Here is a 57,671-nt window from a genome sequence, read left to right as displayed (position 1 = left end):
CAGCATTTTGGCTTATTGTCCGGAAACATTAGATAAAAGCACTGGGAAATGGCAAACTACAATTGGTAATTTGATGGCTGATGTTACTTTGATGAGAGGAAATATTGTGTTTCAAGCCAGAGAAAAAAAGAACATCGATATTTGTTTGCTCAATAGCGGAGGAATTCGTTCTATACTTCCAAAAGGAAATGTAACAGCAAGAACGGCTTTTGAAATTATGCCTTTTGAAAATAGTTTGGTTGTGATTGCTTTAAAAGGAGAACAAATTCTTGAAATAGTCGATTATTTTATCGCCGAAAAAAAACCACATCCGATAGCTGGAGTAACATTTACCATTGATAAAAACAATCTTCCAAAAAACATATTAGTACAAGGAAAACCTGTTCAAAAAGAGACTATTTATTACGTAGGAACCAATGATTATTTGTCTAATGGCGGAGACAACATGAATTTCTTTAAAAAAGGGGTTCAGAAATTTGATTTAGACTATAAACTACGAAATATTCTTATTGATTATTTTAAAGAAGTAGATACAATTCCTGTGATAAATGATGTTAGAATTACTGTTGAATAAGTAATTCGGATTTAGATAACAAAATAGTTTTAGAAAACGTAAAGCCCTAGCCCCGATTGAAGCGGCATCCTTTATGTTTTTCCTTTAAAAACATAAAGATATAGCGTCCCGATAGCTATCGGGAAGCGGGAAATAGCTCCTGATTGCTTCGTTCCTCGCAATGACAATTGGATTAAAATAAATAAAAATGAAAAGAAGAGAATTTATAGAAAAAACAGCTGCGAGTTCAGCTTTACTAAGTTTAGGTTTATCATTAAGCAGCTTTGAATCTTCACAAAAAAGACATCTTACTATTTTACATACAAATGATGTACACAGTTATATTGATCCGTTTCCTGCGGATCATCCCAGAAATGCAAATATGGGTGGCGTAGCGCGAAGAGCCGCTTTGATTGAAACGATTCGAAAAGAAAATCCAAATGTATTATTGCTGGATGCGGGCGATATTTTTCAAGGAACGCCTTATTTTAATTATTATGGCGGAGAATTAGAATTCAAATTGATGAGCATGATGCAATATGATGCTTCTACGATAGGAAATCATGATTTTGATAACGGTGTTGAAGGTTTACATGCGCAAATGCCACATGCTAAATTTGAGTTCCTATCCGCCAACTACGATTTTAAAAACACCGTGATGGATGGTTTTGTAAAACCGTATAAAATATTCAACAAGAATGGCATTAAAGTAGGTGTTTTTGGGCTTGGAATCGAGCTAGATGGTTTAGTAGATAAAGGAATGTACAAAGAAACCGTTTATAATAATCCTCTTGAAACGGCTCAAGATATGGTTCGGATTTTAAAGAAAGAACAAAAGTGCGATTTAGTGATTTGTTTGTCTCATTTAGGGTATAAATACAGAGACGAACCTACTAAAATCTGTGATTTGAAATTAGCCGAACTAACGCAAGACATTGACTTGATTATTGGCGGACATACGCATACTTTTCTAGACAAACCAACCGTTGTAAAAAATCTTGCCGGCAAAGAAGTTCTAGTAAACCAAGTCGGCTGTTACGGTATAAATCTGGGCAGAATAGATTTTTATTTGGATAACGACAAAGCAAAAGCTTTTGAAGGAAAATCGATTTTTGTATAATTTTTTTGTGATTATCCGTTGCTTGTACCAAGCTACATCTTATGAATAAAATTTAGCTGTTTTGTCATTTCGATCCCGAAGCGTCGGGATCGAAATGACAAAATTAAACACATTGGTATTAGTTACGGACAAGCATCTATTTTTTTAAGGACTTTATCATTCTCAATAAAATAATTGACCATGAAAAAATACGAAAACACCTGTGTTATTATTTCAATTAAACTAAAGGTAAAAAGTGACAGATAAAAACCATTTAGAACATAAAAAACATCCGAAAGCAAAAAGCAAGTTGACATTAATACCAAATTCAAAAAAGCATAATTGCTTTTTGTAATATAATTTACAACAGAAATACAAATTAATGTACCCAAGATTATACTGTACATTATAATTATTGAAAAATCTGTTTTCATTTTCTCAAATTGCAAACTCAAAATAGTAAATGATAAAACGAGCATTACAAAAATTACACATAGTATAGATAAAACATCCGTTCTATTAAATTTTAATTTTTTGAACCCATTAACAAGATGAATTATAAGCAGCAGATAAACGGTCAAAAAACTCAGTACTGAACCTACTTCCGAATTACTGTCGCTCATCAAGATAAAAACATCCCCTATAAAAGAAAACAAAAAAATCCCTCCTTTTATTAAATCAATTTTATAATTATTTGTAGTTAAATAATAAATAAAAATGGATGGTACTACTAGGGATTTTGCATAAAATACATACTCTTCCTGACCTATTAAATTAAATAAAATAGTAAAAAAACAAGCTGAAAAATAAAGGATCAGTGAAGGTGTATTAGCTTTCATTTATTAGTTTCATAAAATCATCCTCGGAGATTATCGGGATATTCAGTTTAGTTGCTTTATCCAGTTTAGCGGGCCCCATATTATCTCCTGCAACAACATAATCCGTCTTTGCCGAAATAGAACTTCCCACTTTTCCGCCGTTATCTTCAATAGCTTTTTTTAAATCATCTCTGGAAAATTTCTCAAAAACTCCTGAAACAACAAAGATTTTTTCGGAAAGTTTGTCTGTTGCATTTGGATTTATCTTTTCAACAATTTCAAATTGAACACCAAAATTTTTTAGTCGGTCAATAATAATTCTATTTTCCTCGTTTTCAAAAAAGTCAAGTACACTTTGTGCTATTCGATCTCCAATTTCATCCACTAAAATTAAATCCATCAATGTAGCCTGACGCAATGCATCGATACTTTTATAATGTTTGGCTAGTTTTTTAGCTACCGTTTCTCCAACAAATCGGATTCCAAGAGCAAACAAAACGCGCTCGAAAGGAATACTTTTTGAATTGGCCACTCCATTTACTAAATTCTCTGCTGATTTTTGAGCCATTCGCTCCAAAGGGCGAATTTGTTCTACGGTCAACTCATACAAATCAGCATAATTATGAACCAATCCGTTATTAAACAGTAATGCTACCGTTTCTCCTCCAAGACCTTCAATATCCATGGCTTTTCGGGAAATATAATGCTGAATCCTCCCAACAATTTGCGGTGGACAACCATAAAAATTAGGGCAATAATGATTGGCTTCGCCTTCACTTCTCACCAATTCTGTATTGCATTCCGGGCAATGCGTAATGTATTTTGTAGCTTCTGAGTTTTCTGGTCGTTTAGTAAAATCGACTGCAATTATTTTAGGAATAATCTCTCCTCCTTTTTCTACAAAAACAGTATCTCCAACACGAATATCTAGTTTTTCTATTTGATCCGCATTGTGCAAAGAGGCGCGTTTCACAATAGTTCCGGCTAATTGTACCGGCTCTAAGTTGGCCACTGGAGTAATGGAACCCGTTCGTCCAACTTGATACGAAATTGAATTTAATCGTGTAAAAACTTGTTCTGATTTGAATTTATAGGCAATTGCCCAACGAGGAGATTTCGCAGTAAAACCCAATTCATCCTGATAGTGAAAAGAATTTACTTTTACGACTACACCATCAGTTTCATAAGGAAGATTGTGCCTGTGAACATCCCAATAATCTATAAATTCGAAAACCTCGGTTAAACTATTGGCTAATTTTGCTTCTTTTGGTACTTTGAAACCCCAATTTCTTGCCGTTTCTAATCCTTCAAATTGCGATTTGAAAGGAAGATTATTTCCAATTAAAAAATACAACAGGCAATCCAAAGGGCGTTTTGCCACTTCAGCACTATCCTGTAATTTTAAACTTCCGGAAGCTGTATTCCTTGGATTTGAATAAGGCGTTTCTCCAATTTCAATTAATTCCTGATTCATTTTTTCGAATCCGGCAAAAGGTAAAATGATTTCACCGCGAACATCAAATGTAGCAGGAAAATTTCCTTTTATTTTTAATGGAATCGATTTTATGGTTTTGATATTATTAGTGACATCATCTCCCTGAAAACCGTCTCCACGCGTAACAGCACGTTTTAGTTTTCCATTTTCATAGGTAATGCTGATGGATGCCCCATCATATTTTAATTCACAAGTATATTCTAACGGAACATCACCTAATACTTTTTGAACACGCTTTTCCCAGTCCATTAATTCTTCTTTGGAATAGGAATTATCCAACGAATACATTCGATGCTCATGAGCAACTGTTTGGAAGTTTTTTGTAATCGTACCTCCTACTCGTTGCGAAGGGGAATTTTCGTCAAAATATTCTGGATATTTATCTTCTAAATCCTGAAGTTGTTTTAATTTTAAATCAAATTCAAAATCGGAAATTGTGGGTGTATCTAACACATAATAATTATGGTTGTGTTGGTTTAATTCCTCCCTTAATTTTTGAATCGTATTTTGAATATCCATAGAAAATAAAAATTGGCTATTTTAGTTTTGAAAAAGTGTACTAAAATAACCAATTAAAAATAAATAGCAATACAATTACGAGGCTATAATCGTATTTATTTGTTGGTATAAAAGGCCATCACTCAAAAACGAACCTTGTTGTATCAATTCAAAAATGGAAGTATTGCGCTCATCTGTAAACTCTTTTTTCCCAACTTTCATTTCAATAGTATCCGTAAACATATTATCGCTAAGCCATTGCAATCCATCTTTGGTCAAAAAATCAACTTCAGGAACCAATGATTTTAAAACAATCGATTGAACATGGGTATCAAAGCAATGAAAAAGGAAAATATGATTTTTGGAAAAATGCTCCAAATACGTTGCTTTTGAAAGAACACCTTCCCAAATCAAATCAGAAAAAACGTCTAATTCCTGTTCCGCAACTTCTGGTTTCTCGGCTTTTATTTTATCCCACTCGGCTTTATCAATCGCTTGAGTTGCTAAAAAAGTACTGAATTCGGGATTCAGTTCCTCAAATTGTTCTTTTGTTAATCTTGAGTATTTCATTATTGTATTTTAGTATTTAACTTTTGTTTTCAACTCTCTTTTGAGATTTTAAATCAAAAAAAAAGCCCTCTCAAACGAGAGGGCAAATTTAATATATTTTTTATCTTTTTTTTTAGAAAATATATCTAATTCCAAATTGTGCCTGCCATCTTGAAGCTAAACTAGCATCATAGTTGAAGGTTTTAGTTTGAGCACCATTAAAAGTATAGGTTGGTATTTTTGTAACTTGGTCTACAGAAACTCCAATTGGTTGTACACTTGTAGGCACCTGAACCAATCCCCAATCAGAATTAAGTAGATTCCCTAAGTTCAACACATCAATACTGAATTGGATTGTATTCTTTTTATCAGAAGCTGAAGATATTTTAAAGTTATAATCTTGCATAAATTTAAAATCCCATTTTCCTCTCCATGGAGATAAAGCACCGTAACGTTCTGCATACTGTCCTCTTCTTCCACTCAAATAATCGTCTTGACTGATAAATGCATCATATGCAGCTCCTTGACCTGCTCCAGAAAAGCTCATTGTACTAATTTGCGCAGAAGTAGGAATATAAATTAAATCATTCGTACCAGAACCATCGTTGTTGATGTCTCCACCATAAATATAATTAAAACGACCTCCTTGAGCATATTCGAAGAAAGTAGAAACTGTAGTCGCCCATTTATCATTAGAACCGTATTTCCATTTTTTAGAAGCCACACCAATAAAACGGTTTGTATCACCATATTTAGAATTAGATAAAACCGCATTGTTTACATTTCCTAAAGCAGGATTAAAAGCAAAAGCATCACCAGTAATTTCAGCTTCAATAGAATTCACATCTTTTGCAACTAAATAATTATAAGCTAAACTAGCATATAAACCATTATCAAAGTTCTTTTGCACTTTAACAGAACCATTAAAAACGCTACCTTTATTTGAATTTGTCATTACATAGGCACTATTTGTTCCTTTATCAGAAGAACCGTAAATTGCTCTAGCATCAGCACCAACTAAATTACCAGTAGGTGTTTTTAATCCCCAATTTTGTACATGAACTCCATTAATATCTTTATTATAAGATAAATCAACAGTAACAATATAATTATTGATAAACTTATGATCTAATCCTAAACTTGTTCTAAAAACTTGAGGCCATTTAAAATCTTTATCCATAATTTGGAAAAAACCATCATCTGAACCACTAACTTGATTTCCTAACCAAACAAAAGGAAGTTTTCCAGTAAAAATTCCAGTTCCTCCTCGAAGTTGTGTCGTTTTATCTCCTTGAATATCCCAATTGAAACCTAATCTTGGCGACCAAAGTATCTTATTGCTTGGTAAAGTCGTAGAAATTAATTTAACGGCAGCAGCTGTTTCCGGGTCAAAATAATCTTTAGAATTATCTCTCGTAGCGCCATTATCCGTGTCAATATATTTTTGAATTAAATCAGAAGTATCAAAATACAAAGGTTTATCGGCTCTTACACCTAAAGATAATTTAAAATTATCATTAATACTCCAATCATCTTGCACATAAAAAGCCAGTTGCCCAACGTTTAATTCCGCTAACTTCCAACCTTTATCATTACCAACACCAAAAGTATTCTTAGTGTTAAACTGATCTTGTGCGTATTGCAAATTTTGTTTTATTGTACTCGTTATAAAAGGATTTGCTGCATCAGCTAAAAACGTTGCGACATCTGAATAAGGACGAAACAAACCATAATAATTTGAGTTAGCAAAATTTTCATAAGCCGTTAAGTTAAAAGAGTTTTTGAATTCGTATTTTTCAAATGAACCTCCAAACGTTAAAGTATGATCTCCAGTAGTATAATTCAAATTGTCTGTTATTTGAATCACCTTTTGATCTAAAGTGTTATTCATTGAAAAAGGCTCATGTCCAGCAATAATATAATTAGAACCTGCTCCATCTTGAATAGTAATTACTGGTGCAGGAGTTGAAAATGGATTTCTATAATCATTAAAATGAGTATAACCTGCTTGTAATTTATTCGAAACCGTTTCACTAAATTTTGAATTTAATTCAACTAAAAATGAATCTAATTCGTTGTTTATCTGATATCCTGATTTTTCAAACTGAAGAATTGATGCGTTTGGTCCTCTAAAACCTAAGGCTGTAGGGTGAGCCGGCTTGTCTTTGGACGCATTCAAAAAATTATAAATAACTGCCAATTTATGGTTGTCATTAATGTTCCAATCTAATTTTACAATTCCCTTGTTAGAATCCGAATTATGCGTAAAACCTTGAAACGCTCCTGTATTATAACCTAATGTTGACAATGCATTTGAAACATTCATTAAATCTGTTTCCAAAACTCTGGATTCGTTTATGCCTGTTGTCCCGTTTCCATCATTAGCTACAAAGTTGGATCCTAAATCGCTTCTTTTGTCAATTTCATAATTAGCAAAAAAGAACAATTTATCTTTGATTATTGGTCCACCAATACTAACACCAGCTTGAGTTTGCTCTAAAGAAGGAACAAATATTTTCTCCCCTTTAATCTTACTTCCTGTTAAGTCTTGATTTCTAAAGAAACTATAAGCAGTTCCATGAAATTCATTGGTACCTGATTTTGTTACAGCATTTACCGAAGCACCCGTAAACCCAGACAAAGTCACATCATAAGGAGCTGTAGCAACCTGAATTTGGTCAATAGCATCCAATGAAATTGGTTGAGATCCCGTTTGTCCACCAGGAGTTGCCGCATCTAATCCGAAAGGATTATTAAAAACGGCACCATTTAAGGAGTAACTGTTGTATTGATCATTTCTACCACCAAAAGAACCACCACTTGCACTTGGCTCCATACGTGTAAAATCTTCAGCAGATCTAGAGATAGATGGCAATGCAGCTAATTCTCTTCGGCCAATTGTAGTCTCAGCACCTGTTCTGCCACTTTCAAAAACTTTATTTTTAGAACTAACCACTTTCACTTCCTCTAATTTCTGACTTTCATCATTCAAAAGCACGTCTAAACTAAAAGCTTTCCCTAATTCAAGATAAACATCATTGAATTCTTGATTTTGATACCCTATAAATGACACCACCACTTTGTATGGTCCCCCTATTTTCATATTTAATATATTGAATCTTCCATCCGCATTTGACAATGCAGAATATTTAGATCCTGTTGGTGTATGAATCGCCAAGACGTTTGCCCCAGGCAATAATTCAGCACTTGAACTTTTCACGATTCCTTTTATGCTAGATGTTGTCGTCTGACCTATCATCGAGTGAAGACCGAAAACAAAAAATAGTAAAGCAATAATTTTTTTCATCTGATTGAATGTTAGTTATTTTGCGCAAAATTAGGCAAAAAAAAATCACTCCGAAGAGTGATTTTTATATCTTATTAACAAAATGTTAACTAAATGTTATTTTTCAGCAACGATTTCGTAGTCTAATTCAACGATAACATCTCTGTGTAAACGAACGCTGGCAGTATACTTACCAGTACGTTTAACGATTCCGCTTGTGATGAATTTTCTTTCGATTTGTTGTCCACCTTTAGCTAAAGATTCAGCGATATCAATATTCGTGATTGAACCGAATAATTTTTCACCACCTGCTTTTGCAAAGATTTTAATTTCGATAGCTTTCAAAGCTTCAGCTAATGCTTTTGCATCTGCTACCACTTTAGCTTCTTTGTGCGCTCTTTGTTTTAGGTTTTCAGCTAATACTTTCTTTGCAGAAGAAGTCGCTAAATGCGCGTGACCTTGTGGGATCAAAAAGTTACGACCGTAACCATTTTTTACCGTTACAATATCATCTTTAAATCCTAAATTTTGAACGTCTTGTCTTAAAATAAGTTCCATGTTGTTGTCCTTTGTTATAGAAGTTAGGTTTCATGTTTCAGAAAACCAACAACTGAGTTAAATTATTATTTTAGTAAATCAGCCACATATGGCATTAAAGCTAAGTGACGTGCTCTTTTTACAGCTACAGACACTTTTCTTTGGTATTTCAATGAAGTTCCAGTTAAACGACGAGGAAGTATTTTTCCTTGCTCATTAACGAATTTCAATAAGAAATCAGCATCTTTATAGTCAATATATTTGATACCTGATTTTTTGAAACGACAATACTTTTTAGTTTTGTTTGTTTCTATGTTCAAAGGCGTAAGATATCTGATATCTCCGTCTTTTTTTCCTGAAGCCGATTGTTGTAATGTTGCCATGATAATTAAGCTTTTGTAGATTTTAATTTAGTTCTTCTTCTTTCAGCCCAAGAAATAGCGTGTTTGTCAAGACTTACAGTCAAGAAACGCATTACTCTTTCGTCACGTCTAAATTCAGTTTCAAAAGCAACAAGCACTTCTCCAGCTACTTTGAATTCGAATAAATGGTAAAAACCACTTTTTTTGTTTTGAATTTCGTAAGCCATTTTTTTAAGGCCCCAGTCTTCTTTCGACACCATTTCTGCTCCTCTACTAGTAAGAAAATCTTCAAATTTGCTTACTGTTTCCTTTACCTGAACTTCAGATAAAACGGGATTTAAAATGAAAACAGTTTCATAATGATTCATAAATATATATTTATTTGTTATTTTGGGTGCAAAAGTAATCAATTAATCTTATTAAGCAAGTCTTATTTCATTTTATTCGACGTATGGTAAAAAAAATCGGCTCAATTAATTTTTTTAAATAAAAAAGTAATATATTTACTCTGCCAAATCTAAATATACTATATTATGAAACTAAACTGTGTTGTAGTAGATGATAGTTCTATTCAAAGAATGATTATCGCTAAGTTAGTTAATAATCATCAAAATTTACACTTGATCGGTGATTTTTCTAATGCAATCGAAGCGAGGAGTTGTATGTCCATACACAATGTTGACCTTATCTTTCTAGACATTGAAATGCCTGTAATTAGCGGTTTTGATTTTTTGGATGGTTTAAAAGTAAAACCTCAAATTATTTTCATCACCTCAAAAGCTGAGTATGCTATGAAAGCGTTTGATTATGATGCTACGGACTATCTTCAAAAACCAATTGCAATCGACAGATTCAATGCTTCGGTTAAAAGGGCTATTGACTTACACCTACTTAAAAAAGAAAACAAAGAAGAAGAAGGGGAACATATTTTCATTAAAAGCAATTTGAAAAAATTGAAAATTTTCACTTCTAAAATAAAATGGATTGAAGCTTTTGGTGATTACGTTAGAGTAGTTACTGAAGAAGATAGCAATCTGGTGCTTTCTACCATGAAATCTTTTGAAAATGACCTGTCAAAAGAAAAATTTGTACGTGTACACAAATCCTATATTATCAACATTGATAAAGTAGAACGTTTTAATAGTAAATTTGCTGAAATTGGAGTGACAAAAATCCCTTTGAGCAGACACAAAAAAGAAGATTTAGTAAGAGCACTTGCCTTTTCATAACCAACTGAATTTTAATAAAAATCGACGTTTGACGTAACTTTTATAGCTCTGTATTGAGCAACAGCTTCAAAACTATTCAACATTTTCTGGATAGTTTTTTTTGTGTTTACAATTGATGTATTCTGAGGGATTTTGATTATAATCGTACGAATGTATTCATTTCTAATTCTGCTTATTGCGGGCTCTTCAGGTCCCAGCACCGGTATATTCAGGTTCTGGCTCATCACTTGATACAACCACATCGAACCTTCTTTTAATTTATCAAAATCGCGCTGTTTCAAGGTTAGTTTTATAATCCTGAAATACGGCGGGTATTTATATATTTGGCGGTCATACAACTGTTCCTTGTACATGCCCAAATAATCATTATTAGTGACTTGCTGTATTGTATTATGATTGGGATTATACGTCTGTATTACCACTTTTCCTTGTTTTTCTGAACGTCCTGCCCTTCCCGCAACTTGAGTCATCATTTGAAAACTTCTCTCGAAAGCCCTAAAATCAGGGTGATACAACATATTATCCGCATTCATGATTCCCACCAAACTCACGTTATCAAAATCCAGTCCCTTGGCCAGCATTTGCGTTCCAACTAAAATATCCATCTCTCTATTCTTGAAGCTATCGATAATTTTTTCGAATCCAAATTTCCCTCTGGTGGTATCCTGATCCATTCTTCCAATTTTAGAATTTGGAAAAATAGACACTAACTCTTGTTCGATTTGTTCGGTTCCAAAGCCTTTAGTAGTCAAATCAACGCTGGAACAGGAATGACAATGTGTAGGTTTTGCCATTGTATATCCACAATAATGGCAACGCAACTGATTTTTATGCTTATGATAGGTTAAGCTCACATCACACTGCTGACATTGTGGTACATGACCGCAAGTCATACATTCTATTACAGGAGAATATCCGCGTCTGTTTTGAAACAAAATGACTTGTTCGCCCAATGACAAAGCGATATTAATTTCCTCAATTAAAACATCACTAAAATGTCCTGTCATTTTTTTACGAAAGTATTTATCTTTCAAATCCACCAATTCAATATTCGGCATCATGACATTCCCAAATCGTTCCGAAATTTCGACCAGACCAAATTTATCCGATTTGGCATTGAAATACGTTTCAATACTTGGCGTAGCCGAACCCAAAAGCACTTTTGCTTTATGCGAATGAGCCAAAACTATAGCCGCATCGCGAGCATGATAACGCGGCGCTGGATCTACTTGCTTAAAAGTCTGTTCGTGCTCTTCATCGACAATTATGAATCCCAGATTATAGAATGGTAAAAACAAGGATGACCTCGCTCCTATCACCACTTGCGCTTTCTCAGAATTTACCAAAACTTGATTCCAAACTTCGATGCGCTCATTATTATTATATTTCGAATGAAAAACAGCTACTTTATTACCAAAATAAGTTCGCAACCTGCCAACCAATTGAGTGGTCAAAGCAATCTCCGGTAATAAATACAAGATTTGTTTTCCGGTTTCCAGATATTCTTCAATGAGCTTAATATAGATTTCTGTTTTTCCGCTCGAAGTGACACCATGCAACAAACACACTTCTTTTTGAATAAAACTCTCTTTGATTTCCTCAAAAGCTTTTTGCTGAGCCAAACTCAACTGCAATTGATCTTCGCGTATTTTTCCTGTGAAATTTACTCGGTCTTCTTGAAGAAAATAATCTTCAAATATTTCTTTTTCAATTAATGCCTTAACAATTGCCGAAGAAGAATTGGCTGCTTCAACAAGTTTTTTTACGGCAATAGGCTTCTTCTCTGTAGCACTCAATTGAAAATAATTCAATACAATTTCTTTCTGCTTGTTAGCGCTTTTGAGTGTTTCGAGTAATTCGCTCAACCCATCGTTTGATTCATATTTAGGATGCAAACGAACATAACGAATTAACTTAGGTTTGTAGGTTTCCTGTATTTCTTCCTGAAGTACTAATATGTTTTTGTCTATCAATTTTTGAATAACGGGGAAGATATTCTTCTTGTTTAAAATAGATATAATGTCCTGCACTTTCAGAGAACTCTGCTGCTGCAGAGCTTCGTAAACCAAAAATTCATCATCCGAAAGTAGGCTTGTATCTACAAACAAATCCGTCCCGATAGCTATCGGGATTCGGGAAATTACGGTTTCGCTTTCCAGCAAAAGAGCACTTGGCATGGCACCACGATACACATCACCAATGGCACACATATAATAGGAAGCAATCCATTGCCAATGTGCAATTTGGATTTCAGTTACAATGGGTTTTTCATCCAGAATTTGATGAATTTCTTTGGCTTCGTATAAACTGGGTTTGTTTTGATGAATTTCAATTACTAATGCCGTGTAAATTTTACTTTTACCAAAAGGAACCGCCAACCGCATCCCAATTTTTACATAATGGAACTCCGCTTCAGAGACGCTATAAGTAAAGGTTTTGGCTAAAGAAAGAGGTAAAATTACTTCGACGAAATGCATTTGTATTTAATTATGAGTTATGAATTTTGAGTTATGCTGATTCTTTATTTTGAACTCATAACTCACAATTTATAATTATTTCACTCTGTTCCAGGTTTGTGTTCTTCCAAATAATGCTACGCCGACATATCCGCGTACTTTTAATTTGTCATTCCCTTCGAGAGCCAAAAAGCATTTGTATAATTTTCCTGATGTTGGGTCAAGAATCTTTCCTGCATTGTATTCATTACCATCTTTTGTAAGTCCTTTAATAATGACAAGACCTAAAACCGGTTTGTTTTTTTCGTCACCAGGACAATTTACGCACAAGTTTTTTTTCTTTTCAGCATCAAATATGTCGATGATTTTTCCATAAATTTTTCCGGAACGCTCGTAGATTTCCACAATTGATTTGGCTTTTCCTGTTTGATCATCAATAGTCTTCCATTTCCCGATAACGCTTTGACCTTGCATACATACAGTGGTCATAAAAAATAATACCAGGCCTAACACATTACTTTTATTCATCATTTTTTAAATTAAATTATATTTCTAAATAACACCTCTTCCTAAACTTTTGCGCAGACAACAGAATATTGAAAATTAAAATATTAATCTTTTACTCTATACCAATATTGGGTTCGTCCAAACAATGAAATTCCGATAAAACCGCGAACTTTCAGTTTGTCATTACCGTCGAGTGTGATGAAACATTGGTAGAGTTTTCCGTTTTTGGGATCCAGAATTTTGCCTTTTTTATATTCTTTTCCCACTTTTGAAAGCCCTTTTATGACAATCATGCCTAGAATGGGTTTGTTTTTATCCTCTCCCGAACAATTTTCGCAAACTCTATTTTTATTTTCTTCCTCCAGAATCTCAACTACTTTCCCATAGATTTTCCCTGATTTTTCATAGACTTTCACAATTGATTTGGCTTTTCCTGTTTCATCATCAATAGTCTTCCATTTCCCGACAACAGTATGATTTTGACCATAGAATGCCATCGAAATAAATAATGCGAGTATTGTTATGCTTTTTTTCATTGTTACACTTTTTTAGCCCTGTCCCGATAGCCATCGGGATAGCTCCTAATTTTGAAACTATTTTGATTTAATACTTTACTCTTTCTTTACTTTTAGTTTGTTTATTGTGGCATTCAATTCGAAGCCCAACAGCAATATCATGCAGTTAATCCAAATGTAAAACATCAAGATCAATAATGTTCCTATCGATCCATATAATTCATTGTATTTAGAAAACTTTATAACCCATATACCAAAAGCATACGAATCCAAAAGAATCAATATGGTAGTAAACACGGAACCTATCGATATAAATGCTCTGTTTTTGTCGTGTTTTGTACCAAACTTGAAAAGTATAGACGTTGTCCCTAAAATCATTAAAATCACAAACGCATATCTTCCCAAAACAATTAACGCAACTTGATCACTCAGTATTGTTTTTTGAATAAAAACTTCAAAAACCACAATTGTTGCCACAGTCACAATCAATAAAAATGACAACAATAAGGACATTCCCAAAGCAACAATATATTGCCTTATAAACCCTCTTTTTATGAGAACATGACGGGAAGATTCAAATCCGCCAAGGATTCCATTTAAACCGTTTGCCATCAACAAAATAGATAACAAAAATCCATAAGACACTAATCCTGAGTGACTGTTATTAAGAATATCATTGATAATTTTATAAATAGCATCGTACGTATTGGGCGGCACTCCTTCCCTAACAAATTGAAGAAAATCATCCTGAAAACCTTCAATAGGAATGTATGGAATAAGGTTTAAGATGAACAGCGCAAAAGGAAATAATGCCATGAAAAAACTAAATGCAATCGCACTGGCATGATACGTTAGCGCGCTTTCGACAATTCCTAACCCGTAAAGTTCCAATAAATCATACAACGACAATCCTTGCAGCCAAGGAAGCTCTATCTTTTTTAGCACATTAACCAGATTCCGTACTATTGGGATTCTTTGTAATTTAATTTCTATTTCTTTACTCATATCGCTTTCAAGCTCAAATCCATGTTATAAATAGAATGTGTCAAGGCTCCGGACGAAATATAATCTACGCCACATTCTGCATAATGCCGAATGGTGTTTTCATTGATATTTCCCGAGGATTCTGTTTGGCATTTATCGCCAATCAAAGCTACCGCTTTTTTAGTATCATCATAATTGAAATTGTCAATTAAAATTCTAAAAACGCCTTCACTCTCCAGTATTTCTTTGATTTCATCCAGATTTCTGGCTTCCACAATGATTTTTAAATCCAGATTATTCTCTTTTAAAAAAGCTTTGGTTTTGGCTATAGCTAAAGTAATTCCGCCGGCAAAATCGTTGTGATTGTCCTTGAGCATTACCATATCATACAAAGCAAAACGATGGTTTTCGCCTCCGCCAATTTTCACCGCCCATTTCTCGCAAGCTCTGAATCCCGGTGTCGTTTTACGCGTATCGAGAATTTTAGTTTTGGTTCCTTCTAATAAACGAACGTATTCTTTGGTTTTAGTAGCAATGGCTGACATTCTTTGCATAGAATTCAAAACTACACGTTCCGATTTCAAAATAGATTGTGAACTTCCCGAAACATGAAAAACAACATCTCCTTTTTTTACCGGAGTACCATCCTCGATAAAAATTTCTATTTGTAAATTAGGATCAACATACTCAAAAATCATTTTGGCGAAAGCCACACCCGCAATAATTCCGTCTTCTTTTACTAATAACTTCGCTTTTCCAGTTGCTGTAGCTGGAATACAAGCCAAAGAACTATAGTCGCCCGGACCTACATCTTCCCGTATGGCATTTTGTATCAGTATGTCTAACTCATTTTTAAACTGTATATCGCTAATCATTTTATAGGAAATTTATGGAATGCTAAAGTAAGTTTTATTTTGTGGATTTGAAAACATGTACACTCCGTTCTTTGAAAAAAAGAGGTAAATCAATATGTTTTAACAAAGTATTACATCTTAATTAAGATAAGAATATCATTGTCATTAATTTAGCAGCCATTATGTAATCTGTCATTTTCATCTAATAAAATCAATTATTTTATACCGTGCTGTATTATTTAAAATCTTATATTTGAACTAGTAACTAAAAAACTGATTATGAAATCTTTTTTAAGCCTTCTTTTTGTATCCTCGCTACTATTGACTTCTTGCAAAAAAGAAGTTGAACCGCAAAATAACGCAACTCCAACAAATGTAGTTCCCTTTACTGAAGTTGGTAAACAAATGAAGAACGAAGCGGCAACAACAACTCAGGTTCAACAAACTACAACCACAAATACAGCGAATCCAAATAATGCTGTGGCAACTTCCAGTCCTGTAGCAACCGGAATGAATCCAGCACACGGTCAGCCATCACATCGTTGTGATATTCCCGTAGGTGCTCCATTAAACTCTCCACCCGCTGCAAGTACAAGCAAACCAGCAGTTCAGCAACAGAATCAACCGGTTCCTGCTACCACTGCTACCACTGCTACCACTGCTACCACTGTTACCACTACTCCAACACCAGCTGCAACAACACCCACACCTGAAGGAATGAACCCGCCACACGGTCAAACCAATCACCGATGTGATATTGCCGTTGGTGCACCATTGCCTAAGTCATAATTGAAAATTGCGCACGTATCCATTGAAAACTGTCTCGAACTCGTTTGAAAATCAAAACTATGGCTGAAGAATCAAAATACTATGCAAAAGCGGAAATGCTGATTCGAAAACCCATTGAACCCGTTTTTCAGGCATTTATAAATCCAGAAATCACCACTAAGTTTTGGTTTACTAAGAGCTCCGGAAAACTTGAAGAAGGAAAAGAAACCGAATGGACTTGGGAAATGTACCATCACTCTATTTTGGTTAGAACTAAAACCATAGAATTGAATAAAAAAATCACAATCGAATGGGGTAATTCTGATGAAATTTCAACCGTGGAATGGACGTTTAAAAATCTAGGGGAAATCGGAACTTTTGTAAGCATCGTTAATAGTGGATTTCATGGCGAAACAGAAAAACTTATCGCACAAATACGGGATTCAACAGAAGGATTTACTTTAGTTTTAGCGGGTTTAAAAGCCTATTTGGAACATAATATTGAGCTAAATTTAGTTTTTGACAGATTCCCGAAGGAGCTTAATGAGTAAATAATAAACAACACAGAGAAATACTACTGCTAACTTTTAGCAAAATACCTAAAAAAGTCTTTAAAAAAGTGCCCCAAACATTCTGATAAAAACGGCTGTTTAGTCTACCGTGTGGACACATAAATTAGACAGAATATTTAAACACGAATTCCACTAATTTACACGGATTAATCTGAACTATTTACCAGAATATTTTTCCGTTTACAAATACTGAATTCTATTTTTTAATGAGGTAAAAAAACTACCTGAATTCGGTGTCGCATCCATTTAAAAAGAAATAAAGTCTGCCCTGTTTTTTGGTTTTACTCTCGTAGTTCTAGATTACAAAGCAACTCCTTTTTCTATTCCTACGATTCACACAAACTGGTAGGTACTGTCCTGTTATTCGAAAAATATATTCTAATTTCGATTTTCATATTTATCTTAAATTATAACAAACCTGAATTCAGTAGTATCTGACTGGAAATGAAAACACTATACCCTAACAAAAGCACAAATAACTATAAATTAACCATTTTACAAATGAAATTACTTTTTCACAATGCTCTTTTAATTTTAACCTTTCAACTGCTTTCGGTACAAACCCACGCAAATGAAAACAAAAACTTTTCTGACGACAAGAATCCCATTCAAACCATAGCGTCCAAAAGCCTGAAAGTATCCCTGGATTCATCGTTTCCAAGAATAATCCAATACAACTGGATTGCAAACGGAGCTATTCTCAACGGACAGGAAGATGAATTGTCGCAAGTGCTCATTAACGGGAAATTGTATAGCCCGAAAACCACTTTTTCGATAGCAAAAAATGCAGCAAACTACGTATTGGACATTCCTGAAATCAAAGTTTCGGTAAAAATTCAAATCAAAGTGGTTGCTAATATCGTTGAATTCAATGTAACTCAAATCGCCGAAAACGGAACTTTCAAGGTAAGTACCTTCGAGATACCCAACCATAATTTAGTTTCTGTAAGAAGCTCACAAGCGGAAGCCTCTTTTTCGGGTGCAAAAATGTTCACCGCCGTAAAAGGAGTTGGAGATGAATTTATACCGCTTAAAACAGCAATGGCTAAAGACAGCATCCCAAAAAATTACTTGTATGGCATTGTGAATACAGCTCAGCTGTCTGCTAGTGTTTGGAGTAATTCGGTTACCGAAAAAAATGATGACAGTAGAGTCCAAAAGCAAACTGTTACTAAAAATGACTACGCTCGAACAGGAATATGGAGTGGTTCATGGATCTATCGTGCAAAAGGCATGAAAGCTACTGACCCACTTCCTGTTGCCAAAATTGTAATTACCAATGATGCAAACGGCGATAATAAAGTAGACTGGCAGGATGGTGCAATCGCCTTTAGAAGCATCATGAACAATCCGATGGGCAGTGATAAAATCAAAGATTTGGTAGTGCAACGTATCCCAATGAATTTTGCAAGTCAGGCAACCAATCCGTTTACAAAAACGCTGGACGAAACCAAAAGAATTTTCCTTAATACAGATGGTTTGGGTCAATTTGTAATCCTTAAAGGGTACGGATCCGAAGGTCATGATTCTAAACATCCGGATTATGGAGATATAGGAAAAAGACAAGGCGGAGCCAAAGACATGGAAATGCTTTGCAAGCAAGCAATCAAATACAATGCCTTCATGGGCGTACATATAAATGGCACAGAATCGTATCCTGAAGCAACCGCTTTTGACGATTCCTTGGTTGACAAAACCAAAAAAGGTTGGGATTGGCTTGACCCTTCCTATTACATCAATAAGCGTTACGATGCCAGCTCTAATAACCGAATGCTTCGACTTAAATCCCTAAAGGATCAGGTGCCTTCATTGGCTTTTATCTATTGTGATGTTTGGTATGCCAAAGGAAGCTGGGACAGCAGAAAATTAGGGCGAGAAATCCATTCTTTGGGCTTGACATTGGCAACCGAATTTCCTAACGACCATGAATATGATGCTGTTTGGAATCATTGGGCTGTTGATTACAATTATGGAGGAAAAGACATTAAAGGATTTAACAGCCAAATAGTTCGGTTCATTCGTAATCATCAAAAAGACACTTGGATTGCCAGACATCCGCTTTTAGGCGGAACTGAAATGGATGATTTTGAAGGTTGGCAAGGGAGAAACAATATCGATAATACCATCGAAATGACTTTCGGGACTGGATTATCAACCAAATATTTGCAACATTTCCCAATCCTTAAATGGGAAGAAAACACCATTTCTCATGAAAAGAATGTAACCGTAAGTTTAGTTTCCGGTAAACGCACCATCACCAAAGACGGCAAAACAGTATTAAATGGCGATAGTTACCTTTTACCTTGGAATCCTTATACGGAAGAAAAATTATATCATTGGAACCAAACCGGAGGATCAACTACTTGGGAATTGCCAAAAATTTGGGGAAATTTAAAAACGGTTCAACTTTATAAATTGACCGATCAAGGAAGAGAATTTGTGCAACAAATTGAAGTGAAAAACGGTCAGCTTACAATACAAGCCGATTCAAAAACGCCTTATGTTTTAGACAAAAAGAAAAATACTTCCAATACTTTGGCCAGTTTTGGAGAAGGGACTTTTATAAAAGATCCCGGTTTCAATAGCGGAAACTTAAAGAACTGGAAAGTGGATGGCAACGGAGTTACTGTAGTTCGTAGCAAAATTGGACAATATGAACTTGAGGTTAGCGGAACAACTCCGGTAACGGCAAGTCAAACCATTACGGGATTGACGGCTGGCACCTATTATGCCTCTGTATATGTTGCTACGAGTTCCGATAGAAGAGCCTATCTAGGCGTTAACAACTACGGAGGACAAGAAGTAAGCACCTATGCTAACAACTCTTTGTGGAAAAACTATATTGCCGCCGATTCTAAACACGATAGCAACATGCAACGTATGTATGTGTTTTTTAAAGTGCCTGAAGGTCAAACCACAGCAAATCTATATTTAAGGGCTGAAGCGGGAACTTCTCAAGTGCTATTTGATGACCTTCGTGTGGTGGCGATAAAACAAACATCAAAGCCTGCAAATGTCTTTTTTGCGGAAAATTTTGAAAATATTCCTGATGGCTTATATCCTTTCATCAAAGGACCTTCCGGAGGAGTAAATGACCCAAGAACCCATTTGGCTGAACTGCACGCTCCTTATACACAAAAAGGTTGGAATGAAAAACCAATAGATGACGTAATCAATGGAAACTGGTCACTAAAAGCTCATGGTGAAGAACCGGGACTATTGCTTCAAACAATCCCGCAAACCGTTCGATTCAAAGCGGGTAAAACCTATACCGTAACTTTCAGCTATGAGACTTCGGGAGGTGATTATGCTTTAGTAATGGGCGATGGAACCGCAATAAAAATGTCAATTGCTTTAAATGTCGCAAATACACCGACAACGGCTTCTTTCTCTTTCTTGGCTTCCGAAAACGGAAACTCATGGTTTGGGATCGAAAAACGCAATGATAAGGACTCTGATTTAGTGATTGATGATTTGGTAATCACGGAGAAATAAACAACTGTATAAAAAATAACGGCCTGTTTCAAATAGAACTTAAACTCATTAGAAAATAGCTATAAGTTGTTCGAAATGAAACAGGCTGTTTTGTTGAATAAAAAACAAGGTTAAAAACACTAATTTTCTATATTTGCATCTTTGAAACACTGGAAAAATGAACATCAAATTGATTGCCATTGGTAAAACCGATAACAAAGCCTTACAATCTTTAATAGACGATTATACCAAGCGTTTGTCTTTTTATATCAAGTTTGATTTGGATATTATTCCTGATATCAAAAACGTAAAAAACTTATCCGAAAGTCAGCAAAAAGAAAAAGAAGGCGAATTGATTTTAGCAAAAATTACGCCGACAGACCAGCTTATTTTGTTGGACGAAAACGGAAAAAACTTTTCGAGCGTCGGTTTTTCAGAAGAATTACAAAAGAAAATGAACTCCGGAGTGAAAACTTTGGTCTTCGTAATTGGTGGTCCTTATGGTTTTTCGGATACGGTTTATGCCAAAGCACAAGGAAAAATATCGTTGTCTTTAATGACTTTTTCGCATCAAATGGTGCGTTTGTTTTTTATCGAACAATTGTATCGTGGCTTTACGATTTTAAGAAACGAACCGTATCATCATCAGTGATTAGTTTGCAGTGTTAAGTCACAGTATTCAATTTAAAAACTTCACATTCTAATCAACATTCAAAAAATCAGTTTTAATTTGTGAAATTTGTATCTGATCATCTCTATCAAAAGCACTAAAATTCAAGAAAAGAATTAAACGTAAAAACTCCTTTTGCTGCCATCAAGAGTAATATCATCCAAAATTATAAATTTCTATCATTTTTTTTACGATTTTCACAAAAAAAAACTAACTTTACCACACACGATATCAATATCTTAACTAAAAAATATCATGAAGTTCAACACGGTATAATAAACAAATTACAAAACTTTCTAACAGTAATAATAGTCAATTCATTTTTAACATTTAAAAATTTTTATTATGAAACACTTATTTAGATTTTTAGCAATTCCATTTTTTTTATTGGGTATCGCATCTTGTAATAATAGCGACGACGATCCGAAACCAAGCACAACAACTTTTAATGCTACATTAAATGGTACAAGTGAAGTACCTTCCAATACTTCATCGGCAACAGGAACTGCAACACTTACATTCAATAATACTACAAAAACATTTACAATTACAGTAACTCATTCCGTTGCATCTGCCACTGGTGGTCATATTCATGTCGGGGCTGCAGGAACAGCTCCCCCAAATAATGTTGTTTTTCCGTTTACTAATTTAACCTCTCCAATAACTTACACAAGCGTTGCATTAACTACAGCTCAAGAAGCTGACCTTAAAGCCAATCTTTATTATGTAAACATACACAGTGCCGCATATCCAGGAGGAGAAATAAGGGGACAACTTATTAAAGGGAATACGTCCGGTGGTGGTGGTGGTTATTAAACTGCAATTTTTCACCTATAAGACTAAAGGCTTTCTTTTTACAAAAGAAAGCCTTTGTCATTTTTAAATATTGCAACAACAATAAAGCCCTTAAAAATGAGTATTTCTTAATTATTTTAATTTTTTTTTAAGGTCTAAATAATATTGTTTTCTTGTTAGTAAACAAACTCCTGATTAAAAACTATTAATCCCAGTCTTGGTTTTGAAAACTTTAGTTTTTGTAATTGGTGATCCTTATGGATTTTCGGACCCAGTTTATGCTAAAGCACAAAGGAAAACATCGTTGTCTTTAATGACTTTCTCCCATCAAATGGTACGCTTGTTTTTTATTGAACAATTGTATCGTGGATTCACGATTTTAAGAAACGAACCGTATCATCACCAGTAATTATTTGTTTAAAGTTTTCTTTACTTGAAGTTTAAAGTTTAGTAAATAAATTCTTGATTACTTTTCATTTCTACTTTTAAACTTTCAATAAAAATTTTATTTTGTATATAACTTCCAAAGCTTAAATCTTTATCAAACCTAAATAAAAAGGTAGTTGCAACATCTTTGGGTAAAACATTATTAATTAAATCTTGAAGTTTTTCCTTTTTGAAAACTTGATTTTCAATTAAAATCTCATTATTCTTATTGAAAAATATGATGGTTCCAATTGGTTTTTCCAGTTTGTAATACACATTTGTAAAAGGAATAAAAGCCAAATTTTTTCCAATCGTATCAGCGTAAGAATAATAATTTTGGGCTTTTTCATTCTTATGTGCTTTTTCCTCCCGCTTTTTTTGTTGCAGCTTCATGATTTCCGGAATTACTATTCGCAAAGGCAAACGCTTGTCTATACTGAGAATCCAATTGGTAGAAATAATGCTGTTTTTCCTGTTTACTTCTGCCAGCGTATCTTTGCCTTTTGTTCTGAAAAAAATATAGATTGGCGAAAGATCGTCTACATTTTTGACAATTGTTGTATTGGCTTTTGGCAACAAAATATCTTCTTTGTTTCCACAAGAAAATAAAGTAAAAAGGACAATTAAACTAAAATATTTCATCTTTATAAATTGATTTTATTGAATAATGTAACGCATTCCACAGCTTCTTTTACATCGTGAACACGAAGGATTTTTGCTCCTTTGGTCAATGCCAAAGTGTTCAAAACGGTGGTTCCGTTTAACGCATTTTCTATAGTGGTATTCAGCGTTTTATAAATCATTGATTTTCTGGAAATCCCAACAAGAAGTGGCAGTTCCAGCATATTAAACAATTCCATTTTTTGAAAAACCTCGTAATTTTGATCTATTGTTTTGGCAAAACCAAAGCCTGGATCAATAATTAAATCATTGATTCCAAAACTTCTTGCCTTGGCAACTTTTTCAGAAAAATAGAACAACATTTCTTTTACAATATCATCGTAATTCGTGAGTGTTTGCATCGTTTGCGGATTGCCCCGCATGTGCATCATAATATAAGGAACATTGTATTTTGCAATTATCTCCAGCATTTTGTCGTCCAGATTTCCTGCTGCAATATCGTTGATGATAGCCGCGCCGCTTTCAATCGAAGCTTTTGCCACTTCACTTCTAAAGGTGTCAATCGATAGTATCGTTTCTGAAAAATGTTTTAGAATCAAATCTACAACAGGAACAATTCTAGAAATTTCTTCTTGTTCCGAGACAAATTCTGCATTTGGTTTACTGGAATAAGCGCCAATATCTATAAAAGTAGCACCATCAATTAGCATTTTTTCAACTTGAGAAAGGATTTCGGTTTCATTTTTATACTTTCCACCATCAAAAAATGAATTGGGAGTCACGTTCAAAATCCCCATTACTTTGGGAGCTGATAAGTCAACAAGTATTCCTTTGCAGTTAATAGTCATTCGTTTACAGTTTTAAAGACTTCAAAATTCTACATTCAAAAAAATTATCTTATTTTTGAAAAAATTTGAATACAAATATACACCAATAATGAAGAATACTTCAAAGGAATATGATACTGTAATTGCGACTTGTCGCACGCTGTTTATCAACAAAATGAAAGATTACGGATGTGCTTGGCGAATTTTAAGATTGCCTTCATTGACGGATCAAATCTACATTAAAGCACAAAGAATTAGAAGCTTACAAGAAAACGAAGTCCGCAAAATTGATGAAGATGAAACAGGCGAATTCATCGGGATCATCAATTATTCTATTATGGCGTTAATTCAATTGGAATTAGGCGTTGTGGATCAACCTGATTTAAGTGTCGAAAAAGCAACTGAATTATACGATGCCAAAGTCAAACTGACCAAGGATTTAATGGAAGACAAAAATCATGATTATGGTGAAGCTTGGCGTGACATGCGCGTGAGTTCACTGACAGATTTGATTTTGCAAAAACTACTTCGTGTCAAACAAATTGAAGACAATAAAGGAAAAACATTAGTTTCTGAAGGAATCGATGCTAATTATCAGGATATGATTAATTATTCGATTTTTGCCTTGATTTTAATGGGTTTTGGAAATAAATAATAAAAAGCAATAACAAAACATGAAAAATATAATTACTCAATTTTCTAGAATTTTCGTTGGAATCCTATTCATTATCTCCGGATTAATCAAACTGAATGACCCAATTGGGTTCTCCTATAAACTCGCTGAATATTTCAGTGAACCCGTTTTCAACATGCCTTTTTTTGTTCCATTTGCATTAGGAATCGCTTTATTTTTAGTAATTCTTGAAGTAGTTCTGGGTATTATGTTGCTCATTGGCTACAAAACCAAATTCACTATTTGGAGCTTATTAATCTTGATTGTATTATTTACTTTCTTGACTTTTTATTCAGCTTATTTTAATGTGGTAAAAGATTGTGGTTGTTTTGGAGACGCTTTGAAATTAACGCCGTGGCAATCTTTCACTAAGGACATTGTTTTACTTTTCTTTATTCTACTATTATTTTTTAATCAAAAATTGGTAAAACCGTTGTTTAGCAATAACGTACAAAATATGGCTATTTACGCCAGTATCGTTTTATCTTCGTTTATGGGAGTTTTGGTTTTAAACCATTTACCATTGATCGATTTCAGACCTTATAAAGTAGGGAACAATATTCAAAAAGGAATGCGAATTCCTGATGGAGCAGAAAAATCAGTGGTGGAAATGGTCTTTATTTACAAAGTTGGCGGTGTAGATAAAGAATTTACCGAAAAAGATTTGATGTCGATTCCGGAAGGCGCCGTATTTGTAGACAGAAAAGACAAAGTCATCACTGAAGGTTACGTTCCTCCTATTCATGATTTTACAATGGAAAAAGACGGTTCAGATTACAAAGATGAATTTTTAGAAGAACCAAAATTGATGCTGATTACAGCATACGATTTGGTTAAAGCAGATCACAGTGGAATGGCAAAAATGGAAAAACTGAATCAGGAAGCTAAAGCAAAAGGGTATAAAGTAGTTGGCATGACCGCTTCTTCACCGGAAAAAATAGCTGCTGCAAAAAAACAATTCGGATTGACATTTGACTTCTATTTTTGTGATGCTATAACTGTAAAGACTATCGAAAGAGCCAATCCAAGTATTGTATTGCTTGAAAAAGGAACGATAATGCAAAAAGTGCATCATAATGATATTGCAGATTTAAAATTCTAAATAACTTATACCGTTAAAAGTCGTAAAGACATAATACTATACTTTACGACTTTAGACTTAAAAAAAAGACAAAATGCTTTCTAAATAAACCGGTGAATCAAAATCATTCGATTATTTATAAACTATAACGATATTGTTTTGTCGTTTTTGAATTCTGCTTTCAAAATTTCTTATTCTGTATAACGCATTCAAATTGTTTGTTTAACTTTGTTAAAAAACAATACTATAATGAAAAGAATAATAGCATTACTCATTGCGTTTGCAACATTCTCTTGCACATCAAATGCGCAAAAAACTAAATTCTCCAAAGAAGCTTTATCCGAAACCCTTTTAGCCACTGATGGAAGTCAAGTTGCTTTTAAGGATATTTTAAAAAAATACAAAGGAAAAACCTTGGTAATAGAAGTGTGGGCTTCTTGGTGTGGCGATTGTGTTAAAGCAATGCCTAAATTTAAAGAACTACAAGCTAACAATCCTGATGTTGCCTACTTATTTATTTCGATGGATAAAACTGCCGATAAATGGAAACTAGGAATTGAAAAACACGAATTGAAAGGCGACCATTTCATGGCAAATGACCAAATGAAAGGGGTATTTGCAAAAGCTGTTGATGTCGATTGGATTCCAAGATACATTGTTGTAGACAAAAATGGAAAGATTGTTTTATACCGCGCTATAGAAACTGATTTTGATAAAATCAATGAGACTCTCAAAAATTTAAAATAACATATTGTAACAATCAATTGCAATGTTGAAAAACTAAAACCAAAAACTAAATATAATACAACTAAAATGAGAAAGAAGATTGTTGCCGGAAACTGGAAAATGCATAAAAATGCAGAGCAAACTGAAGATTTATTGAATGAATTAATAGCAAAAATACCAACTGATACAAAAGCACAAGTAATTGTAGCTCCAACATTTGTAAACTTGGCTTCAGCTGTTGACCATTTAGAGTTCACGAATATCGATGTTGCGGCACAAAACGTACATCAAGCTGAAAGTGGTGCTTTTACAGGTGAAATTTCGGCTGATATGTTAAAAAGTGTTGGTGTAGATATTGTAATTCTGGGACACTCAGAACGCAGAGCTATTTTTCATGAAACGGATGCTTTGATTGCCAATAAGGTAAATACGGCTTTAGAACATGATATGATGGTTATTTTTTGCTTCGGCGAAGAATTAAAAGACCGTCAATCAAAAAATCATTTTAATGTGGTAGAAAACCAATTGCGAGATGGTTTATTCCATATTGAATCAAAAGATTGGGAAAGCATTGTTTTGGCCTATGAGCCAGTTTGGGCAATAGGAACTGGAGAAACAGCTTCTCCGGAACAAGCGCAAGAAATGCATGAATTCATCAGAGAAACAGTTCGTAAAGCTTTTGGAAGTGAAATCGCTGAAAACGTATCCATCCTTTATGGCGGAAGCGTAAAACCTGAAAATGCCAAAGAAATATTCTCAAAACCAGATGTAGACGGTGGTCTTATTGGTGGTGCTGCCCTAAAAGCAGATGATTTTGTAGCAATTGTAAATGCTATATAATTTTTTTCAATAACGTTTAGAAAAGAGGTTTGAAATTATTCAAACCTCTTTTTTTTTAGTTTTCATTATTCAATAGAAAGAGATAATACTACCTTTGCAAAAAAAAGAAGCATGTCAAACATTTATATCGGGTATCATTTTACTATTGAACCCAAAGACTCGAGCGATAGCGAACAGGCGAAGCAATTGGGGTCTGAAATATTAATTGCAGAATTAGGAGAAAAAGCATTTGAGAGTTTTACAGAAACCGAAACTGGGATTTCAGCTTTTGTTCAAAAAGATTTGTGGGACGAAACCATTTTAGAGGATATTCATATTTTACAATCGGAGGAATTTACAATCGATTATACATTTGAAGAAATCGAACAAGTCAACTGGAATGAGGAATGGGAAAAGAATTTTGAAGCGATAGATGTTGATGGAAATTGTCATGTACGTGCTCCTTTTCATCCAAAAACGGATGCCGAATTTGATATTGTAATCGAACCAAAAATGAGTTTTGGAACGGGTCACCACGAAACGACTCACATGATGATTCAGCATTTATTAGAAATAGATGTTACCGGAATGAAAACCCTTGATATGGGTTGCGGAACAGCTATTTTAGCAATACTTGCCGAGATGAAAGGTGCACAACCAATTGACGCCATTGATATTGATAATTGGTGTTACTTGAATTCTATAGAAAATGCACAACGCAATAATTGTAAGCACATTACAGTTTATGAAGGTGAGGCCGCTTTATTAGAAGGTAAAAAATACGATTTGATTATTGCCAACATCAACAGGAATATTTTGTTGAACGATATGCAAAGTTATGTTGATAGTTTAAATCCTAATGGAACACTCCTTTTAAGCGGTTTCTACCAGGAAGACATTCCATTTATTGATGCTTCATGTACTGAAAAAGGATTAACTTATGTTAAAAAATTTGAAAGAAACAATTGGGTATCTTTAAAATATGTAAATTAGTGGTACTATTTTTTTATTAATTACGAAAGTACAAAAACCTACAAAATGAGTACTAAAGAAAAAGTAAGAGAAAGAGTTAGTGTCAAGGAAGCTATAAGTCTGGACAATGAAATAGTAGTTTACAACGATGATGTAAATACTTTTGATCATGTCATTGACACTTTAATTCGAGTTTGTGATCACACTCCGGAACAAGCAGAACAATGTTCATTAATTGTACATTATAATGGGAAGTGTACCGTAAAAACGGGTCCTTATGATAAATTAAAACCACAATGCACTCAATTATTAGAAGCAGGATTAAATGCGGAGATAATTTAAGAATAATAAAACTTCCCTTTGAGAAATAAATTACTATTAATAATTCAAAAACATTCTCTTTTATTCTATATTTGAATAAAAAAAAAGTGTTTTTATGGAGGAATATGGTAAAATTTTAGTTTTTGTAATGCCCGTTTTTTTGATATTAATTATCATTGAGAAAATTTACGGGCATTATAAAGGGGAAGATACGGCACCAAATATGGATTCTGTTTCGAGCGTAAGTTCCGGAATGGTTAATTCAGTTAAAGATGTTTTGGGTCTTACCATAACACTGGTTTCTTACGATTGGATTGTGTCAAAAATAGCTTTATTCGATCTTGAAGCTACATTTTTAACCTATTTTATTGGATTTATCGCTATTGATTTTTATGGCTATTGGAGTCATCGTTTGTCTCATCAAATTAATTTTTTATGGAACAAACATGCAATTCATCACAGTAGTGAAGAATTCAATCTGGCATGTGCCTTGCGTCAACCCGTTTCCAGTTTTGTGAATCTTTTCACTTTTTTATTGATTCCAGCTGCTCTTTTAGGTGTTCCTTCCAAAGTGATTGCGATAACCTTACCGATTCATTTATTCCTTCAATTCTGGTATCACACCAAGCACATTAAGAAAATTGGTTTTTTGGAAAACATATTGGTTTCGCCATCACATCATAGGGTTCATCATGCCATCAACCCTGAATATATGGATAAAAACCATTCACAGATATTTATCATTTGGGATAAGTTATTTGGTACTTTTCAAGCAGAATTAGAAACCGTCCCTCCCGTTTTTGGAATTACAAGACCGGCGAGAACCTGGAATCCTATTCGGATTAATTTTCAGCATTTATGGTTATTAATTACGGATGCTTGGCGTGCCGAAAACTGGAAAGACAAGTTCACCATTTGGTTTAAACCAACAGGCTGGCGTCCAGAAAATTTTGAAGAAAAATATCCCGTAACCAAAATCACCAATGTCTATGATTTTGAAAAATATGGAGTCCAACATTCTAAAAAACTGATGTACTGGTCCTTATTTCAAGCTATTATTACATTGTTACTTATTAGTTATATGTATAATTCCATAGCAATAATAGGTTTGCCAAATGTATTTATTTACGGTGCCTTTATTTTTCTGACCGTTTACAGTTATACCGAATTAATGGATACCCGGAAAATTTCTGTATTCTGGGAAAGTATTCGCTTTGTATTCGGAATTGGGCTAATTTTCTATTTTGGAGATTGGTTTGGAATGGATCAACTCTTTCCTTTTGCGAGTTATGTTGTTGCAGGTTATCTTATTTTGTCATTGATAGTAACCATTTATTTTGTCAGCAGTAATTTTGAAAAAGAAACAATGATTGTAGCTCAATCTTAAAAATAACGTATGAAAAGCAACTTAATATTAAATAGTTTTATTGGGTTTAGTCTTGTTTATCTTTCATTTCTATTTTTTGGAAATGAAAATACTGTTTGGTTTTTGAAACCCTTTTTATTGCCATTTTTACTTTTAGCAGTTTATTTTCACGAAAGGTTCACTACCAAAAAAATTCTTTTAACTGCTTTGACTTTATCATGGATAGGTGATATTATTTTGATGTTTGCTGACAAAGGAGAATTATATTTTATAGCAGGATTGATTGCCTTTCTTCTTTCGCATATCTCCTATATCATACTGTTCAGCAAACAATTGAAGATTTATTTAAAGAAAAGTAAAATCATTTTTTGGGTTGGAGTTACAGCAATTGTCTTTTATTTAATAGTAATGATGCTGATTTTACTGCCAAGTCTGGGTGACTTAAAAATTCCTGTTTTTGTTTATGCCCTGACAATTTCCATTATGTTGTTATTTGCGCTCAAAGGCTTTTTAAACTGGCAAAAACCAGCCAACATCTATATCTTAATTGGTGCTACCATTTTTGTAGCTTCAGATAGTATTTTGGCATTTGATAAATTTTATGCACCGCTGCAATACAGCTCATTCCTGATTATGGCAACCTACTTACTTGCACAATACTTGATTGTTACCGGCATTTTAAAATTAAACAAAAAAAAGTAGCATTTTCATACGAGAATGCTACTTTGATAACAGATGTGTTTCGATTAATGAGGTAATTTATTTTTCAATAATCCGTATAAATAAGTTCCCAAAAGAGCTCCAAAAAGCACTATCAGAACAGTCCAAAAACCGGCACCCAATAAGATAAATATAGGACCCGGGCATGAACCTACCAATGCCCAACCCAATCCAAAAAACAATCCTCCTATCCAATACCGCGCAGAACCTTTTTCTTTATCCGGAATTTCTATGGATTCTCCTTTGATGTCTTTTATATTGTTTCTTTTTATGATTTGAATACCAATAATTCCTGTCAAAATAGCCACAGCAATAATTCCGTACATGTGAAACGACTGAAATTGGAACATTTCATAAATGCGATACCAAGAAACAGCTTCTGATTTAGTCAGCACAATTCCAAAAACAAATCCAACTAATACATATTTTACTATATTTTTCATGCTTTTTATTTTAATATTAAGGTCATTATGATTGCTTAGTAATTCTTATTTTAAAATTAATGGCAATAAAAAATGCGCCATTATCAATCCACCGATGAAAAACCCAATAACAGCTTTCAAAGAAGGAAGTTGTAAATTACTCAAGCCTGAAATAGCATGTCCTGAAGTACAACCACCAGCATAACGAGAACCAAAACCAATCAAAATGCCACCAATAAGCAGTATGAAAATACTTTTTGGAGATTCTAAAATAGCAGTTCCAAAAAGAGCATCGGGCATTAATTTTCCGTTTGGAGCTTCAATACCAAGTTGTGCTAATTGTGCAATTGTTTTAGGATTAATATCCACATTTGAAGCATCATCCATAAAATGCACGGCAACAAAACCACCCAGCATAGCTCCAAGAACGACTACTAAATTCCAGCGTTGTGCTTTCCAATCAAAATCAAAAAAGGCTACTCGTTTTCCTAAACCAGCCATAGAACACAACGAACGCAAATTAGAAGACATTCCGAAAGACTTTCCGAAATAAATCAAAGAAAGCATAATCATACCAATCAAAAACCCAGAAATATACCAGGACCATGTTTGAAAAATAATATCCATATTGTTTTTTTGTGCAAAGATAAGAAGCATTTTACGAGATTTTGGAAGAAATGCTACATTCGATTAAAAAATGATGCATCCAAATTATTACGGGAACTCGTACGAAGGTCTAAAGTTCTGTTTATATTTGTATTATTTAAATTACGTGGTATTGTAATTGCTATTTAAATTTTACCTAATAAATTTTACCTAAACATGAAAAAATCAATCTTTTTTATTGCTTTGCTAATCGGAATGACTTCTTGCACCAGTACACAATCTACTTTGAAAAACACAGATGATAACGCCCCAAATCTTACCCTTTCAAAAGACAATACTTTTGTGATTACTGAATATAGTAAAGACAAAAAATATGGCTATGATAAAGATTATCCAATCAATATTTTCTTTAATAACACTAAAAATGAATCCATCAACCAAGGTCGGTTTTTAAACGCATTAGCTGGACCTAATGGCGAAAAAATTACGTTTACTAAATTAGAAAACTGTTGCCCGTTCCCAACAAAAAGAAGCGAATTAGGTGCCGGATTTTTGGATGTTTATGAATTAAAATGGGAAGGCCAGAAAAAACCGGTTACGCTTTATCTGAATATCTATGAAAAAGGAATATTGATGGTTCCAGTGGGATTTTCATTGAAAAAACAATAGATTTCGAATCCCAAAATATCTTTATAAACCAAATCCCTAGCCCTGATGGTCCCGAAGCGTCGGGAGAAATCCTCCCGTTTTTTCGGGAGATTGCAACGTACAGCAGGAAAAAGCTCCTAATAAAAAGTTAATCCAAGAAATTATTTGCAAATCATAAATAGTAAATCGTAAATCATAACTACCTTTGCACTTTCTAAAAAATTCATATTATGAACCTACAACATATTCCACAAATCAAATATACTGACAGTGGCAATTTCTTCCTACTAGCTGGTCCTTGTGCCATTGAAGGTGAAGAAATGGCAATGCGAATTGCCGAAAAATTAGTTGGTATTACTGATAATTTACAAATCCCTTTTGTTTTTAAGGGTTCTTTCAAGAAAGCGAATCGTTCCAGAATTGACAGTTTCTCAGGAATTGGTGATGAAAAAGCATTAAAAATCCTTAGAAAAGTTTCGGAAACATTTGGAGTTCCTACTGTTACTGACATTCACACGAATGAAGATGCAAATATGGCAGCTCAATATGTTGATGTATTGCAAATTCCCGCTTTTTTAGTGCGTCAAACGGATTTAGTAGTGGCTGCTGCCAACACCGGAAAAGTGGTCAACTTGAAAAAAGGGCAATTTATGAGTCCGGAAAGTATGAAACATGCGGTTCAAAAAGTATTGGATTGTAACAATGAAAACGTGATGGTTACGGATAGAGGAACGATGTTTGGTTACCAAGACATGATTGTTGATTTCAGAGGGATTCCTACTATGCAACAATACGCCACTACTGTTCTTGATGTTACACACTCACTGCAACAACCCAACCAAACGGCTGGTGTAACTGGCGGAAGACCAGATATGATTGAAACCATTGCTAAAGCAGGTATTGCTGTAGGCGTGGATGGAATTTTTATTGAAACCCATTTTGATCCTGCCAATGCAAAAAGCGATGGTGCCAATATGTTGCATTTGGATTATTTTGAGTCCTTAATGACCAAGTTAGTTGCCATCAGAAAAACAATAAATACATTTTAAATTTAGGCCCCAAATTCATTGAAACATTTTTTTTTATATTCCGCATTCCTAATTATACTATTCACTAATACTACAATTGCACAGGAAAAAATAACAATTCAAGATCGATATACCACTCATAACAAAGGGAAATTTTTTGTTTCATGGGGAGGAAATAGAGACAGCTATTCTAAATCTGATATAACTTTTCGCGGTAAAGATTACAACTTTACTCTCGAGAATGTACAAGCGCATGACAAACCAAAAGGATGGCATGTAGACTATATCAATCCAGCCAGAATGACCATTCCTCAAACTAATTTTAGATTGGGGTATTTCATAAATGACCATTATAGTGTTGCTATAGGTGTCGATCATATGAAATATGTAATGACTCAAAACAAGGCAGTTAACATCAATGGTTATTATCCTAATCCAGGGTCGTATGACGAATCATTGCCCAACAATCAGGTGCTTTTAACCCCAGAATTTTTAACTTTTGAACATACTGACGGTTTAAATTATGTAAATACTGAATTTTCCAGACACGATGATATTTCCTCTATTTTTAAAATTGGAAATACGGACAAAATTCAAGTTAATTTAACCGAAGGAGTTGGTTTTGGTCTATTGTATCCAAAAACGAATACAAAGCTATTAGGAAAAGAACGTCATGACGATTTTCATGTTTCGGGTTATGGAACTTCATTAAAAGCGGGTTTGAACATTACTTTTTTCAAGCACTTTTACATACAAGGAGAACTTAAAGGCGGTTATATTAATATGCAAGACATACGAACTACAAAAAGCTCAGAAGATACTGCTTCACAAGATTTTTTCTTTTTTCAAAGAATAATTGCTATTGGAGGAATCTTCAGAATATAAACAGAGTGTCAATACTAAAAAACGAGGCTGTCAGTAAAATGACAGCCTCGTTTTGTTTAACCTTTTTTTTCATTTAAATGATAGCAATACGTTTTATTTTAATTATAAATTTGTTTATACCATTGCTCTTATTATAAATAATTATTAGCTAAATTTGATAGTATGTTTTCTTCTAAAATTAAACAATTCATAAAATTTGTATTTGTCCAAAATCCGAATAACAAATAACTTTAAAACTCAATGACTATAAAAAAAAGTAATCCTGATTCAGAAGGGATCTATCATTTCGATAATTTTTTTAATATCTCAGCTGATTTTATTTGTATTGCAGGATTTGATGGCTATTTCAAGAGAATAAATCCAGCTGTTTCAAAATTATTAGGTTTTTCAGAAGAGGAATTATATGCTAGACCTATCAGTAGTTTTGTTTACGCACCAGACCTTAAGATGACTATCGAAACCAGAGAGCAAGTATATAAAAACAAGCCCCTTTTAAATTTCGAAAATCGGTATTTAACTAAAAGCGGAGCCATTGTTTGGTTATCTTGGACATCCGTGCCTATCGAGTCTGAAAAACTAGTGTATGCGATTGCCAAGAACATCACTCACAAAAAAGAAGAAGAAGAAGAACGCAATTTACTTCTTGCAAATCTTACACAAATCAATAAGGAACTTACCGTTTTATCACACAAAACATCCCATGATTTAAAGTCACCTATTAATAACATGCTTTCGGTTTTTAGTCTTATCGATGTTTCTAAAATCAATGATCCGGAAACATTGGAATTGATTAACATTCTTAAATTAACTAGTGAAAATTTAAAACAAACTTTAAACGATTCGATTGATGAATTGGTTGAAAATGAAAATATAAATACTCAAATCGAAGAAATAAATTTAAATGAATCACTTGCTGAAGTCCTTGTATCCATCAATTCCTTGGTACGAGATTCAAAAGCAATTATTCATGTTGATTTTTCGGATTTTGAAAATGTTGCTTTTAACAAGGCATACATTAAAAGCATTTTTTTGAATTTATTAACCAATTCGATTAAATATGCAAAACCAGATCATGCGCCCGTTATTACTATCCACTCCAGAAAAGTCAACGGAGTGAAGCAATTAATTTTTTCTGACAATGGACTTGGTTTTGATATGGATAAAGTAAAAGATAAGATTTTTGGGTTGTATGAAAAATTCCACAGTAACATTGACAGTAACGGTATAGGATTGTATCTAGTCTACAATCACATCACTAGTTTAGGCGGTCGAATTGCAGTTGAAAGTAAAATAAATGAAGGGGCAACATTCACTATTTCCTTCAAATATTAAATGTAGTATCTTTACTTATCCAAAGGCAATCATAAAACATCATTAACTAAATTTGTAAAGGATATGAAAAACTTTGATTGGACAACATTTACCAGACGAATTGCGGTAAGATCAACTCTTGCCGAAATGTATGCTGCATGGACAAAAACTACGGAAATAGAAAAGTGGTTTTTAAGCAATGCTAATTATTTCGATGCAAACAAAAACCTTGTTGACAAAAACACTCCTATTGAAAAAGGTTTTACCTATGAATGGCATTGGTATTTATATGATGGAGTTGAAAAAGGAAAAATAACGAACGCAAATGGCGAAGATTTTATTCAATTTTCATTTGCTGGAGACTGTTTAGTCGACATTAAACTTTCAACTCAAGACGATTACATTATAGTTGAATTAACTCATAAAAATATTCCGACAGATGACAGCTCAAAGGAGAACATTCGGCTTGGATGTGATTCAGGTTGGTCCTTTTTTCTGTTAAACCTAAAATCTGTTTATGAAGGAGGATTGGATCTCAGAAATAAAAATCCTAACCTGAAAGGAATGATTAATAGTTAGGATAAAATAAAGAATGCATGTCATTCCATAATCCCAGCCCAATAAACAAAAAAAAACTACAAGCGTATAACTTGTAGTTTTTTTATGCCTTGATTGAATATTGAAAAATTTATTGAACCTTCACCGTACTTACAATTCCATTCTGATCTATTAAATATAGTAACGAAGCCATCGTTGCTGCTCCTAATTCTAATTCTCTTTTATTGATGGCATCAAAAGTGTCATTTGCAGCATGGTGGTAATCAAAATAGCGTTGTGAATCCGGTTGCAATCCAGCCTTTACGATATGATTTGATTTTAACGGACCAATGTCAACTCCGGAATGCCCTTTTACAAATTTGTGAACTAAATAAGGTTCGAATAAAGTTGCCCAACTACTGATTTTATTGAAATTTGCTTCATCAGCATCAATTGAAAAACCTCTTGGCGAAAAACCTCCTGAATCACTTTCTAAAGCAAAAATATGGTTTTCGTTGTTTTTATTGGATTGCACTTCATATTCGTTTCCGCCGCGAACACCGTTTTCTTCGTTCATGAACAATACCACGCGAAGCGTATTTTTAGGTTTATACCTTATATTTTTGAAGATATTCAATACTTCCATACTTTGCACACATCCAGCGCCATCGTCATGAGATCCGTCCCCTAAATCCCACGAATCAAGATGCCCGCCAACGACCATTATTCTTTCAGGATGTTCAGAACCCGTCATTTCACCGACAACATTATAAGACAAAACATCATCAAACGTCTGACAGGATTGTTTTAAATAGAATGGCGCATTGGGTTTATCTTTTAAACTTTTACTTAAAAGTTCAGCCCCATTTGTACTAATTGCAGCAGCCGGAATTCGTTGTTCTTTTGAAATTTCTCCATAATTGGTTGCACCAGTATGTGGTAAATCATCCAATCGCAAATTCATCGATCTGACAATTACGGCTAATGCACCCAGTTTTCCGGCTTCTCTTGCTCCTGAGGATCTTTGGTCTACACAACTGCCATACGCTTTGAAAGTTTCAATAAATTCAGGATTCATAGGTCTGTTAAAGAAAATGATTTTACCTTTTACTTTTTCTTCCCCTAATGCTATTAATTCTTCTAAACTGTTTACTTCAATTATAGCCGCTTGCACTCCTTTTTTTGGAGTGGCAACTGAGCCGCCCAGCGCACATATTGGGAAAGTGATTTTTTGTTTCCCAATTTGTAAATAAGCGATTTCTTTTTCGCCTCGAACCCATTTTGGCACCATCACTTCCTGAAGGTATACTTTATCTAATCCGAGCGTTTCCAATTGCGCTTTGGTATATAAAACCGCTTTTTCTGCTCCGGTTGAACCCGATAATCGGGAGCCAATTTTATTGGATAAATGGTCCAGCCAGGGATAACATTTGGCATTGGTCAAGGATGATTTGTAAATTTCCTTCAAGGTTAGTTCCTCTTTAGTTTGAGCAAAAAGAACAATTCCGTTAAGGAATAGTGCAACACATAAAATTGATTTTCTCATAATTTAATACGGTGATGGTTTGAATTTTTTGGTTTCAATAGGAACGGCAATTTCGTGATTCTTAACGAATATTTGATATCCCATTCAAAAAAAAATCTGCAAATTGTTTTTTTTTTTGAATTGATAAAAGTAAATAAAAGCCGTTGACCATCGCATTGCTTTTAATAAATACGCTTTTTCACAAAAAAACCCTTCGGTATAAATATCGAAGGGCTGATCATAAATAAACTAACCAAAATCTACTTAATCAACAAAAAATCAACTTTATTATCAGTGCTTGAATCCGTACCTACAATAGCTTGAAAAGTACCCGGCTCAGCAATAAACTGTAAATCTGAATTATAGAATTTTAATTCTTCTACAGAAATTTCAAAAATTACCGTTTGTTTTTCTCCTTTTTTAAGGACTATTTTTTGGAATCCTTTCAATTCTTTTAAAGGTCTTGTAACTGACCCAACTAAATCTCTTATGTACAATTGAACTACCTCTTTTCCATCATAATTTCCTGTGTTTGTAACGTCAACGCTAACCATTAATTTCTCGTTGAAATTCATTTTATCGGATGAAATTTTCAAGTTTGAATATTTAAAAGTGGTATAGCTCAATCCAAAACCAAAAGGAAATAAAGGCTCATTTCTTTCGTCAATATAATTCGATCTGAATTTTTCAAATTTCCCTTCTTTGTTCGCAAGTGGTCTTCCTGTATTTTTTTGATTGTAATAAATAGGCACCTGCCCTACACTTCTTGGGAACGTCGCCGTTAATTTCCCAGAAGGATTTTCATTTCCAAACAAAACATCAGCAATAGCACTTCCTGCTTCACTTCCTGCAAACCAAGTATTTAATATTGCTGGAACAGTTTCATTTTCCTGAACTAACACCAAAGGTCGACCTGTAAATAAAACCAATACAACCGGTTTTCCCGTTTTCAATAATGCTTGCAATAAGTCATTTTGCGCTTGTGGAATCTCTAAATTCGTTCGGCTGCTGCTTTCTCCGGACATTTCTGCTGATTCTCCTAAAGCAGCAACAATTACATCCGATTGACTCGCTATTTTCAAGGCTTCCACCAATAATTCTGCAGAAGTTCTATTATCTCGGTGTAACGTTTTTCCAAACATGGTCGCTTTTTCTTCAAAAGCCGCATCATAATCCAGATTACTCCCTTTGGCGTAAAGCACTTTTGTGGCATCACCGGCAACTTCTTTGATTCCTGCTAGTAATGAAATGGATTTATCCATATTAGTAGCCACACTCCAAGTACCAGCCATATTTTCTTTGGCATCAGCCAATGGCCCAATAACAGCAACAGTCCCTGATTTTTTAAGAGGAAGCAACTGATTATTATTTTTTAATAAAACCAAAGACTGTGCAGCAATAGCTCTTGCTTCAGCTCTGTGACTTTTTGTAAAAACTTCTGTTTTAGCCCTTTTTTCATCACAATATTTATACGGATCATGGAACAATCCCAAATCATATTTGGCATTCAAAATAAGACGAGCCGCATTATCTATTTGTTCGATGCTTACTTTTCCTTCCTCCAATGATTTCTTTAAAGTCGTAAGGAAACCTTCACCCACCATATCCATTTCAATTCCGGCATTTAATGCCAAAGCAGATACGGTTTGCAAATCCCCCATTCCGTGTTCGATCATTTCTGGAATTCCCGTGAAATCAGTCACCACAAAACCGTTGAAACCCCATTGTTTTCTCAACACATCAGTCATTAACCATTTGTTTCCCGTTGCAGGAATTCCGTCAATTTCATTGAAAGATGCCATAACCGAACCTACGCCGGCATCAATAGCGGCTTTGTATGGAGGGAAATAATCATTGTACATTTTTATTCGGCTCATATCAACCGTATTGTAATCACGTCCTGCATCTGGCGCGCCATATAAAGCAAAATGTTTCACACACGATAAAATGGTATTGTTCTTTGACAAATCATTTTGTTGATACCCGTTGACCATTGCTTTTGCAATTTGGCTTCCCAAAAACGGATCTTCACCCGAACCTTCAGAAACCCTTCCCCAACGTGGATCACGGGAAATATCAACCATAGGCGAAAATGTCCAGTTGATTCCATCGGCACTGGCTTCCTGAGCAGCAATTTGAGCACTGCGTTCAATCAATTTCATGTCCCAAGTACAAGACAATCCAAGCGGAATAGGAAAGGTCGTTTCATAGCCATGAATCACGTCCATTCCAAAAAGCAACGGAATCTTCAATCGGCTTTTTTCGACAGCAATTTTCTGTACTTCTTTTATTTTCTGAACTGATTTGATGTTGAATAAACCGCCAACTTTACCTTCTTCGATATTTTTAGCCACATTAGAGCTACTGGCAGCACCAGTTGTAATATCACCCGAAGTGGGTAAATTCAATTGACCAATTTTCTCTTCCAAAGTCATTTTCGAAAGCAACTCCGCTACGAATTCGGTTTTGGGTTTAATTGTAACCGCCTTTTTAGTTGTCTTTTTTTGGCTGTAACCAAAAAGCGAAAAGCCAATAAGGAGTATAATAAGTTTAATTTTCATTTTATCTATTTTTGTTTGTTTGAACATCCAGTCATAAATTTCTTGGTTGTCATATACTTTTGTATAACTATCGAGATTTGCATCATCAAAAATTGTTAGCGCAACGTTGGCATTTCTATCCCTTAAAACCCGTATTTCCCTGAGTGAAAACCAAGATTGATTAAACCTTGTTTTACCTCAGGTGCATTCATAAATAGTTTCCATAATAAACCCGAACGATAATTTTCTAACATCACAATTTCTGGTCCTTGATCAATCGCTAAGTAGCGTTGCGCTGTCCATTTATACTGTAGACTGTTTGCATCGTAAAATCCAGCTACACCCCAAGTTTCCGTTTTATAGTTTTCATATAAATTTCGCATTAAGGCAATAGACTCAACCGGCGTATAAACAATGGAACTTATTGCAGCTGTAGGTGAAATGACTCCTTTGTCATTGCTGGGCATGTGTGCATCATAACCAATGGATTCATCACTATTTCTAGAATAAGACGCAGTCAATCCCCAATAATTAGCCCCATAGCCTTTGAATTTTTTTGGATTGGCAACAGCATACAAATAATTGATTTTTGTATGATTGGAATTCAAATCCCAATAATTAGCATACTTGTCGGTTAACTGATTTGGATCTAATCCTAAATAGGAATAATGCGCCCAAAATAAAGGTCCTCCGAATTCTTCAGCACCATTGTGTTTTAAAATCAAAGGCAAATTGTATTTGGTTTTAGCCGAAACTATTGCACCACTTCTTGCCCAGCCTTCATGATATGCCGCAGGTGTGATTGGATGTGTTGGTGAAGCTGCCGCCATGACATACGTAATCAAACATTCGTTATAACCTTCAAGAGGAAAATTCATTTGCCAATTGTAATTAGGTGACCAATGCCAGTATAATTTATTCTGATTGTTCGTGTACCATTGCCAATCAATTCCTTTCCAGAGTTCGTCGAATTTTTGACTAACAGCCTTTTCTTCAGCTGTTCCGTTTTTAAGGTATTCTCTAACAGTGATTATCCCTGCTGCCAAAAAAGACGTTTCAACTAAATCACCGCCATTATCCTTTGTACCAAATGGTTTTACTTTACCCGTATTTCCATCGATCCAATGCGACCAAGCTCCGTGAAAACGATCCGCAGTTGCTAAAAAGTCAGCTATTTTATTTAATCTTTCCGTACCTTGATTTTTACTGACATAGCCACGAGACATACCCGAAACGATGGCCATCAACCCAAAACCAGAACCTCCGGTTGTTACTATATTAGCATCATTCTCGGGATAAATACCATCAGGATGATAGCGTTCTCTCGCCATCCCTGAATTAGGCTCAGCATAATCCCAAAAATAAGCGAATGTTTGCTTTTGTACTAAATCGATTAATTCTTCATCCGTTAATTTTATAATTGGTGGATTTACCGCTGTACTCTCATTTGGCTTATCTCCATAGGAACTACAACCCAAAAAAGTAAAAAACATAAATAAAACTGAGATTTTAATCATTTTGGAATTTTAAAATATTTACAAAATAAACACTCCTTACTTCTCCAAAATAGAAAAGAAAAGTAAGGAGTGTTTTTTATTAATAACCTGGATTTTGTGCTGACAAACCATTAGCTTGTCTTATAAATGAATCCGGTATAGGAAATAATTCGTTTTTATTTTCTGTAAAAGTTTTTCCGTCAATGGCAAAAGCAGCCTTAGCTTGTCCTGTTCTTACTAAATCAAAGAATCTATCGTGCTCAAAAGCCATCTCAACTCTTCTTTCTTTCCAGATTGCTTTTCTAATGTCTGCTTGTGATACTGCAGTTGTAATACCTAATCCAGCTCTTGCTCTGATTTGGTTCAACAAAGGAATAGCATCCGGAGTTTGTCCTAATTCATTAAGTGCTTCAGCTTTCATTAATAGTACTTCGGCATATCTCAAATATTTGATATTAGCATCCGTTTCCCAACCCTCCGTATAAGCAGAAGAATAGGCTTTAAAATTGTATCTTTCATTTTCAACAGTATTCGGTACTACTCTACCATCGTACAAAGTGGTTCCTCTAAAAATGATTGTTGCATTTTTTCTAACATCGCCTGCTTCATAAGCATTTACCAAACTCTGAGATGGAGTATTGAATCCCCAGCCCCATCCACCAGCACCACGAGCGCCTTGAGAGGCTGAATATCCTTGAATTCCTCGTGCAGGAACTGAGCCTACACCATTAATTTCAAAAATAGATTCTGCACCGTTTTCTCCTTCCAATCTAAACATAACAGCATAATCTGGAACGATAGAATAACCCGTAACCAGATTACAATTGTCTACTACTTTTTGCCAGTTTTTTTGGTATAAATTTACTTTTGCCAACAATGCATAAGCGGCTCCTTTTGAAGCTCTTGCTTTTTCATCAGCAGAATAGGCTGATTTATTAGGCAATACCGCAATAGCGTCATTCAAATCGCTTTCGATAAAAGCATAAACCTCTGCAGCAGTTTTACGAGTTAATAACATTTTTTTGTCCTCAGCAGATACCGGATTTGGTAAATGATCAACAATAGGAACACCACCATAAGCTTTTACCAAAGTAAAATACATAAAGGCTCTTAAAAATTTAGCTTCCCCAAGCAACCTTGCTCTTAAATTTGCATCCGCTTTATCTAATTGAGGAATAATGTTTAAAGCTTGATTACATCTGTTAATCCCATCATAATTAGCCATAAAAGTGCTTTCAACTGAAGGATTTGAGGCATTGTATGTTAAAGCATCTAATACATCTTTATCAGTACCTGTATCTCCGGGAGATGATCCTTTATCAGCATCATCAGAAGTAATGCTTGAGAGTCCGATCCAACCGAATGAAGTCATGTCCCAATCTAAAAATTTACTGTAAATTACTGTTACAAATGTTGCTGCACCAGCGTCATTATTGAACAATTCAATATCTTTTGTAGAAATGGATTCTGTTTGATCCACATCTAAATAATCGTCAGCACATCCAGAAAAAAAGCATGCGCATAGTACGAACATTGTTATATATATCTTTTTCATAATATTAAAATTTTAAATTAGCACCAAGAACGAAAGATCTTAAGGTAGGATAAGCATCCAGTTCAACCCCTTGATTTCCATAAGGATTACCATCTCCGTTAAGTTCTGGAGAAAATCCTGAGAATTTTTGAGTTATAAATGGATTGATTGCATTTACATAGATTCTGCAATAGCTTAAAAATTGATTCTCTTTTATAGGAATTTTGTAACCTAAAGCAATATTATTGATTCTGAAGAAATCTCCCGATTCTAAATAGTAAGTAGACGCTACAGGAACTTGATTAAATGGAGCTGGATTTGAAGCAGTTGTATTATTTAGAGTCCAAAAATTTGTAGCTACTGATTGCTCTATATTTTCTCCTGTAAAACGTTGTGCTTTTTTACCATTGTACACTTTTGCACCACCAGTACCGTATCCGTCAACTGAAAAATCAATGTTTTTATAGTTTAAACCTAGCGTTACACCATAATTAGAAGTTGGTAAAATAGAACCTACGTATTTTTTATCAGCTGTAGCAGATAAAGTTTCTTGAGTCACTTTTGCACCGCTAGCGTTATAATATAACATTTTACCGTTTGCAGGATCTACACCGGCATATTCATATAAATAAAAACTTCCCAATGGTTGACCTACAGCGTTTTTACTAAGTAATTTAGTATCCTGGCCGTTACCTAAATTACCTCCAATAATTGGAGAAATATCAAAATCTTTCAAACCTGCAAGTCTATTTTTGTTATTAGAATAGTTTCCTCCAATCCAATAACTCAAGTTGTCAGTTAACTTATCATCCCAACGCAATGCAATTTCATATCCTTTATTTGAGACTTCGCCAACATGTCCAGGTGTAGCTACAACAATTCCTGAAGTTGGATAAGGTTTTACATTCAAAATTACATTAGTTGTATTTTTATCATATAGATCAAACGATCCTTTTAATCTGTTGTTCAATAATTCAAAATCTAAACCTGCTGAGGCTTCTTCTGTAATTTCCCAAGATAAACTTGGATCAATTTGAGAGTTGATAGTTGTTCCTTCGTTTAATATTGACCCTCCTAAATAGCTATTAAGTCCTGATGCATATGCTTGATTATTAAGCGGTACGGTTTGATTTCCTAATTTACCCCAACCTCCTCTTAATTTAATCAAATCGACACCTTTTACATTAGCCATAAAATTCTCTTTGGTAACAACCCATCCTAAACCAAAGGCAGGAAAAGTACCCCAACGATAATCTTTAGCAAAATTTGAGGAACCATCACGTCTAATTGTTCCTGTAATCAAGTATCTGTCCATTAATTTATACTGGAATCGACCAAAATAAGAAGCCAATCTAGTTTCGTTAAAAACTTCATCTTTATAACTGATCACATTACCTATATAATCAACATCTTTTAAAGACCAATAACTAGAATTTGCATTTACATTCTTTCTCTTGACAGTCAACTTTTCTCTAGCTCCTTTAACTGATGTTTCCATACCAGCAGTTACTTCGATGTCATGAATCTCATTAAATAACTTATTATACGTCAAATAATTTGATAAGTTCCAATTAAAATATTGTTCTCTTCCTTTAGTTAACTCATTAATATTTGTTGGTAAAGTATTTCCAGGGCTTGGATCTCCAGCGATGTCAACAGCTCTTGTATCTTCAAAATTATATTGTTTCCAAGAATAATATTCACCATTAAACTGTGAAGTGAATTTTAATGATTTTAAAATTTCGTAATCTAATTTTAAACCTCCTTGTAAACTTACACTACGTTGTTCTTCATCATAAAAATCTAATTGAGCAACGGGATTTCCAACATTATTAAATGAGGAACCACTAGTGCTTGCAACCCCATTAGCATCTACAAAAGAAACACCGTATTGACCTGATGCAAAACGTACCGGAACAATTGGAGATTGTTTGTAAGCATTTGTAAAAGCGCTTAATGGTTTTGGAGTTGAATTAGCTGATGTAAAACTAAAGTTTTGATTTATAGTTACTTTTTTAGAAATTTTATATTCATTATTATTTCTAAAAGTAAAACGACTATAATCAAGGCCGTTCAAAATTGCTTTTTCTTCATAATTTCCTATACTGAAAAAGTATTTCACATTCTCTGTTGCCCCAGAAATAGAAGCATTATTTTGAGTATACGATCCTGTTCGGGTAATTGCATCAAACCAATTTGTATTCACTGGCTGATTTTCAGAAAAAGTATTGTTGTTCAAAGCGGCATTTGAATATCGGGCATATGCATCACTTCCTTCCATTTTTACTGTTTTCAATGGCTTTCTAAAACCAGCAAAGCTTTCAACTTCTACACTTACTTTATTACCTTTTCCTTTTTTGGTTGTAACAATGATTACACCATTTGCAGCTCTGGTACCATAAATAGCCAGTGAAGACGCGTCTTTCAAGATTTCATAAGACGTAATATCGTTCGTATTAATGTTATTAATATTATCAGTTGGCATACCATCTACAACATACAAAGGAGTTCTCCCTCCTAATGCAGTTCCCAAACCTCTAATAATTACTGAAGGTGTACTTCCCGGCAAGTCAGAAGAAATTACTTGAACACCTGCCGCTTTACCTTGTATGGCTTGCGAAGCATTCAAAACTTTAGTTTTGGATATTTCTTCTGCTTTTAATGAAGTAATTGCGGTGGTATTATCAATCTTTTTTCTCGTTCCATACCCAATGACAACTACTTCTTTTAGTTCAGTGTCCTTGGATTCTGAGAGTATTATTCTCATGAAATTCGCTGTTGCTTTTATTGAAATGGCATCAAAACCTACCATGCTAATTTTTAATTCTTCGCCAACTTTGGCGTTGATATTAAAATTCCCGTCAAAATCAGTATCAGTTGAAGTTTTAGAATCTGTCGCTACTATAATCGCACTTGGAATTGCCATCCCTTTTGAGTCTAAAACTTGTCCCTTAATTACTTGACCAGACATATATGCCGGAAGTAAAATGAGAGCTAAAAAGCTAAAAATAAAATTTCTCATATATTAATAATTTGTTAAAGTTAGTTGAGTCAAACTTAGATAATTACAACGTTATAGTAAGCAACATAGAGGTACTACATAAACACATCAAATCATTAAAATAGCGAGATAAATCAATGATTTAAAGCGATTAATAATAACATTGAGGTACTATACAGAGGCATCTGATGTAGTAATGATGTATTGTGATTTCTTAAAAAAATAACGCTATAAATCTATTATCTGTAAAAAAAAAAACTTATTTATATGTTTAATAAAAACTTAGAAAGATTTTCATCCTGGGTAAGGTTTAATTTCTTTCTTAATCGATAGCGATGCAACTCAACACCTCTGAAAGAAATATTCATCATTGGTGCAATTTCCTTGGAGGAAAGATTCATTTTCAAGTAAATACAGAGCTTAATATCCTTTGAAGTTAGGTTTGGATATTTCTTTGATAGCGTAACGATAAACTCATTGTGTATCTGATTCAGATTGGTTTCAAAAGTTTCCCATTCATGCTTATTTAATGCATTTATTTTTATGGCTTTTTTAATTTCACTTTTTAACTTATTAAAATCAGTTTCTGCATCCAGAATTCCTTGAATTTTTTCAATCATCTCACTTTGCTTCGCTATCGAAAGTGATTTACCTGCAACTTCAGATGATTTTGATTGCAATTCAAGTTCTAAAATATGTTTTTCATATTCTTGGCTGGTTAGCTCATTTTCGGCTTTTAACTCCATCTCCAAGATTTTCTTCTGATGCTTCAATTCTTCTTCACGCAATTCCAGTTTTTGAATGTATCGCATTTTATTCCATTTATAATACATATATAAAATCATCCCTATTATAAGTAAGTACAACACTATCATCCAAAGAGAGAAATACCATGGTTGCGCCACCATAAACTGAAAATTTGAAATGGTATTGTAATGCAATCCATCATGTTGGTAAACAGTGATTTCATGTGAACCACTACTTAAGTTATTCAAAACAATCAATCCTCCTTTTACAGGTGTAAAATCTTTAGTTTCATTTGTTTTATAAACTAAGTTAGGACTCGTTACTCCGTAAACTCCAGATATTACATGCATTCTAATTTCTGAATTATACTTAATTTTTGATTTGTTTTTAACCAAATCATCATTGACAAAGGCTTCAATGCTTATTCTGTCTTTTTGCTTACTCGTATATTTTAATTGAAGTGAGATAAAACCATCGTCAAGATTCAATAGATAATTGTCTTTATTCTTGAATACTTTCAAATTATCATTAATAATTTTTCCTTTGTAATATTTCTCTTGAATGATATTTCGGATAAAATTATTTCCATTGGCATAAATATGGTACAAAAGCCCATCTTGAAGTACCAAAAAATGATTTTCATCAATGGCAACGATGTTTGAAACATTCTTAAAGTTGGCATTAAACAATTTATTTTTTTCTAATTGATTGTTGATTGAATTATAGGTATACCAAGACTTATTGATTAAAAAAAGGATTTCGTTTCTAAACTCAAAGATTTTCACTCCAAAATCATTGCTGATTTTACTGCGTTGGGTAACATTTTCAACATTGGTAGTTTCATAGGCCTCATTGTACAGAATTCGATACAATCCCCTATTGTTGTCAGCTGCCCATATTTCATTTTTTCTATTTTGGGCAACGTATTTTATAGGCTTCATTATTTTCTTTACAACAATAGTATTTTTCAAATTATTGGCATCATTATAAATGACCACACCGCTATAAGTTGCCTGTAAATACGAATTATTGATGCTGCTTTTTGCCAAATTCCAACCTCCATTTATAGTACTTAATTTATAGAACAATCCGTCCTCGTAAATAAAAGTACCTTCGTTATGTCCTATGAGGAATTTAGTATTTATTTTACTGATATTCCAAGCTTGTCCTTGGGTATTTGGAATTAACGAAAGCTGCTTGTCCTCATATTTAAATACACCATGATTGGAAGCCATCAAATATCCCTTTGGAGTACTCGCTACAGAATAAACGGAACCTAAAATTCCTGAATTATCATAAAAAATAGAAATAGGAGAATTGACCTCAATATGTGCTATTCCGTTATCCAAGCCAAGCCATAAATCATTCTCAGTGTCCTGACTAATACTTAAAATAGAATTGTTCATCAATACGTTATTCCGATTGATATTTTTATAAGAACCGGAATTCAAATCAAAAATATAAACCCCTTTATTAGCTGTTCCTATGATTAATTTATTGTTTTTAATAAATTTAGCAACATTGATATTTGCCGATTTCAAAATATCGTTTAAAGGATTTTTCCAAGGACTTAAAACGCCCTTGTCTGCAACATAAACACCGTTTTTTTTAGTAAAAACATAGATTTTGTTTTGGAATTTTTCGACAGCATGAATGACGTTATTCTCCAGAACAGACCATCCTTCTATTTTTTCGAATTTGGAATTCTTCATTTTATAAATTCCTTTTTCTACTGAAGCAACTAACAATTCATTACCAACCGGAAAGCAATAGGAAACCAGAAAATCAAACTTATTTTCCTTAATTACTTTTCCATCATACATGAAAAGTCCATTAAAAGACTGAAAGTAGATTTTATTATTAAATTTAAATATCTTCCAAATCTCTTCATTATCACTATCATCAAAAACCTTAGTTTTATCAGAAATGGAAACATAAAACATCTTTCCGTCTTTTCGATGCCAATAGCCAAATTCTTTATAAGAACCGGTATAAATCCGGTCACCATCAACCATTACGGAGCGAATGATAGTTTTGTTAGGCAAGCTGTATTTCTCCCATTTTACGCCATCATAACGCAACAAATAATAATTATTGGCAAAATACATCGCGTTATCATTTCCTTGTGCGACACTCCAAATCTGATTATCCCCTTGATAATCAGATTTATTGTAATTTTCAACAAAAGGAAGCAACTCCTGAGAATAAAGTTGGGATGATATAAAATATAATAGGATTATTATTGTAATTCTTACTTTCAAAATGTGGTGTTTTATATCCAAATATAAATAGATTTCTTAAATAAAAGGCATAAAAAAAGCCTCTGAATACAGAAGCTTTTTTCAAGTTGGTTATTTTCTTAATTCATCAGTAATTCAAATACCTGATTGGCAATTTCGATTTCCTCATTGGTAGGAATAACCAATATTTTAGTCTTGGAATCTGGTGTGTTGATTTCTCGAATTTCTTTCGAACGAATTTCATTTTTGGATGCATCCAATTCTATTCCGAAATAATCCATATCGGTGCACACTAATTTTCGGATGTACGAAGAATTCTCTCCAATTCCAGCCGTAAAAATAATGGCATCAAGTCCATTTAAAACAGCCGTATACGAACCAATATATTTCTTTATTCGATATGCATTCATAGCTAAAGCCAATTGACAATCCGCATTTCCGTTCTCCGCATTGGCTTCAATATCCCGTAAATCACTGTAACCGGTAAGACCAAGCATTCCGCTTTGTTTCTGCAACATCGTATTCACCGCTTCAAGTGAATAACCCAATGTATTTACCAGATAAAAAATCACGGATTGATCCACATCTCCGCTTCGGGTTCCCATAATCAATCCGTTCATTGGACCAAAACCCAACGTATGATCGATACTTTTCCCATCTTTTATCGCGGTCATACTACAACCGTTTCCTAAGTGTATCGTAATAATTTTAGAGCCTTTATTCTTAGAATTTTGCTTCAAATAATGAATCGCATTTTCCGAAACATATTTATGACTTGTTCCGTGAAAACCGTAAACGCGAATTTTATTCTCCGTCAAAAGGTAATTTGGCACCGCATATTTGTGTGCCACAACAGGAATCGTCTGATGGAATGCCGTATCAAAAACAGCCACTTGTTTTGCTGAATTAAAAATTTCCTCGGCCACATTTATTCCTTCCAAATTCGCCGGATTATGCAAAGGCGCTAAATCAAAAAGCTGCCTGATTTTGTCTTTTACTTCACGGGTAATAATTGCCGTATTCGAAAAAGCGCTTCCGCCATGTACCACACGATGCCCGACAGCTTCAATCTCATCCGTACTTTTAATTACCCCTACTTTTTCATCCATCAGTAATTTGGCAATTTTTTCCAAACCAATTTTATGGTTCGCAATAGGCAATGTTTCTTCTAATTTAGTAGTATTGGTTACATAATTTAGATTCGAAGTTTCCAGTCCTATTCTGTCAATCATCCCCGAACAAATAACTTCATTCGCCGGCATGTCGATTAATTGGTATTTTATAGACGAACTTCCTGAGTTTATAATTACTATTTTCATTTTATAATCCTTTTTCCTCTCCCCGACCCTCTCCGAAGGAAAGGGTGACTGGACGGTATTACTTTGTGTTAACTTTATAATTTAAACCTTAAACTTTTTATAACCCTTGTGCTTGAATCGCCGTAATCACAACTGTATTTATAATATCATCTACCGTACAACCACGACTTAAATCATTAACAGGCTTGTTCAATCCTTGTAACATAGGACCAATTGCCAACGCGCCAGTTTCTCTTTGAACCGCTTTATAGGTGTTATTTCCTGTATTTAAATCTGGAAAAATCAAAACGCTGGCTTGTCCCGCCACTTCTGAATTTGGCATTTTACTTTTCCCGACAGCCATATCAACCGCAGCATCGTATTGAATGGGTCCTTCAATTTTTAAATCGGGACGTTTTTTTCTCACTATTTCAGTTGCAGTTCTTACTTTATCTACTTCATCTCCTTTTCCTGATGAACCTGAGGAATACGAAAGCATGGCGATTTTTGGTTCAATACCAAAAGCCAAACTGGAATCGGCAGAGGAAATTGCTATTTCTGCCAATTGTTCCGCAGTAGGATTTGGATTAATGGCACAATCTCCAAAAACAGAAACCCTGTCCTCTAAACACATGAAAAATATCGAGGAAACCACAGAGGAATTGGGTTTCGTTTTAATGAATTGCAAAGCAGGTAAAATAGTATGTTGCGTGGTATGTGCCGCTCCGGAAACCATTCCGTCTGCGTGACCTTTATACACCATCATCGTTCCAAAATACGAAACATCTTCCATTAAATCTTTGGCCATTCTTATGGTTACATTTTTTGCTTTTCGCAACTCATAATACGTGTTTACATAATCATCATAATGCTCGGATTCTATCGGATTTATAATTTGTACTTTAGAAAAATCGAAAGGAAGCCCCAACTCCGCAACTTTACTTTCAATTTGTTTTTTGTTGCCAATAATCGAAATATCAACCACATCCATCGTCAATAACTGCGAGGCGGCAATAATGATTCTTTCATCATTCCCTTCCGGTAAAACAATGCGTTTCCTGTGTTGTCTCGCTCTTTTCACTAAATTATATTGGAACATTTTTGGCGTCATTCCTTCCGCTTCAAAAGTAATTAGCTTTTCAGCCAAGTTGTCTAAGTCAACATATTTTTCGAAAGTATTGATCGAAATTTCAATCTTCTGCTTGTTGTTCGCGTAAATTTTGGATTTAATGGAACCTATTTTATTGGTAATATAATACGTGCCCTCTTCCACCGCAATAATTGGAACAATGGTCGAAAGTCCTTCTATCAATTTCAAAATACTAATCTCGGGCAAGATATTCCCTGTCAAAACAATTCCTGAAATAGTCGGATAATTTACGGACTCATTGGCTTGCAATGCACCCAAAATAATATCGGCTCGGTCTCCAGGAGTGATTACCAGACTATTTTCTTTCAAATGCAACAAATAATTACACAATTGCATTGCCCCTACGCTAAAATTTCCGGTTTGATTGTTCAAATGTGCCGAGCCAAATAAAACTTTAGCATCTAATTCATTTACAATTTCCTGTACCGTTGGATTATTCAAATTATGAATCAAAGGAATTGAATTGACCAATATACTTTCGGGCAAGCTTTTCTTTAAACCGTTGGTTACTAATTCAATATTCTCCCGTTGCACTTTGTTGGCGATTACAGCCAAAACTTCGACATCTTTGACTTTAAAAGAATCGTATGCTAAATAAAGACTATCTATCAATTCCTCTAATGTTTTGCCCACTCCGGAGCCCACAATAATCGTTGGAATACCCAAATTTTTGGCAATCAAAACATTCATATCTAATTCGATAACTGTTCCTTCCCCTGTAAAACTGGTTCCTTCAACCAAAACAAAATCAAAACGCTCTTCTAATTTCTTGTATTTTTCAATAATCAAATCGAGAACCTCTCCTATTTTCCCTTTGTTCTTCTTTTTGATTAATTTACTTTTTGTAATGGCATACGCATCTTCAAATTCAATATCCATCCCAAAATGACCAATCACTGTTTCAATATGATTATCAAATCCTCCTTCTTCAAAATCTTCAACAATAGGTCTAAAATAACCAACTTTGGCCATTTTGCCGATAAGCATACTCATCAATCCCAACGTAATAATCGACTTCCCACTATTTTGCTCGCTTGTTGCAATGTATATGGCCTTGTTCATTTTTTTATTTTTAAATTTAATTCCAAATTAATTGGATGTATTCCTTTTTAATTTCTAAAACCAACGGCGTTTTTTAAAATAAATAATCATTCCAACTACCATTAAAAACATAGCGCCAATAACGGTATGATAGCCATAATGACGTTTGAGTTCCGGCATATATTCAAAATTCATTCCGTAAACCCCCACAATAAAAGTAAGCGGGATAAATATCGCAGATACAATGGTCAGGGTTTTCATTATCTCATTCATCTTATGTGTTTGTGCCGAGAAAAAGAAATTAGACGCACTTTCTAAAGATCCCATATCGGATTCAATTTGTTCTAAAAGTTCTAAACTCTTTTGATGCAATCGGGCAAAAAAGCTAAAACTATCTGCTTCCATCACATTAAATATGTTATCGTCTTTTATACTTTTTATATCATATAAAGAATCACGTAGCGGAATGATGGAGCGTTTTAGAAAATTTAAATTATCTCTATGTTTCTCTATTTTTTCTAAAATTATGGGATCAACACTTTCCTTGGTAAGATTAATCAATTCCTCTATTTTGTCTTCCTCGTTTTCCAAAGTGATGTAGAAATTTTCCATGATGGCATCCAGAAGAATGTACAACAAATAATCGGCTTTCTTGGTTCTGACAATTCCTGAGTGCAATCGAATGCGTTCTCGAATGTGGGTAAAAAAGTCACTTCTCTTTTCCTGAAAAGAAATTAGAATCCCATCTTTTAACAAAAAACTAATTTGCTCGACACTTATATTATCCGAATTTCCAGCAGGTAAAAGTGATTTTATGTTGAAAAATAGAAAATCATGAGATTCTTCCAGTTTTGTTCTTCGGGTAGTATTCAAAATATCAGCCAACATGAAATTATCGATTTCAAAATAATCTCCAATCGATTTTAGCCACTCCACATTATTTAAACCGTGTATATTAATCCAATTTGTTTTTTGTTCCTCAATATATTTATCTAAATCCGAAACCTTAAAATCCTCATATTCGGTAAGATTCAAATCATCATAAACAAACAATTGCATCTCCGATTCCTTACTTTTATGAATTCCTGTATATTCTAAATTATAAGGTTGCATTTTCCTTCCTTTCTTATACTTGATTTTTCTCATCCCAACTTGTTTATGTAGTAATATTACGAAAAACTTTTTCAAAAATATCGCTTTCCAGTACTTTTGGTATTCCTAAAAATGAAAAAAACCGGTTTGATTTAGTATTTAAAAAAGCAAAGATACCTCGAAATAATAATTCCATACATGAGAAAAATCATATTACAACATAGAAAAAGCAATTAATCAACGATTGTTAAATAGTGTTAATTTATATAAAACTGCATTTCGAATGGGTATTTTCTTAAAAAGATATCAATAAATTTGAACTTAAGTCGTAACAAAACACAATAAAATACGACTTATAGACCATAACCAATTATAAACTTTATTAATGCATTAACTAAATGGTAAAAAAAAAACTAACCCTAATTATTACATGTCTGTTATTTTGTTTTGCGCAAGGTACATTTGCACAAAGCAAAAAAAAGAAAAGAGCAGACAAAAATGCCCCTGCTAAAGTAGAAGCTAAAGCTCCCGAATCTAAAGACGGTAAGAAAGAACCGAAACCGTACAAAAAAGTTATTGACTCAACAGCAGTAACACAAAAAGGATTAATTGACATTCATAAAATTAATGACAAATATCTTTTTGAGATTCCAGACTCCCTTTTAGGTAGTGAAATAATGACTATAACCCGATATTCTAAAACTCCAGCCGGAGGAGGAATTTTTGGGGGAGAAGAAATCAACAGACAAGTTGTTCGTTGGGAAAAAGGGCTGAACAATAACATTCTTCTTAGATCAGTTACCTACGTTATCATGTCTCCGGATGAAGACAAGCCAATGGCTCAAGCTGTTAAGAATTCAACTTCAGATCCAATTATTGGAAACTACGATATCTTGGCCTTCAAAAAAGATTCAACCGGGAAAAATAATGCTGGATATGTGATCGACTTAACGAGCACTTTCGATGCTGACGTACAAACTTTTTCATTAGATCCAATAAAGAAACAATTGTTAAACATACAAACGTTTCAAAAAGACAAATCATTCATCTCAAAAATAAGCAGTTATCCAATAAATACTGAGATTAGAAGTGTTAAGACGTTCACTACAACTCCACCAAGAATAAATACGACTCCTGTACCACAAATTGGAGTTAATTTACCATCTGCATTAGATGCGGGAGTAATCACGGTAGAGATGAATACTTCTATGATTTTATTGCCAAAAACGCCAATGCGCAAAAGAGAATTTGATGCACGTGTTGGATATTTTGCGAACCAATATGATGTTTTTGAAGAAGAATCTCAAAAATCAGATACCAAAGTATTTGCAGTGAGATGGCGTTTAGAGCCAAAATCTGAAGAAGATGCTCAAAAACAAAAAAGAGGTGAATTAATTGAGCCTAAAAAACCAATTGTATATTACATTGACCCTGCAACTCCTGAAAAATGGAAAAAATTCATCAAACAAGGTATCGATGATTGGCAGGTTGCCTTTGAAAATGCGGGATGGAAAAATGCTATTCGTGGAGAATATTGGCCAGAGAATGATCCAACAATGAGCTTGGAAGATGCCCGTTTTTCAGTATTACGATATTTTGCTGCTGAGATTCAAAATGCATACGGACCTAATGTTCACGATCCTAGAAGTGGTGAAATTTTGGAAAGCCACATTGGCTGGTATCACAACATCATGAGTCTTTTAAGAGACTGGTACTTAATTCAAACTGCTGCTGTAGATCCTGCTGCAAGATCAAAAAAGTTTGATGATAAATTAATGGGAGAATTAATCCGTTTCGTTTCTTCTCATGAAGTAGGACATACTTTAGGATTACGCCACAACATGGGAGCCAGTTCTGCCACTCCGGTTGAAAAACTAAGAGATAAAGAGTACCAAGAGAAAAACGGACATACCTCATCTATCATGGATTATGCACGTTTTAATTATGTGGCACAACCAGAAGATGGTGTTACAGCCTTATTTCCTAGAATTGGGGATTATGACAAATGGGCTATTAAATGGGGTTATTCTTATTTTGACGAAGCTAAAACTGAAACTGAAGAAAAAGCGAAGTTGAATGAAATGACTAAGGAAGCCTATAAAAATAATCGTTTATGGTTTGGTACAGAAACCAGCCCTTATGATCCAAGATATCAAACTGAGGATATTGGGGATAATTCGATGAGAGCTTCTGAATATGGAATCAAAAACCTAAAAAGAATTTTACCTAATTTATTAGAGTGGACTAAAGAAAACGGAGAAAGCTATGCTGAACTAGACAATCTTTATGGTGCACTTACAGGACAATTCAGAAGATATATGGGACATGTTACTAAAAACGTTGGTGGAATCTATGATTCTCCAAAAACGTATGACATGACTGGAAATCAATTTGAAGTAGTTCCAAAAAGTATCCAAAAAGATGCGGTATCATTCTTGAATGCTCAATTATTCAACACTCCAAAATGGTTGTTGGATCAAAATATTCTTTCGAAAATAAACCCGGAAAGCGGTGTTGAAGCAATCAAAGGAATGCAAGATGCTACTTTATCAAGTTTATTGGCTGGAGATAGAATTGTTCGCCTTATAGAAACTTCTTCTGTGAATAAAAGCAACTATTCAGCTGATGAATTAATAAGTGACTTAAAAAATGGGATCTTTTCTGAATTGAAAGGAAGCGGTTCAATTGATGTATATCGTAGAAACATACAAAAATTGTATGTTGACAAAATGATCGAATTACTTAAACCAGGTACAGCCATGGTTAGAGCGGTTCCTGTAGGTGTTACTTACGGTTTCACGACAAGAAGAGTAAATTTAGCTCAAACCGACTTACCTTCTATTTCCAGAGGACAACTTAATAGTTTAAAAAACGAAATGAAATTAGCCTCGTCAAGAATGACTGATCGAATGAGTAGATATCACTTACAAGATTTAATTTCTAGAATAGGAGAAGCTTTAAATCCTAAATAATAAATTAAAAAGGGAAAATGTTTAACAACATTTTCCCTTTTTTTTATGATGTATTTGATGTGATTACAACGTAGAGACCATATTATATAGAAATACACATTATTGTAAATACACATTATTGTAAAACGCACATTGTAGAGACGCACTGCAGTGCGTCTTTACATAATAATAATAATAATAATAATAATAATAACCCGTTGGGTGCAATTGATTTTTACCACATAGAAACATAGAAATTATAGTATTTAAAAAGAGTTTGATAGATGTTTTACTTTTCACATAGTCAAACTATGCAAAAAATAGTGCTATTTTCTATTATTTCTTTAATTATAAGTTTTATTTCTATGTTTCTCCTATGTTTGCGAAGTTATCGATTTTAATTATTAAAGTCCATAAATTTGAATAATGAAGTGAAAAGGAATGAGAGAACATATGTCCCTAAATAGTTCAAAGAAATATATTGACACATAGAAATATCCTCATTCTTTTTTATCTTTTAGAGTCTGAACAGAATGTAAGGAATTAGGTAAATCTTAATATCCAGAATATCCAATCAGGAGAAAAGACGAAGGAAGATTCATCACTTTATAAATTTAAACTTTAAAGTTATGACAGAATTAAAACAAGTAGTTGGAATTGATGTTGCTCAAAAAGAATTAGTAGTTACTTTAGGAAGAATGTTTGATGATTTGTCGATTGAATTGTATGCCTATAAAGTTTTTAGAAACACAGAAAAAGGATTTACATCTCTGTCCGATTGGATTAAAAAGCTAACCAATGATCAAGTAAAGATTCATTATGTAATGGAAGCCACTGGTGTTTATCACCAAAAATTTGCTTATTATTTAGACAAGAATGATTGTCAGGTTAGTATAATATTACCAAACAAAATCAGTAATTACATTAGAACCCTAGATATTAAAACTATTACCGATAAAACATGTTCACAAGCAATTGCTCAATTCGGATTGGAAAGAAAATTAGATTTATGGAAACGCCCAAAAAGCATTTATAAAAATCTACAA

The 57,671-nt window shown here is 34.0% G+C and carries 48 protein-coding genes and 1 pseudogene (1 of these 49 running past the window's edge); 24 read left to right on the top strand and 25 right to left on the bottom strand.

The window, feature by feature from the left end:
* Together ACNQGX_RS09885 and ACNQGX_RS09880 are read left to right on the top strand one after the other, a co-directional pair.
* Positions 1 to 574, top strand: the 3' portion of a protein-coding gene (locus tag ACNQGX_RS09885) for a 5'-nucleotidase C-terminal domain-containing protein (protein WP_417975805.1). 230 nt of this gene lie to the left of the window's left edge; only the last 574 of its 804 coding nucleotides appear in the window; the start codon falls outside the window, past its left edge; it ends in the stop codon at positions 572 to 574.
* Positions 575 to 761: 187 nt separating this feature from the next.
* Positions 762 to 1,673, top strand: coding sequence for a bifunctional metallophosphatase/5'-nucleotidase (locus ACNQGX_RS09880; RefSeq protein ID WP_417975803.1), 912 nt, complete (start codon positions 762 to 764; stop codon positions 1,671 to 1,673).
* 122 nt (positions 1,674 to 1,795) lie between these two features.
* On the opposite strand, the gene ACNQGX_RS09875 is transcribed toward ACNQGX_RS09880, so the two are convergent.
* The 7 genes from ACNQGX_RS09875 to rpsF form a co-directional block, all read right to left on the bottom strand.
* Positions 1,796 to 2,491 carry a lysoplasmalogenase family protein gene (locus ACNQGX_RS09875; protein ID WP_417975801.1) on the bottom strand — a complete coding sequence of 232 codons (696 nt, stop codon included), beginning with the start codon at positions 2,489 to 2,491 and terminating at the stop codon, positions 1,796 to 1,798.
* Positions 2,481 to 4,484, bottom strand: coding sequence for an NAD-dependent DNA ligase LigA (gene ligA / locus ACNQGX_RS09870; protein ID WP_417975799.1), 2,004 nt, complete (start codon positions 4,482 to 4,484; stop codon positions 2,481 to 2,483). The genes ACNQGX_RS09875 and ligA overlap by 11 nt, the downstream gene beginning before the upstream one ends.
* Positions 4,485 to 4,559: 75 nt before the next feature.
* Positions 4,560 to 5,033, bottom strand: a complete 474-nt coding sequence (locus ACNQGX_RS09865) for a DUF6495 family protein (RefSeq protein WP_131916457.1) — start codon at positions 5,031 to 5,033, stop codon at positions 4,560 to 4,562.
* A gap of 112 nt (positions 5,034 to 5,145) precedes the next feature.
* Entirely contained in the window at positions 5,146 to 8,319 is a 3,174-nt protein-coding gene (locus tag ACNQGX_RS09860; RefSeq protein WP_417975797.1) for a TonB-dependent receptor, read from the bottom strand.
* A 96-nt stretch (positions 8,320 to 8,415) separates the two neighbouring features.
* Entirely contained in the window at positions 8,416 to 8,856 is a 441-nt protein-coding gene (gene rplI / locus ACNQGX_RS09855; RefSeq protein ID WP_099715089.1) for a 50S ribosomal protein L9, read from the bottom strand.
* 65 nt (positions 8,857 to 8,921) lie between these two features.
* Positions 8,922 to 9,218 (bottom strand): 30S ribosomal protein S18, encoded by a 297-nt coding sequence (rpsR, locus tag ACNQGX_RS09850; RefSeq protein ID WP_007138295.1) that lies wholly within the window; start codon positions 9,216 to 9,218, stop codon positions 8,922 to 8,924.
* A 5-nt stretch (positions 9,219 to 9,223) separates the two neighbouring features.
* Entirely contained in the window at positions 9,224 to 9,565 is a 342-nt protein-coding gene (gene rpsF, locus ACNQGX_RS09845; RefSeq protein ID WP_131916456.1) for a 30S ribosomal protein S6, read from the bottom strand.
* A gap of 165 nt (positions 9,566 to 9,730) precedes the next feature.
* Between rpsF and ACNQGX_RS09840 the strand changes: the two genes are divergently transcribed.
* Positions 9,731 to 10,426, top strand: coding sequence for a LytR/AlgR family response regulator transcription factor (locus tag ACNQGX_RS09840; protein ID WP_131916455.1), 696 nt, complete (start codon positions 9,731 to 9,733; stop codon positions 10,424 to 10,426).
* Between the two features lie 11 nt (positions 10,427 to 10,437).
* On the opposite strand, the gene priA is transcribed toward ACNQGX_RS09840, so the two are convergent.
* From priA to nadC, 5 genes are all read right to left on the bottom strand, one after another.
* Positions 10,438 to 12,903 (bottom strand): replication restart helicase PriA, encoded by a 2,466-nt coding sequence (gene priA, locus ACNQGX_RS09835; RefSeq protein ID WP_417975795.1) that lies wholly within the window; start codon positions 12,901 to 12,903, stop codon positions 10,438 to 10,440.
* Positions 12,904 to 12,978: 75 nt separating this feature from the next.
* Positions 12,979 to 13,410: a DUF2147 domain-containing protein gene (locus ACNQGX_RS09830; protein ID WP_417975953.1), complete on the bottom strand. Its 432-nt coding sequence runs from the start codon at positions 13,408 to 13,410 to the stop codon at positions 12,979 to 12,981.
* An 83-nt stretch (positions 13,411 to 13,493) separates the two neighbouring features.
* The gene (locus ACNQGX_RS09825; RefSeq protein ID WP_417975793.1) at positions 13,494 to 13,925 is read right to left on the bottom strand and encodes a DUF2147 domain-containing protein; all 432 of its coding nucleotides are present in this window, start codon (positions 13,923 to 13,925) and stop codon (positions 13,494 to 13,496) included.
* A gap of 75 nt (positions 13,926 to 14,000) precedes the next feature.
* The gene (locus ACNQGX_RS09820; RefSeq protein ID WP_417975791.1) at positions 14,001 to 14,909 is read right to left on the bottom strand and encodes a YihY/virulence factor BrkB family protein; all 909 of its coding nucleotides are present in this window, start codon (positions 14,907 to 14,909) and stop codon (positions 14,001 to 14,003) included.
* On the bottom strand, positions 14,906 to 15,763 hold the full coding sequence (gene nadC / locus ACNQGX_RS09815) for a carboxylating nicotinate-nucleotide diphosphorylase (RefSeq protein WP_417975789.1): 858 nt from the start codon (positions 15,761 to 15,763) through the stop codon (positions 14,906 to 14,908). The genes ACNQGX_RS09820 and nadC overlap by 4 nt, the downstream gene beginning before the upstream one ends.
* A 258-nt stretch (positions 15,764 to 16,021) precedes the next feature.
* On the opposite strand from nadC, the gene ACNQGX_RS09810 reads away from it, so the two are divergent.
* The 6 genes and pseudogenes from ACNQGX_RS09810 to ACNQGX_RS09785 all read left to right on the top strand — a co-directional run.
* A complete protein-coding gene (locus tag ACNQGX_RS09810) occupies positions 16,022 to 16,531 on the top strand; it encodes a hypothetical protein (protein WP_417975787.1) in 510 nt (169 codons plus the stop codon).
* Between the two features lie 59 nt (positions 16,532 to 16,590).
* On the top strand, positions 16,591 to 17,061 hold the full coding sequence (locus ACNQGX_RS09805) for an SRPBCC family protein (protein ID WP_417975785.1): 471 nt from the start codon (positions 16,591 to 16,593) through the stop codon (positions 17,059 to 17,061).
* A 522-nt stretch (positions 17,062 to 17,583) separates the two neighbouring features.
* Positions 17,584 to 20,577 carry an endo-alpha-N-acetylgalactosaminidase family protein gene (locus ACNQGX_RS09800; RefSeq protein WP_417975783.1) on the top strand — a complete coding sequence of 998 codons (2,994 nt, stop codon included), beginning with the start codon at positions 17,584 to 17,586 and terminating at the stop codon, positions 20,575 to 20,577.
* A 157-nt stretch (positions 20,578 to 20,734) separates the two neighbouring features.
* Positions 20,735 to 21,208, top strand: coding sequence for a 23S rRNA (pseudouridine(1915)-N(3))-methyltransferase RlmH (gene rlmH / locus ACNQGX_RS09795; protein WP_114753979.1), 474 nt, complete (start codon positions 20,735 to 20,737; stop codon positions 21,206 to 21,208).
* A 363-nt stretch (positions 21,209 to 21,571) separates the two neighbouring features.
* The gene (locus ACNQGX_RS09790) at positions 21,572 to 22,042 is read left to right on the top strand and encodes a CHRD domain-containing protein (protein ID WP_417975781.1); all 471 of its coding nucleotides are present in this window, start codon (positions 21,572 to 21,574) and stop codon (positions 22,040 to 22,042) included.
* A 202-nt stretch (positions 22,043 to 22,244) separates the two neighbouring features.
* Positions 22,245 to 22,430 (top strand): annotated as a pseudogene (locus ACNQGX_RS09785) (23S rRNA (pseudouridine(1915)-N(3))-methyltransferase RlmH); the annotation flags it as partial.
* Positions 22,431 to 22,468: 38 nt separating this feature from the next.
* On the opposite strand, the gene ACNQGX_RS09780 reads toward ACNQGX_RS09785, so the two are convergent.
* Positions 22,469 to 23,089, bottom strand: a complete 621-nt coding sequence (locus ACNQGX_RS09780) for a hypothetical protein (RefSeq protein ID WP_417975779.1) — start codon at positions 23,087 to 23,089, stop codon at positions 22,469 to 22,471.
* Between the two features lie 2 nt (positions 23,090 to 23,091).
* The gene (folP, locus tag ACNQGX_RS09775; protein ID WP_417975777.1) at positions 23,092 to 23,916 is read right to left on the bottom strand and encodes a dihydropteroate synthase; all 825 of its coding nucleotides are present in this window, start codon (positions 23,914 to 23,916) and stop codon (positions 23,092 to 23,094) included.
* A gap of 88 nt (positions 23,917 to 24,004) precedes the next feature.
* On the opposite strand from folP, the gene ACNQGX_RS09770 reads away from it, so the two are divergent.
* The 8 genes from ACNQGX_RS09770 (at position 24,005) to ACNQGX_RS09735 (ending at position 30,555) form a co-directional block, all read left to right on the top strand.
* A complete protein-coding gene (locus tag ACNQGX_RS09770) occupies positions 24,005 to 24,550 on the top strand; it encodes a DUF1599 domain-containing protein (protein WP_417975775.1) in 546 nt (181 codons plus the stop codon).
* A gap of 19 nt (positions 24,551 to 24,569) precedes the next feature.
* Complete coding sequence (locus tag ACNQGX_RS09765) at positions 24,570 to 25,670, top strand: BT_3928 family protein (RefSeq protein WP_417975773.1); 1,101 nt, start codon at positions 24,570 to 24,572, stop codon at positions 25,668 to 25,670.
* A gap of 228 nt (positions 25,671 to 25,898) precedes the next feature.
* Entirely contained in the window at positions 25,899 to 26,396 is a 498-nt protein-coding gene (locus ACNQGX_RS09760; protein WP_417975772.1) for a TlpA family protein disulfide reductase, read from the top strand.
* A 66-nt stretch (positions 26,397 to 26,462) separates the two neighbouring features.
* Entirely contained in the window at positions 26,463 to 27,215 is a 753-nt protein-coding gene (gene tpiA, locus ACNQGX_RS09755) for a triose-phosphate isomerase (protein ID WP_131916439.1), read from the top strand.
* A gap of 111 nt (positions 27,216 to 27,326) precedes the next feature.
* Complete coding sequence (prmA, locus tag ACNQGX_RS09750) at positions 27,327 to 28,187, top strand: 50S ribosomal protein L11 methyltransferase (protein WP_417975771.1); 861 nt, start codon at positions 27,327 to 27,329, stop codon at positions 28,185 to 28,187.
* 45 nt (positions 28,188 to 28,232) lie between these two features.
* A complete protein-coding gene (locus ACNQGX_RS09745; protein WP_417975770.1) occupies positions 28,233 to 28,508 on the top strand; it encodes an ATP-dependent Clp protease adaptor ClpS in 276 nt (91 codons plus the stop codon).
* Positions 28,509 to 28,602: 94 nt separating this feature from the next.
* Positions 28,603 to 29,874: a sterol desaturase family protein gene (locus tag ACNQGX_RS09740; protein WP_417975768.1), complete on the top strand. Its 1,272-nt coding sequence runs from the start codon at positions 28,603 to 28,605 to the stop codon at positions 29,872 to 29,874.
* Between the two features lie 9 nt (positions 29,875 to 29,883).
* Positions 29,884 to 30,555, top strand: coding sequence for a lysoplasmalogenase (locus ACNQGX_RS09735; RefSeq protein ID WP_417975766.1), 672 nt, complete (start codon positions 29,884 to 29,886; stop codon positions 30,553 to 30,555).
* A 44-nt stretch (positions 30,556 to 30,599) separates the two neighbouring features.
* Here ACNQGX_RS09735 and ACNQGX_RS09730 read toward each other — a convergent pair whose 3' ends face one another.
* On the bottom strand, positions 30,600 to 31,016 hold the full coding sequence (locus tag ACNQGX_RS09730) for a DUF6691 family protein (RefSeq protein ID WP_417975764.1): 417 nt from the start codon (positions 31,014 to 31,016) through the stop codon (positions 30,600 to 30,602).
* 45 nt (positions 31,017 to 31,061) lie between these two features.
* A complete protein-coding gene (locus ACNQGX_RS09725; RefSeq protein WP_417975951.1) occupies positions 31,062 to 31,622 on the bottom strand; it encodes a YeeE/YedE family protein in 561 nt (186 codons plus the stop codon).
* A 195-nt stretch (positions 31,623 to 31,817) separates the two neighbouring features.
* Between ACNQGX_RS09725 and ACNQGX_RS09720 the strand changes: the two genes are divergently transcribed.
* The 5 genes from ACNQGX_RS09720 to ACNQGX_RS09700 all read left to right on the top strand — a co-directional run bounded on the left by ACNQGX_RS09720 (position 31,818) and on the right by ACNQGX_RS09700 (position 36,052).
* Complete coding sequence (locus ACNQGX_RS09720) at positions 31,818 to 32,270, top strand: 2-dehydro-3-deoxyphosphooctonate aldolase (RefSeq protein ID WP_417975762.1); 453 nt, start codon at positions 31,818 to 31,820, stop codon at positions 32,268 to 32,270.
* Between the two features lie 209 nt (positions 32,271 to 32,479).
* The gene (gene kdsA / locus ACNQGX_RS09715) at positions 32,480 to 33,298 is read left to right on the top strand and encodes a 3-deoxy-8-phosphooctulonate synthase (RefSeq protein ID WP_417975760.1); all 819 of its coding nucleotides are present in this window, start codon (positions 32,480 to 32,482) and stop codon (positions 33,296 to 33,298) included.
* An 18-nt stretch (positions 33,299 to 33,316) separates the two neighbouring features.
* Positions 33,317 to 34,162 (top strand): hypothetical protein, encoded by an 846-nt coding sequence (locus ACNQGX_RS09710; RefSeq protein WP_417975758.1) that lies wholly within the window; start codon positions 33,317 to 33,319, stop codon positions 34,160 to 34,162.
* Between the two features lie 240 nt (positions 34,163 to 34,402).
* Positions 34,403 to 35,494, top strand: a complete 1,092-nt coding sequence (locus tag ACNQGX_RS09705) for a PAS domain-containing sensor histidine kinase (protein ID WP_417975756.1) — start codon at positions 34,403 to 34,405, stop codon at positions 35,492 to 35,494.
* 63 nt (positions 35,495 to 35,557) lie between these two features.
* The gene (locus tag ACNQGX_RS09700) at positions 35,558 to 36,052 is read left to right on the top strand and encodes an SRPBCC family protein (protein WP_417975754.1); all 495 of its coding nucleotides are present in this window, start codon (positions 35,558 to 35,560) and stop codon (positions 36,050 to 36,052) included.
* Between the two features lie 109 nt (positions 36,053 to 36,161).
* Here ACNQGX_RS09700 and ACNQGX_RS09695 read toward each other — a convergent pair whose 3' ends face one another.
* The 9 genes from ACNQGX_RS09695 to corA all read right to left on the bottom strand — a co-directional run bounded on the left by ACNQGX_RS09695 (position 36,162) and on the right by corA (position 53,728).
* Positions 36,162 to 37,556 (bottom strand): M28 family peptidase, encoded by a 1,395-nt coding sequence (locus tag ACNQGX_RS09695; RefSeq protein WP_417975752.1) that lies wholly within the window; start codon positions 37,554 to 37,556, stop codon positions 36,162 to 36,164.
* 239 nt (positions 37,557 to 37,795) lie between these two features.
* Positions 37,796 to 40,096: a beta-glucosidase BglX gene (bglX, locus tag ACNQGX_RS09690; RefSeq protein WP_417975750.1), complete on the bottom strand. Its 2,301-nt coding sequence runs from the start codon at positions 40,094 to 40,096 to the stop codon at positions 37,796 to 37,798.
* A 122-nt stretch (positions 40,097 to 40,218) separates the two neighbouring features.
* Positions 40,219 to 41,592, bottom strand: a complete 1,374-nt coding sequence (locus ACNQGX_RS09685) for a glucoamylase family protein (protein ID WP_417975749.1) — start codon at positions 41,590 to 41,592, stop codon at positions 40,219 to 40,221.
* A 79-nt stretch (positions 41,593 to 41,671) separates the two neighbouring features.
* A complete protein-coding gene (locus ACNQGX_RS09680; protein ID WP_417975747.1) occupies positions 41,672 to 43,126 on the bottom strand; it encodes a RagB/SusD family nutrient uptake outer membrane protein in 1,455 nt (484 codons plus the stop codon).
* Positions 43,127 to 43,130: 4 nt separating this feature from the next.
* Positions 43,131 to 46,127, bottom strand: coding sequence for a SusC/RagA family TonB-linked outer membrane protein (locus tag ACNQGX_RS09675; protein ID WP_417975745.1), 2,997 nt, complete (start codon positions 46,125 to 46,127; stop codon positions 43,131 to 43,133).
* 242 nt (positions 46,128 to 46,369) lie between these two features.
* Positions 46,370 to 49,114 carry a LuxR C-terminal-related transcriptional regulator gene (locus tag ACNQGX_RS09670; protein WP_417975743.1) on the bottom strand — a complete coding sequence of 915 codons (2,745 nt, stop codon included), beginning with the start codon at positions 49,112 to 49,114 and terminating at the stop codon, positions 46,370 to 46,372.
* A 98-nt stretch (positions 49,115 to 49,212) separates the two neighbouring features.
* Positions 49,213 to 50,412 carry an acetate/propionate family kinase gene (locus ACNQGX_RS09665; RefSeq protein ID WP_417975741.1) on the bottom strand — a complete coding sequence of 400 codons (1,200 nt, stop codon included), beginning with the start codon at positions 50,410 to 50,412 and terminating at the stop codon, positions 49,213 to 49,215.
* Positions 50,413 to 50,509: 97 nt separating this feature from the next.
* Complete coding sequence (gene pta / locus ACNQGX_RS09660) at positions 50,510 to 52,603, bottom strand: phosphate acetyltransferase (protein WP_417975740.1); 2,094 nt, start codon at positions 52,601 to 52,603, stop codon at positions 50,510 to 50,512.
* A gap of 54 nt (positions 52,604 to 52,657) precedes the next feature.
* Complete coding sequence (gene corA / locus ACNQGX_RS09655; RefSeq protein WP_417975738.1) at positions 52,658 to 53,728, bottom strand: magnesium/cobalt transporter CorA; 1,071 nt, start codon at positions 53,726 to 53,728, stop codon at positions 52,658 to 52,660.
* A gap of 344 nt (positions 53,729 to 54,072) precedes the next feature.
* Between corA and ACNQGX_RS09650 the strand changes: the two genes are divergently transcribed.
* Together ACNQGX_RS09650 and ACNQGX_RS09645 are read left to right on the top strand one after the other, a co-directional pair.
* Entirely contained in the window at positions 54,073 to 56,646 is a 2,574-nt protein-coding gene (locus ACNQGX_RS09650) for a zinc-dependent metalloprotease (protein ID WP_417975736.1), read from the top strand.
* 608 nt (positions 56,647 to 57,254) lie between these two features.
* Positions 57,255 to 57,671, top strand: a 417-nt coding sequence (locus ACNQGX_RS09645) for an IS110 family transposase (RefSeq protein WP_417975734.1), incomplete at its 3' end; no start/stop codon positions are given.

This window comes from Flavobacterium glycogeni (genome assembly GCF_048286775.1).
In the GTDB taxonomy this organism is placed as follows: domain Bacteria; phylum Bacteroidota; class Bacteroidia; order Flavobacteriales; family Flavobacteriaceae; genus Flavobacterium.
This window is presented reverse-complemented; position numbering and strand designations above follow the sequence as displayed.

Coding starts and splice junctions, on each gene's coding strand:
- ACNQGX_RS09880 (WP_417975803.1), top strand. CDS start 762: ATGAAAAGAAGAGAATTTATAGAAAAAACAGCTGCGAGTTCAGCTTTA.
- ACNQGX_RS09875 (WP_417975801.1), bottom strand. CDS start 2,491: ATGAAAGCTAATACACCTTCACTGATCCTTTATTTTTCAGCTTGTTTT.
- ligA (WP_417975799.1), bottom strand. CDS start 4,484: ATGGATATTCAAAATACGATTCAAAAATTAAGGGAGGAATTAAACCAA.
- ACNQGX_RS09865 (WP_131916457.1), bottom strand. CDS start 5,033: ATGAAATACTCAAGATTAACAAAAGAACAATTTGAGGAACTGAATCCC.
- ACNQGX_RS09860 (WP_417975797.1), bottom strand. CDS start 8,319: ATGAAAAAAATTATTGCTTTACTATTTTTTGTTTTCGGTCTTCACTCG.
- rplI (WP_099715089.1), bottom strand. CDS start 8,856: ATGGAACTTATTTTAAGACAAGACGTTCAAAATTTAGGATTTAAAGAT.
- rpsR (WP_007138295.1), bottom strand. CDS start 9,218: ATGGCAACATTACAACAATCGGCTTCAGGAAAAAAAGACGGAGATATC.
- rpsF (WP_131916456.1), bottom strand. CDS start 9,565: ATGAATCATTATGAAACTGTTTTCATTTTAAATCCCGTTTTATCTGAA.
- ACNQGX_RS09840 (WP_131916455.1), top strand. CDS start 9,731: ATGAAACTAAACTGTGTTGTAGTAGATGATAGTTCTATTCAAAGAATG.
- priA (WP_417975795.1), bottom strand. CDS start 12,903: ATGCATTTCGTCGAAGTAATTTTACCTCTTTCTTTAGCCAAAACCTTT.
- ACNQGX_RS09830 (WP_417975953.1), bottom strand. CDS start 13,410: ATGAATAAAAGTAATGTGTTAGGCCTGGTATTATTTTTTATGACCACT.
- ACNQGX_RS09825 (WP_417975793.1), bottom strand. CDS start 13,925: ATGAAAAAAAGCATAACAATACTCGCATTATTTATTTCGATGGCATTC.
- ACNQGX_RS09820 (WP_417975791.1), bottom strand. CDS start 14,909: ATGAGTAAAGAAATAGAAATTAAATTACAAAGAATCCCAATAGTACGG.
- nadC (WP_417975789.1), bottom strand. CDS start 15,763: ATGATTAGCGATATACAGTTTAAAAATGAGTTAGACATACTGATACAA.
- ACNQGX_RS09810 (WP_417975787.1), top strand. CDS start 16,022: ATGAAATCTTTTTTAAGCCTTCTTTTTGTATCCTCGCTACTATTGACT.
- ACNQGX_RS09805 (WP_417975785.1), top strand. CDS start 16,591: ATGGCTGAAGAATCAAAATACTATGCAAAAGCGGAAATGCTGATTCGA.
- ACNQGX_RS09800 (WP_417975783.1), top strand. CDS start 17,584: ATGAAATTACTTTTTCACAATGCTCTTTTAATTTTAACCTTTCAACTG.
- rlmH (WP_114753979.1), top strand. CDS start 20,735: ATGAACATCAAATTGATTGCCATTGGTAAAACCGATAACAAAGCCTTA.
- ACNQGX_RS09790 (WP_417975781.1), top strand. CDS start 21,572: ATGAAACACTTATTTAGATTTTTAGCAATTCCATTTTTTTTATTGGGT.
- ACNQGX_RS09780 (WP_417975779.1), bottom strand. CDS start 23,089: ATGAAATATTTTAGTTTAATTGTCCTTTTTACTTTATTTTCTTGTGGA.
- folP (WP_417975777.1), bottom strand. CDS start 23,916: ATGACTATTAACTGCAAAGGAATACTTGTTGACTTATCAGCTCCCAAA.
- ACNQGX_RS09770 (WP_417975775.1), top strand. CDS start 24,005: ATGAAGAATACTTCAAAGGAATATGATACTGTAATTGCGACTTGTCGC.
- ACNQGX_RS09765 (WP_417975773.1), top strand. CDS start 24,570: ATGAAAAATATAATTACTCAATTTTCTAGAATTTTCGTTGGAATCCTA.
- ACNQGX_RS09760 (WP_417975772.1), top strand. CDS start 25,899: ATGAAAAGAATAATAGCATTACTCATTGCGTTTGCAACATTCTCTTGC.
- tpiA (WP_131916439.1), top strand. CDS start 26,463: ATGAGAAAGAAGATTGTTGCCGGAAACTGGAAAATGCATAAAAATGCA.
- prmA (WP_417975771.1), top strand. CDS start 27,327: ATGTCAAACATTTATATCGGGTATCATTTTACTATTGAACCCAAAGAC.
- ACNQGX_RS09745 (WP_417975770.1), top strand. CDS start 28,233: ATGAGTACTAAAGAAAAAGTAAGAGAAAGAGTTAGTGTCAAGGAAGCT.
- ACNQGX_RS09740 (WP_417975768.1), top strand. CDS start 28,603: ATGGAGGAATATGGTAAAATTTTAGTTTTTGTAATGCCCGTTTTTTTG.
- ACNQGX_RS09735 (WP_417975766.1), top strand. CDS start 29,884: ATGAAAAGCAACTTAATATTAAATAGTTTTATTGGGTTTAGTCTTGTT.
- ACNQGX_RS09730 (WP_417975764.1), bottom strand. CDS start 31,016: ATGAAAAATATAGTAAAATATGTATTAGTTGGATTTGTTTTTGGAATT.
- ACNQGX_RS09725 (WP_417975951.1), bottom strand. CDS start 31,622: ATGGATATTATTTTTCAAACATGGTCCTGGTATATTTCTGGGTTTTTG.
- ACNQGX_RS09720 (WP_417975762.1), top strand. CDS start 31,818: ATGAAAAAATCAATCTTTTTTATTGCTTTGCTAATCGGAATGACTTCT.
- kdsA (WP_417975760.1), top strand. CDS start 32,480: ATGAACCTACAACATATTCCACAAATCAAATATACTGACAGTGGCAAT.
- ACNQGX_RS09705 (WP_417975756.1), top strand. CDS start 34,403: ATGACTATAAAAAAAAGTAATCCTGATTCAGAAGGGATCTATCATTTC.
- ACNQGX_RS09700 (WP_417975754.1), top strand. CDS start 35,558: ATGAAAAACTTTGATTGGACAACATTTACCAGACGAATTGCGGTAAGA.
- ACNQGX_RS09695 (WP_417975752.1), bottom strand. CDS start 37,556: ATGAGAAAATCAATTTTATGTGTTGCACTATTCCTTAACGGAATTGTT.
- bglX (WP_417975750.1), bottom strand. CDS start 40,096: ATGAAAATTAAACTTATTATACTCCTTATTGGCTTTTCGCTTTTTGGT.
- ACNQGX_RS09685 (WP_417975749.1), bottom strand. CDS start 41,592: ATGATTAAAATCTCAGTTTTATTTATGTTTTTTACTTTTTTGGGTTGT.
- ACNQGX_RS09680 (WP_417975747.1), bottom strand. CDS start 43,126: ATGAAAAAGATATATATAACAATGTTCGTACTATGCGCATGCTTTTTT.
- ACNQGX_RS09675 (WP_417975745.1), bottom strand. CDS start 46,127: ATGAGAAATTTTATTTTTAGCTTTTTAGCTCTCATTTTACTTCCGGCA.
- ACNQGX_RS09665 (WP_417975741.1), bottom strand. CDS start 50,412: ATGAAAATAGTAATTATAAACTCAGGAAGTTCGTCTATAAAATACCAA.
- pta (WP_417975740.1), bottom strand. CDS start 52,603: ATGAACAAGGCCATATACATTGCAACAAGCGAGCAAAATAGTGGGAAG.
- corA (WP_417975738.1), bottom strand. CDS start 53,728: ATGAGAAAAATCAAGTATAAGAAAGGAAGGAAAATGCAACCTTATAAT.
- ACNQGX_RS09650 (WP_417975736.1), top strand. CDS start 54,073: ATGGTAAAAAAAAAACTAACCCTAATTATTACATGTCTGTTATTTTGT.